This is a genomic window from Variovorax pasteuri (assembly GCF_051216435.1).
Lineage (GTDB): Bacteria > Pseudomonadota > Gammaproteobacteria > Burkholderiales > Burkholderiaceae_C > Variovorax.
Genome location: NZ_JBPJZS010000003.1, coordinates 330,510 through 384,152 on the forward strand (window position 1 = coordinate 330,510; position 53,643 = coordinate 384,152).

Below are 53,643 nucleotides of genomic sequence, written 5' to 3' on the forward strand. Positions count from 1 at the left end.
GCATGGGCGTGAACTACGGCATGAACCGGGTGCGCTTCATGTCGCCGGTGCCGGTGGGCAAACGGCTGCGCGCACGCATGAAGCTGCTGAGCTCGGAGCCGATTGCCGACGATGGCTTCCAGATGACCTGGGAGACCACCATCGAACTCGAAGGCGCCGCCAAGCCGGCCTGCGTGGCAGAGTCGGTGGCGCGCCGCTATCGCTGAGGCGGAGGTCTTCCTGTCTTACATCCGGCGGTCGGTCACTTCACCGTAGGTGGCTGCGCCCTGGCGGGTGATGCCCAGCGCGCTCTGGCGCACGGTGCCGCGGTCGGTGCTGCCGTCCCGGGCCTGCAGCGCGCCGGTGCCGCCGTTGCTGACCTTGAAGGGCTGGCGCACATCGGCCTGAACCTGCGCGCGCGACAGCGTCGACTGGAAGGGCTGGGGCGGCAGCGGGTTCTGTTCTCCCTGGAAGGCCTGGGCGCCGCCGGCGAAGGCGAGCGTGGCGAAGGCGGCAAAGGCAATCGACTTGGCGTTCATGGTGAGACTCCTGTGAAAAAGCGTTGAAGGGACCGAATGCCGGCTCGCTTTGGGGCCGGCATGTCTGTTCATACGGCGCGCGCCGCCGATCGGATGCGCTGCGACCCTCCCCACGGGATGCGACTTTGTTTCCAGGTGTCAGCCGAAGCCGTTTTGCCGCCAGGCTTCGAACACGGTGACCGCCACCGCATTGGAGAGATTCAGGCTGCGCTGGCCCTCGCGCATCGGCAGCCGTAGCTTCTGAGGGTCGGCAAAACCGTCGCGCAACTCGGGCGGCAGGCCGCTGGTCTCCGAGCCGAACACCAGCCAGTCGCCGGGCTGGAAGCGCACGTCGTGCACGGCGCGTGTGCCGCGTGTGGTCAGGGCGAACATGCGCTCGGGCGCGGGCTGCTCGGCGGCGAGCAGGGCGGGCCAGTCGGCGTGACGCTTCACTTCGGCGTACTCGTGGTAGTCGAGCCCGGCGCGGCGCAGCAGGCGGTCGTCCATCGAAAAGCCCAGCGGCTCGACCAGGTGCAGCGTGCAACCGGTGTTGGCCGCCAGGCGGATCACGTTGCCGGTGTTCGGCGGAATTTCGGGGTGGACCAGGACGATATGGAACATGCGCCCATTGTCGGTGGGCCGCACAAGCCGTTCAGCGCGGCGGATCGGTGCGGGCCAGCACCACGGCCGTGATGTGCGCCGCGCCGGCCAGCCGCAGTGCCTCGGCCGCGACGAAGAGCGAAGCGCCGCTGGTCATCACGTCGTCGACCAGCACGATGCGCTTGCCCCGTACTTTTTCCGCACGCAGGGGTTCGACCGCGAAGGCGCCGCTCAGGTTGCGCAGGCGCTCGGCGCGTGCGAGGCCGCTCTGGGCGGGCGTGTCGCGGGTGCGCAGCAGCAGGGTGGGGTCGGTCTTGGCGGGCGACAGCCGCCGGGCGAGTTCGAGCGCCTGGTTGAAACCACGCTCGCGCAGCCGCGCGGGCGCCAGCGGCATGGGCAGCACGATGTCGCACTGTTCCAGCGCCGGCTCGACCCACGGCGCGCTGCGCAGCAGGGTGGCGAACGGGCCGGCCCAGCCCGCGTCGCCTCGGAACTTGAAGCCGGCGATGGCATCGGGCCAGGGCCACGCGTAGGTGCAGGCGGCAAGGCACGCGTCCAGCGGCGGCGGGTGCTTCACGCAGTCGCCGCAGCGGCTCACGCCTTCAGGCACCGGCAAGGCGCAGCCACCGCACCGCGCGGCGGGCGGGGCGAAGCGGGCCACGCAGGCGTCGCAGACCGGTCGGGAAGGCCAGGCGCGGCAGACCGCGCACTGGCTGGGCAGCCGGGCAAGCAGGGCGGTGAAAGGCCGTGAAGGCAATAAAGGCCACAGGGCCCGATGGCTGAGCATGTCTCAATATACTCACGGCCCCATGGCCACCGACCCCACAAGACGACCGCCGACCATCGATGCCGCGGCGGCCGCCCGCTGGCGCCGGCTCGCGCCTGCCGACGGCTCCCCCTGGCTGCACGAGGAAATCGGCCGCCGCATGGAAGACCGGCTGCAATGGATCAAGGCCCAGCCGCGCACCTGGGCCGACTGGACGCCGTTGCGCGGCGGCCTCGAAGCCCACGAGCTGGTCGCCCGCCGCTACAAGGACGCCGCGTCGTTCGTCATCGAGCCGGAGCCCGCGCTGGCCGCCGCGACCGCGCAGGCGCTGAGCGCCCCGTGGTGGAGCGCGCGCCGCTGGCAGGGCGGCAAGGCGCGCTTCGACGCCACGCCCGAAGAAGGCGTCGACCTGCTCTGGGCCAACATGTCGCTGCACATGGCGGCCGACCCCGAGGCGCTGATCTCGCACTGGCACAAGCTGGTGGCGACCGACGGCTTCCTGATGTTCTCCTGCCTCGGCCCCGACACCGTTCGCGAGCTGCGCGCGCTGCACGCCCGCCTGGGCTGGCCGGCCGCCGGCCATGAGTACACCGACATGCACGACTGGGGCGACATGCTGGTGCACGCCGGCTTCGCCGAACCGGTGATGGACATGGAGCGCATCGTGCTGACCTGGGCCACGCCCGAGGCGGCGCTGGCCGAGTTGCGCGGGCTGGGCCGCAACCTGCACCCGGCGCGCTTCGCGGGGCTGCGCGGCAAGGCCTGGCACCAATCACTGAAGAAGGCGCTGCCCGAACTCGCGCCGGCCGACGATGGCAGGGAAGGCGACGGGCGCATCGCGCTGACCTTCGAGGTCATCTATGGCCACGCGTTCAAGCCGGCGCCGCGCGTGTCGCTGGCGGCCGAAAGCGCGGTGTCGCTGCGCGAGATGCGCTCGATGCTGCAACGGGGTCGTCCGGGCGCCTGACCGCGGCTGCAGAAGAGAGCGGTAAATGCCTGTCGCACAAGCCGTTTTTTGCCTACTAGTAGTGACCCGTAGGCGTCCCACAGGGCACCCGGGCGCAGGTATCTACCCGCTACAATCCGCCGTTGCGTGGAACTCGCGGGTACTGTCCCGTGAACGAGGGGTGTCGGATCCTGTTTGTACGAGGGGTTTGGCAACCGTCGACGCACCGATTTGCTGAACTCGCCCGTGTCGAATTCCGTGTTTCGATTTGCCACTGTTTCAGGCCAGAACATCCACTGGTTCCTGAAGCGGAACTGCTCGGTGACGCCGAGCCAGCTGGGCTGGCTCTACGCCTCGCTGTGCGTGGTATCGCTCGGCATCGGCACCGTGTTCTGGCTGCACGGTGCGCCGCTGGTGCTGCCTTTTGCCTGGCTCGAATTGGCAGCCGTCGGGTTTGCGTTCATGGTCTATGCACGGCATGCGACCGACGGCGAGAAGATCGCGCTGCAGGAAGGCCGCCTCGTCGTCGAGCTCGAGAACGGCGGGCACTACGAGCGCACTGAATTTCTTCCGCACCAGGTGCGGATCGAACCGCAGACCGGCGATCGCTCGCTGATCGAGGTTTCGGGACAGGGTCGATCGGTCAGGGTGGGGCGCTATGTGCGCCCGGAGTTGCGTGCCGCTCTGGCCCGCGAGATTCGCATGGCGTTGCGCGGCGCCTGAGGGGGCTCGCGCAGTGCCGCACGGTTGGGTTTGTCGAAAAAATTGAAGAAACGTGAACACGATGAAGAGCATTTGGCGCAACAAGTACAGGCCGGCGAATCTGTTGCTGGCGGCCGGCGCGGCTTTCAGCAGCGCGGCGCACGCAGTCAACGATCTGCCCGGCGGCCCTTCGGTTCGCCAGCTGAATCTTCCGATCGGCGTCACCAAGATCGCGCAGGAACAGCATTTCCTGCACACGGTCATGATGATCCTGTGCACGGTCATCTTCGTCGCCGTGTTCGCGGTCATGTTCTATTCCATCTGGAAGCACCGCAAGTCGGTCGGCCACAAGGCGGCCAACTTCCATGAGTCGGTGGTGGTCGAGGTCATCTGGACCATCGTGCCCTTCCTCATCGTGATCGTGATGGCGCTGCCCGCCACCAAGGTGCTGGTGGCCCAGAAGGACACCACCAACGCCGACCTCACGATCAAGACCACGGGCTACCAGTGGAAGTGGGGCTACGACTACCTGAACGGCGAAGGCGAGGGCCTGGCCTTCATCTCCACGCTCGACAGCTCGCAGCGCGCCATGTCCGACGCGGGCGCCAAGGGCGTGATGCCCAACGACTACCTGCTCAAGGTCGACTACCCGCTGGTCGTGCCGGTCAACAAGAAGGTCCGCATCATCACCACCGCCAACGACGTGATCCACGCGTTCGCCGTGCCGCAGCTGGGCCTGAAGCAGGACGCGATTCCCGGCTTCGTGCGCGACACCTGGTTCCGCGCCGAGACCATCGGCGACTACTATGGCCAGTGCCAGGAGCTCTGCGGCAAGGAACACGCCTACATGCCGATCCACGTGAAGGTGGTCTCCGCCAGCGACTACACGGCCTGGGTGGCCGATCAGCGCAAGGTCGCCGCCGCCAAGCTCGACGACCCGACCAAGGTCTGGACGCTGCCCGACATGCTGGTGCGCGGCGAGAAGGTCTACGCCGCCAACTGCGCGGCCTGCCACCAGGCCAACGGCAAGGGCGCGGGCCCGATCAAGGCGCTCGACGGCGACCCGAAGGTGCTCGACGCCGACCACACGGTGCAGCTGCACGTGCTGCTCAACGGCCAGAACAACGGCGCCATGCCGTCGTGGAAGCAACTGAGCGATACCGACCTCGCGGCTGTGGCCACGTACACCAAGAACAGCTGGTCGAACAAGACGGGCCAGCTGGTGCAGCCGGCCGAAGTGCAGGCCCTGCGCGGCAAGTGATACGGCAGCGCCCCGCGAAGAAGAAATTGCAAGGAACAACGACATGAGCGCAGTCCTCGACCCCCACGGTCATGCCCCCCACGGCGAGCACGCACACGACGAGCATCACGACCACCACGCGCCCACCGGCTGGCGCCGCTGGGTGTTCGCGACCAACCACAAGGACATCGGCACGCTCTACCTGCTGTTCAGCTTCACGATGCTGATGGTGGGCGGCGTGCTTGCGCTGCTGATTCGCGCCGAGCTGTTCCAGCCCGGCCTGCAACTGGTGAACCCCGAACTGTTCAACCAGTTCACCACCATGCACGGCCTGATCATGGTGTTCGGCGCCATCATGCCGGCCTTCGTGGGCTTTGCGAACTGGATGATCCCGCTGCAGGTGGGTGCCTCCGACATGGCGTTCGCGCGCATGAACAACTTCAGCTTCTGGCTGCTGATTCCCGCGGCGCTGATGCTGGTGGGCTCGTTCTTCATGCCCGGCGGCGCACCCGCGGCCGGCTGGACCCTGTACGCACCGCTCACGCTGCAGATGGGCCCCTCGATGGACGCCGGCATCTTCGCGATGCACATCATGGGCGCGTCTTCGATCATGGGCTCGATCAACATCATCGTCACCATCCTCAACATGCGCGCCCCGGGCATGACGCTGATGAAGATGCCGATGTTCTGCTGGACCTGGCTCATCACCGCCTACCTGCTGATCGCCGTGATGCCCGTGCTCGCCGGCGCCATCACGATGACGCTGACGGACCGCCACTTCGGCACCAGCTTCTTCAACCCCGCCGGCGGCGGCGACCCGGTGATGTACCAGCACATCTTCTGGTTCTTCGGCCACCCCGAGGTCTACATCATGATCTTGCCGGCCTTCGGCATCATCAGCCAGGTGGTGCCGGCCTTCGCCCGCAAGCGCCTGTTCGGCTACGCCTCGATGGTGTATGCGACCTCGTCCATTGCCATCCTGTCGTTCATCGTGTGGGCGCACCACATGTTCACGACCGGCATGCCACTTACCGGCCAGCTGTTCTTCATGTACGCGACCATGCTGATCGCGGTGCCCACGGCCGTGAAGATCTTCAACTGGATCGCCACGATGTGGCAGGGCTCGATGACCTTCGAGACGCCCATGCTGTTCGCGGTCGGCTTCATCTTCGTGTTCACCATGGGCGGCTTCACCGGGCTGATCCTGGCGGTCGCACCGATCGACACGCAGCTGCAGGACACCTACTACGTGGTGGCCCACTTCCACTACGTGCTGGTGGCCGGCTCGCTGTTCGCGATGTTCTCGGGCTTCTACTACTGGGTGCCCAAGTGGACCGGCGTGATGTACAACGAAACGCGCGGCAAGGTGCACTTCTGGTGGTCGCTGATCTCGTTCAACGTCACTTTCTTCCCGATGCACTTCCTGGGCCTGGCGGGCATGCCGCGCCGCTATGCCGACTACCCGATGCAGTTCGCCGACTTCAACGCCGTGGCGTCGGTCGGTGCGTTCTTCTTCGGGTTCGCGCAGGTGTACTTCTTCCTGTTCGTCGTGCTGCCCACCATGCGCGGCAAGGGCGAAAAGGCTGCGCAAAAGCCGTGGGAAGGCGCCGAGGGCCTCGAGTGGGAAGTGCCGTCGCCGGCCCCGTTCCACACCTTCGAAACCCCGCCCAAGCTCGACGCGACCGCCACCAAGGTGATCGGCTGATCGAAGAACTCAAAGCACGATGACACCCGAGCAGAAACGCAATAACCGCCGCATGGGGCTCACGCTGGCTTCCATTGCCGTGGTGTTCTTCGTCGGCTTCATCGTTCGCATGGTCTGGTTCAGCGGTCGCTGAATCGCCAGTCACGCACGCAACGAACGGGAGCACACGCATGAGCCTCGGTCAACGCATCCGGCGCGCCAACGTCCGCATGGTCGGCAAGCTGGCCGTGGTGGCCTGCGGCATGTTTGCTTTCGGCTATGCGCTGGTGCCGATGTACCGCGCGATCTGCGAGATGACCGGCATCAACATCCTCGCGCTCTCCGAGCTCGAGGTGCCGGGCGGCGCGAGCGGCGGCAAGAATGTGCGCGTGCCCGACAACACGCAGGTCGACATGACCCGCACCATCACCGTGGAGTTCGACTCGAACGTGCGCGGCGGCCTGTGGGACTTCAAGCCTGCGGAGCGGACGCTGCAGGTGCACCCGGGCCAGCTCAACACGGTGATGTACGAGTTCCAGAACGTGCAGAACCGCCGCATGGCCGCGCAGGCCATTCCGAGCTACGCGCCGCAGCAGGCCGCGCCGTATTTCAACAAGCTCGAGTGCTTCTGCTTCAACCAGTACACGTTGGAGCCGGGCGAGAAGAAGCAGTGGCCGGTCGCGTTCGTGATCGACCCCAAGATTTCCAAGGACGTGAAGACCATCACGCTGTCGTACACCTTCTTCGAGGTGGGCGGCAAGACACCCGCGGCCCCGGTGGCCGCCGTTTCGAACACCGCCGATGAGCCGCGTTCGTGACCGATCCGTCCGACCCGCTCCGGCCCCGGCCGAAGGCTTCGCTGTGGGACACGGTGAAGGCGGTGGGCTGGTCATTCTTCGGCGTTCGCAAGAACAGCGCCTACCAGGAAGACCTGGGCAAGCTGAACCCGCTGCACATCATCGCGGTGGCGTTCGTGGCCGTGATCGTCTTCGTGCTGGGGCTGGTGTTGCTGGTGCGCCATGTGGCCGCGGCCTGACGAACAAGCAAGAAACCCGCGACGCGCAGAATCCATTGAATCCCGAGAAGAAAGAAAGCCAGGAGCTGATATGAGTTCAACCACCCACGGCACCACGCCCTACTACTTCGTGCCCGGACCTTCGGCCTATCCGGTCTCGGCCGCGATCGGGCTGTTTTTCGTGATTCTGGGCGCTGCGCAATGGATCAACGGCCATGAGTGGGGCGCATGGTCCCTGCTGGTCGGCATGGTGGTCTGGCTCGGCACGCTGTTCGTGTGGTTTCGCACGGCCATCGGCGAAAGCGAGAGCGGCCAGTACGGCCACAAGATCGACCTCTCGTTCCGCTGGAGCATGAGCTGGTTCATCTTCTCGGAAGTGATGTTCTTCGGCGCGTTCTTCACCGCGCTGTGGTGGGCCCGCACCCACGCGCTGCCCACGCTCGGCAGCCTGGACAACGCGATCCTCTGGCCCGACTTCAAGGCCGTGTGGCCCAGCGTTGCCGCCGGTGTCACCGGTTCGCCGGCCGGCATCGTCGAGCCCTTCCAGACGGTCGGCCCGTTCTGGCTGCCCACGATCAACACCGCGCTGCTGCTCAGCTCGGGCGTGACGCTCACCATCGCCCACCACGCGCTGCGTGCCGGCCACCGTGCACAGACGATCCGCTTCATGTGGCTCACCGTGCTGCTGGGCATCGTCTTCCTGGGCGTGCAGGGCTACGAATACCACCACCTGTACACCGAACTGAACCTCAAGCTCAGCTCGGGCACCTACGGCTCGACCTTCTTCATGCTGACCGGCTTCCACGGCCTGCACGTGTTCATCGGCATGCTGATGCTGCTGTTCATCACGCTGCGCCTGCAAAAGGGCCACTTCACGCCGGAGCGCCACTTCGGCTTCGAGGGCGCAGCCTGGTACTGGCACTTCGTGGACGTGGTCTGGCTGGGCCTCTACATGCTGGTTTACTGGCTTTGAGCGAACCTCGCGGCATTCCACAAAAAAGGCGCCGGAAGGCGCCTTTTTCATGGTTCTCGTGGAACGAGCACCATCTACTTGCCGACCGGGAGTCCGGTGGGCTGGATGTAGCCGAGTTTCCAGGCGAGCAGCATGCAGAGGAACAAAAACACCGACAGGCCGATCCGAAAGGTGAGGGCGCGCGCCATGCCGCCGCTCTTGGCGCGCCCGTCGCGCCCGTCCTTCAGCATGAAGTACAGGGCGAACGCGAGGCTCGCGAAGATGCCCACGAACACCAGGGCGACGAAATATTTCATGACCCGCATTATCGGCCGCAGGCCTCGCCTCATCCAGTGACTCCCGAACCCTTGTATCCCGAAGAACGGCGCCGCCCCGGCCGTTTCTGGGTGATCACCCTTGCTGCCGTGTTGACGCTGGGGGCCACTGTGTCGCTCGGCCGCTGGCAGCTTTCGCGTGCGGCCCAGAAGGAAGCGCTCCAGGCCAACATCGACGCGCAGAAGCTCAAGCCGCCGCTCACCCAGGCCGAGTTCCTGGCCATGGACCGGGCCACCGACGCGCTGCACCGCCCCGTGCGTCTGCGCGGCCTCTGGCTGACGCCGCAGACGGTGTACCTCGACAACCGCCAGATGCACGGCACGCCTGGCTTCTATGTGCTGACACCCTTTGCACTCGAAGGCACCGAGCAGACGGTGATGGTGCAGCGCGGCTGGATCCAGCGCAATTTCGTCGACCGCACGCAACTGGGCGCGGTCGAGACGCCCGCGGGCATCGTGGAGGTCACGGGCCTGATCGAGGCGCCGCCGAGCCATCTGCTGGAACTGGGCACTTCCGCGACCGGCCCGGCGGCTGGTGCTTCGGCGCCCGCCGCGGCGGCCTCCGCGCCGCTCGCCCCGACACCGGCCGTCGAAGGGTATTCGCCCATCCGGCAAAATCTCGACCTGGAGGCCTTCCGCGCCGAGACCAAGCAGCCGTTGCGCACCGATGTGTCGCTGCAGCAGACCGGTGCGGCCTCCGAGGGCCTGCAGCGCGACTGGCCGGCTCCGGCGCTGGGCCTGGAGCGGCACTACGGTTACGCATTCCAGTGGTTCGGCCTGTCGGCCCTCGTCGTCATCCTCTATGCCTGGTTCCAATTCATCACACCCTTCCTCCGCTCAAGGCGCCGCGCACGCAATGGCCGCTTCTGACGAGCCGCTGGGCCTGACGGTGCATTCGATGCCGTCGCCCAACCAAGCGCTCGACGGGGCCGAGGGCCGGCGCACGGTCGTCGGGCGCTGGAAGATGATCGCCGTGATGCTGATGTGCGCGGCGCCGGTCATTGCCTCGTACTTCACCTACTACGTGATCCGGCCCGAAGGCCGCAGCGTGTACGGCGAACTGATCGATCCGCAGCACGAGTTGCCGAAGCTGACGGCCCTCGACCGCAACGGCGCACCGGTCGATTTCGCCACGCTCAAGGGCCAATGGCTGCTGGTGGCCGTGGCCGACGCGGCCTGCAATGCGCTGTGCGAGCAGCAGCTGTACCTGCAGCGCCAGTTGCGCGAAAGCCTGGGCCGCGAAAAAGACCGCATGGACCGCGTCTGGCTCGTGAGCGACGCCGCCCCCGTGCCCGACCGGCTGGACAACGGCCTGCGCGGTGCGACCGTGCTGCGCGTGCCGGCGGACCAGATCGCCAAATGGCTGGCACCCGTGTCGGGCCACACCCTGGCCGAGCACCTCTACGTGGTCGACCCGATGGGCAACTGGATGATGCGTTTCCCCGCCCGCATGGACGCGGCCGGCGCCAGCCGCGCCAAGCGCGACATCGACCGCCTGCTGCGCGCCTCCGCGTCGTGGGACGAACCGGGCCGCTGAGACCGAGCGCATGGACACGAGCTCGCTCTACGATCTGACGCCCATCGCCTGGCTCATGGCCGCCGGCGTGCTGATCGCGCTCGGCCCGCTGGTGTGGGTGTGGCGCCGCAATGCCGGCGCCGGCCCGGCGCGCCGGCTGCACGCGCTGACCGTGCTCACGCTGTTCCTCACCTTCGATCTCACGCTGTTCGGCGCCTTCACACGGCTCACCGATTCGGGGCTCGGCTGTCCCGACTGGCCCGGCTGCTACGGCAATGCCAGCCCGGCCGGCGCGCGCCATGAAATCGCGATGGCGCAGGCGGCCCAGCCGACCGGCCCCGTCACGCACGGCAAGGCCTGGGTCGAGATGGTTCACCGCTACCTGGCGACGGGCGTCGGCGTGTTGATCCTCACGCTCGCGGGGGCCACGTGGATCGTGCGCCGCCGCCAGCGCCGCGCGCCGCCGCCGTCTTCTTCGAAGGAGGGCGATCACCACCACGCCACGCTCAGCGCATGGTGGCCCGCCTTCACCCTGGTCTGGGTCTGCCTGCAGGGTGCCTTCGGTGCGCTCACGGTGACGTGGAAGCTGTTCCCCGCGATCGTCACGCTGCACCTGCTGGGCGCGGTCGTGCTGCTGGCCTTGCTGTGCATCCAGGCCGTGCACTACCGCCAGGCCGCCGCGCAGCGGCTGCCGACGCCTGTGTCGCCGGCGCTGCGCAACGGCCTCGTCGTGACCACGGTGCTGCTGGTGCTGCAGATTGCGCTCGGCGGCTGGGTCAGCACCAACTACGCGGTGCTGGCGTGCGCCCAGTTCCCGACCTGCCAGGACAGCTGGTGGCCGGCCATGAACTTCGCGCAGGGCTTCGAGATCTGGCGCCACCTGGGCGTGACCGGCGAGGGCCAGCCGCTCGATTTCTCGGCGCTCACCGCCATTCACTACGTGCACCGGCTGATGGCCTATGCGGTGTTCGTCGCGCTCGGCCTGCTCGCGTGGCGCCTGCGCCGCATCGACACGCTGCGCCCGCAGGCGCACTGGCTTGCCGGGCTGGCGCTGCTGCAGCTCGCCACGGGCCTGGGCAACGTGCTGCTCGGCTGGCCGCTGGCTGCGGCCGTGCTGCACACTGGCGGCGCCGCAGCGCTCGCTGTGGTGCTGACGTGGGCGCTGTGCGAAAGCCGCCGCGCGGCCCTGTCCAGCGTACACGGCGCATCCGCCGCGGCCGTGCGCGCCGACGACAATGCACGCGCGACCCCCAACCCGAAGAAAGCCACCGCGTGAGCACCCCGATTCCCGTTCAGCACACCAGCGCCGCGAATGTGCTGCGCCAGTTCTACGCGCTGACCAAGCCGCGCGTGGTGCAGCTGATCGTGTTCTGCGCGCTGATCGGCATGGTGCTGGCCGTCCCCGGCCTGCCGAGCTGGGCCGACGTGCAGCGCGGCGTGCTGGCCTGCATCGGCATCTGGCTGGTGGCGGGCGCGGCGGCGGCGTTCAACTGCCTGGTCGAGAAGGGCATCGACGCGAAGATGAAGCGCACCGCCTGGCGGCCCACGGCGCGCGGGCAACTCAGCGACATCCAGGCGCTGGTCTTCTCGGCGCTGTTGTGCGCCGCGGGCTCGGTGCTGCTGTGGTTCACCGTGAATCCGCTGACCATGTGGCTGACCTTCGCCACCTTCGTCGGCTACGCGGTGGTCTACACCGTGATCCTCAAGCCGCTGACGCCCCAGAACATCGTGATCGGCGGCGCGTCGGGCGCCATGCCGCCGGTGCTGGGCTGGGCCGCGATGACGGGCGACGTGGGGCCCGAGGCGCTGATTCTTTTCCTCATCATCTTCCTGTGGACCCCGCCGCACTTCTGGGCGCTGGCGCTCTACCGCGTGGAGGACTACCGCAAGGCCGGCCTGCCGATGCTGCCGGTCACGCACGGCAACGAGTTCACGCGGCTGCAGGTGCTGCTGTACACCTTCATCCTGTTCGCGGCCTGCCTGATGCCTTTCATCTACGGCATGAGCGGCTGGCTGTACCTGGCGGTGGCGGTGGCGGTGAGCATCGGCTTCACCGGCTACGCGTTCGCGCTGTGGCGCAACTACTCGGACGCCCTGGCGCGCAAGACCTTCCGGTTTTCGCTGATCCACCTGAGCGTGCTGTTCCTGGCGCTGCTCGTCGACCACTACCTTCGTTGAATACCCTCTCCATGAACAAGCGCCAAGCCCTCAAGTCGATCGCCACCGCCGCCGGCTGGGTGGGCGCGAGCGCGGCCCTGGGCCTGGGGCTGTCGGCCTGCAGCGGCGAGACCAAGCAGAACTTCAATGCCGTGGACATCACCGGCGCGGACTACGCCCGCGACTTCTCGCTGAAGGACGCCGACGGCAAGGTCCGCACCATGGCCGACTTCAAGGGCAAGGTGGTCGTGCTGTTCTTCGGCTACGCGCAATGCCCCGACGTGTGCCCGACCACCATGACCGAAATGGCGCAGGTCAAGCAGCAGCTCGGCAAGGACGGCGACAAGCTGCAGGTGCTGTTCCTCACGGTCGACCCTGCGCGCGACACGCCTGAGGTGCTCAAGGCCTACATGGGCGCGTTCGACCCCGGCTTTGTCGCGCTGATTCCTACGGCCGACGAACTGGCCGCCGTCGCCAAGGACTTCAAGGTCTACTACAAGAAGGTCGACGGCAAGACGCCGACGAGCTACTCGATGGACCACTCTGCCGCCAGCTATGTGTACGACACGCAGGGCCGCCTGCGGCTCTATGCGCGCTACGGCGCGGGTGTGGCGCCGATGGTGGCGGACCTGAAGACGCTGCTTGCTTCCTGAGATGGCGTCGACTTTGCCCGTGCCTCTGGCCGGCTCGGTCGCGCACCTGAAAGGGCGCAAGGGCGCCTTTCGCATTGCCCTGATTCCGCCCGAGGTGCTGCGCGCCCTCAACGACGGCTTGCTAGAAACCGTCAACCTCAACGAATTCATGGCGCTGGAGCTGCCCCAGCTGGCGCGCAGCGTGGCGGGACACATCGGCCTCGATGCGAAGAGCGAACGGCTGGTCGATACGCTGGCCATGTTGAGTGCCTTCAAGCCGATGCAGCGGCACGGGCACATCGCACGTGCGCTGTACGACCTGGCGGCGCTGCACGGCGAGCGCGATGCGGTGGCGCACCGGCTGGCCACGCATGAAAGCGACGTTGCGCGCTGCTGGGCCGCGCAGTGGGTCACGCTGTCCGGCTTGGCGCTGCCGGCGCAGCTGGAGGCGGTGCGCCGCTTTGCAGCGGATCCGCATTTCGGCGTGCGCGAAATTGCCTGGATGGCTGTGCGCGACGCGGTCATCACGTCGCTGGACGAAGCGCTGGGGTTGCTGCAGCCCTGGGTGTTCGACACCGACCCCTACATCCGCCGTTTCGCGAGCGAGCTCACGCGCCCGCGCGGCGTGTGGTGCGCGCAGATCGAGGCGCTCAAGACCGAGCCGTGGCGCGCCTTGCCGCTGCTCGAGCCGCTGCGCGCCGACCCCAGCCGCTACGTGCAGAACTCGGTGGCGAACTGGCTCAACGACGCGAGCAAGAGCCAGGGCGAGTGGGTCGACACGCTGTGCGCGCGATGGCTGGCCGAGTCGAACGTGCCCGAGACGCGCTACATCGCCAAGCGCGCGATGCGCACCCTCTCCAAATGAAAAAGCCCGGCGCTGCCGGGCTTTGTTCGAGGGGAGGATCGGGTTACGCGTAGTCCGCGAGCGCCTTCTTCATCTTCTTCATTGCGGCGACTTCGATCTGGCGAATGCGCTCGGCGCTCACGCCGTACACCGCGGCCAGCTCGTGCAGCGTCATGCCGCCCGAACCGTCGTCGTTCACCTTGAGCCAGCGCTCTTCCACGATGCGGCGGCTGCGGTCGTCCAGCGCCTCGAGCGCTGTGGCGATGCCGTCGCTCGACAGGCGGTCGCGCTGCTGCGATTCGAGCAGTGCGGTCGGTTCCTGCGTGGCGTCGGCCAGGTAGGCGATGGGACCGAAGCCCTCGTCGCCGTCGTCGGTCGGGCCCGGATCGAGCATGACGTCGCCGCCCGACAGGCGGGTTTCCATCTCGAGCACTTCTTCAGGCTTGACGTTGAGCCGGGTCGCCATTTGCGACACCTCTTCGGGGCTCAGCGTTTCGCGGTGCGTGCCGTTGTCGGCCGCGGCCGAGTCGGCCTTGAAGCTTTGCTTCATCGAGCGCAGGTTGAAGAACAGCTTGCGCTGGGCCTTGGTCGTCGCGACCTTGACCATGCGCCAGTTCTTCAGGATGTACTCGTGGATCTCGGCCTTGATCCAGTGCATGGCGTAGCTCACGAGCCGCACGCCCTGGTCGGGGTCGAAACGCTTCACGGCCTTCATCAGGCCGACGTTGCCTTCCTGGATCAGGTCGCCGTGCGGCAGACCGTAGCCCAGATACTGGCGGGAAATGGAAACCACGAGGCGCAGGTGCGACAGCACGAGCGCGCCGGCGGATTCGAGGTCGTTCTGGTCGCGCAACTTGCGTGCGAAGCCCTGCTCTTCTTCGAGCGTGAGCAGCGGCAGGCGGTTGGCGGCCGAAATGTAGGCATCCAGGTTGCCCAGCGGGGGAACCATCGACCATGGATTGGCGACGGCCAGCTGGTTGGCAGAGACTCCAGACAGCGTTGTCATCAGGGAAACTCCTTTGTATTGGCCATATTAGCACTCGGTTAGAGGGAGTGCTAAGCCCGGGGTTCCCTTGAATGGCTATCGCGGGAATAGTCTTTGGCTACCAGCGTATGCCCAGCTTTAGAAAAAGCCTGGACAGCACGAACAGCGGGCCGACCCACAGATATTGGATGTCTTCGAAGAACGAAGGTTTCCTGCCTTCGATCTTGTGGCCCACGAACTGAAAGACCCACGCCACCACAAAGATAGCGGCTGAAATCGGCAATACAAGTCCGCCCATCGAATGCACCAGCCCCAGCGCCAGCGCAGTCAGCAGCAACATGGTCAGGAGGAAGGCGGGTGCGCGCAGCAGCGCGTAGTAGACGAGACTGGCCGCCACGAAGCCGTACGCCACCCAGGGATGCACCGCGAACAGCAGGCCCACGATGCTCAGCATGATGGCCGGAATGGCCACGAAGTGGATCAGTTCGTTGGTCGGGTTGCGGTGGCTCTCTTCATAGTGCGTGAGCAGCCGGTCGACCTTGCGGTCGCTCGAGGCCAGCGGGGCGGCGGCGGTGGGGGTCATTCGAAGTCTCCGTGGGCGCCGTGCGATGCGGCGGGGCTCCCATGGTGCCGACAGAAAAGGCCGATGGCAAGCGCACAGGCCATGTGAAATTGCTATCAAAAAAGTAGCATTAAGCACTACAGCCACGCGCGCTCCCATGACTTTTTGCACTGTCACCAAAAGGTTACGCCGCTAAGATTGTCGCGTGTCACCCATCGACTCTGCACCCGCGCCCCAGCCACCTGCCGCGCAGACCGGCCCGGCCGCCCACGCTCCCACGGCGATCCTCGTCGTGGACGATCACGACCTGCTGCGCCTGGGCGTGTGCGCGCTGGTGCAGGCGCAGGCCGCCTCGTCGGGCGCGACCATCGAGGTGTTTGAGGCCGGCAACGCCGCCGACGCGCTGGCGCTGTACGAAACCCACCAGGCGTCCATCGGCCTCGTGCTGCTCGACCTGGCGCTGCCCGACACCCACGGCCTGAGCGGCCTGGCCGAGTTTCGCCGGCGCTTTCCGTCCGCGCGCATCGTGGTGCTCTCGGGCACCGGCAACAGCGCGCTGGCGCAGGGCGTGCTCGCGTTGGGGGCCGCCGCCTTCCTGCCGAAATCGGCCGACCTGAAAGAGGTGGTGAGCTTCATTCGTGCCTGCGGCCTGCTGGACCCCGGCGCGGCCGAACTGCCGCCGCCTGTGGTGCCCAAGTCGCTCGCCGGCTACGCCGAGTTCGCCCATGCCAGCGCCTGGCAGGAACTCACGCCGCGCCAGATGCAGGTGCTGCAATGGGTGCTCGAAGGCAAGGCCAACAAGGAAATCGCGCAGCTCGCGAACCTGAGCGAGGGCACCGTGAAGAACCACGTCTCGACCATCCTGCTGCTGTTCGGCATGCGCTCGCGCGCCCAGTTGATCAGCACGCTGCACTGACTTGAACGTGCCGACCCAGGCGTCCAGCGATCCGCTCGCCGGCCACACGCTCGCCCAGCGGGTGCTGCGCGAGAACATCGCCTCGGTCTACAGCACCTACATCGCCTCGACGCTGACGCACATCGCCTTCGTGCTCGTGTTCGGCGCCATCATCTATTCGCAGCTGAAAGACCCGAGCCTGCTGTTCTGGGCGGGCACGCTGCTGACGGCCGACCTGTACGTGCTGTTCACGCCGCGCTGGACGCCCGAGCGGCCCGCGCGCGAAAGCGCTTACTGGGCGCGCAAGATCTCGCGCATGGTCACGCTGGTGAGCATGGTCACGGCCGTGGTGCCCTGGCTCATCGTGCCGCACGACAACCTGCCCATGACCTCGCTGCTGCTGGCCGTGATCGTGGGCAGCTGCGCGCGCGCGGCGCAGTCGCTGTGGCCGCTGAAGCCGGCGCTGTTCGGCTACACGATGCCGATGTCGATGGGCATGATCACCGCGCTGGCCTGGCAGGGCGACGGCCTGCACCTGTTCCTGGCGGCGGCCGGCGCGGCCTACCTGCTGCTGACCCTGCACGCGGGTGTGGGCCAGCACAAGCTGCTGACCGAGTCGCTCATGCTGCGCTTCGAGAACGAGGCGCTTGCCGCGCGCCTGGGCGAGCAGATTGCCGCCACCGAACGCGCCAGCGAGGAAAAGACCCGCTTCCTCGGTACCGCTAGCCACGACTTGCGCCAGCCGCTGCACGCCATTGCGCTGTTCGGCGCCGCGCTGGAAAACGAGCTGCGCGACCGCCCCGAGGGCCGCAACGCCGAGCGCCTGATGCGCGCGGTGAACGCGCTGGGCGCCTCGCTCGACACCATGCTCGACATCTCGCGCCTGGACGCCGGGGTGATCACGCCGGCACCCCAGCCGGTGCAGCTCGACGCGCTGTTCCTGCCGCTCAACCACACCTTCGCCGCGCGTGCCGAGCACCAGCAGCTGCAGCTGCGCGTGCGCGCCAGCGGCCTGTGGGTGCGCAGCGACCCGCAACTGCTGCACCGCATGCTGTCCAACCTGATGGACAACGCGCTGAAGTACACCGCCCGCGGCGGCGTGACCGTCACGGCGCGCGATCGCGGCGACGCCGTGTGGATCGAGGTGCGCGACAGCGGCATCGGCATTGCGCCCGAGCAGTCGGGCCGGATCTTCGAGGAGTTCTATCAGGTCGACAACCCGGGCCGCGACCGTTCGAGGGGGCTGGGCATCGGGCTGTCGATCGTGCAGCGGTTGTCGCGCCTGCTCGGCCATCCGGTGCAGATGCACTCGCGGCCCGGGCGCGGCACCTTCTTTCGTGTGGTGGTTCCGGCCGTCGGTGCCCCGGCCGGGGCCTTGAGCGCCGCTGCAGCGGCGTCCTCGGCGTTGCGCAGGGGCCCGATGCCCGCGCTGCCCGCACGTGTGCTGCTGCTGGACGACGAACTGGAAATCCGCGAGGCCATGATGGGCCTGCTGCGTTCCCATGCCGTCGACGCGCACGCCGTGGCCGACGAGGAGGCGGCGGCCGACGCCCTGCGCCGTGCCGCCGCCGAGGGCCGGCCCTTCGAGCTGCTGCTGTGCGACTACCGCCTGGCCGACGGCGCCGACGGGCTCGACGCCGGGCTGCGCCTGAGCCAGGGCGCCGCGGGGAAGGGTGGCGGCGCGGCGACGCCGTTGCTGCTCATCACCGGAGAGACCTCGCCGGACCGGCTGATGCGCGTGCGCGAGTCGCGCGTGCCGGTGCTGTTCAAGCCGGTGGCCGCCGAGTCGCTGTTGCGGGCCATGGCGCAGGCCGCGCCTTCCGCCTGAAATCGACCGCCGCATCTCGATTTTCTCAATTTGAAGATATTGGTATTCCTTTGGATGCCAATGCAATCTTTAGCCAACCGATGTCGTGACTTTCGGCACTGGCCGGCTGCGAGGCCAACCTTTACCTTCGAGTTTGCTCCCGGTTCGCCCGGGGGCGCCGTGCAACCGGGCTCGCTCCCGCGTCGCCTCAAAACAATCGGAATGGAGGTTTCCCTCAATGAAGTTCAAGCTCGCGGCGGTCGCCGCTGCAGTGGCTGCCACCCTCGCGCTCGCGGCGTGCGGCGGCGGCGGTGGCGACAACGGCGCCTCGTTCGCGCCCATCGGCAACATCGTCGTGCCGCCGCCTCCCGCACCCCCTCCACCGGCGGAGCCACCAGCGCCCGCACCGGCACCGGCACCCGCCACGAACACCTTCATGTACGAGCAACTGCCGTACCCCGCCGACACCGCCGGCTTCCTGAACGACCTCAACGCCGAGGGCGCGAAGGGGTTCATGTTCCTGAGCCCGCTGGGTTCGGGCGCGTCCGTGGCCCATGTCTACGTGAAGAACGGCGACGCCACCTATGTGTACGAGCTGAAGGCCCCTCCGGCGGATGCCGGCGCCTTCCTGTCGCAGGCCAACGAGGCGGGCAGCCGGGGCTTGCGCTGGGTCGGCGCGATGAGCGTCGGCAGCACGACCACGGTGATGATGTACCGCAAGGACAGCGACGTCGACGCCACCTACACCTACCGCACCGAAGCCTCGGCCACCGACAAGGATGCCTTCCTGGCGCAGGTCAACGCACAGGGTGCGGCGGGCTACTTCAACACGGCACCTGGCTACTTTTTCGGCGGTGTCAACACCGCGGTGTTCGAGAAGAGCTCGGCCGGCGGCGCCACCTACGCCTACGAACTGGGCGACACCGCTGCAGACACCAGCGGGGCGCTGGCGCAGTTCGAGGAGAAGGGCGCGCGTGGCTTCCGCTACCGCTTCCCATACAACTTCGGCAGCTTCAATGGCAGCGTCTTCGTGAAGGACCTGTCGCAGTCCAGCACCTTCAACTACCAGGCGCTGACCGAGGAAGCCACGCTGGACGCCGAGATCGCCCAATCCAATGCCGTGGGCGCGAACGGCTACGGCTTCGTCGGCCCGCTGAACGTGGGCACCGAGCTGCGCAACTACTACTACAAGCCCAACAACTGCACGGGCGTCCTGCTGTGCAAGCCGACGAACCCGTTCGGCCTCTGACGACACGCTTGCGAGGAGCGGACGGCTTGCCGTCCGCCAGGAAGAAGGCTCGATAGACCGGGGAAACCTGGGTGGACCGAGCCGGAGAGGGCAGGGAGACAGGGAGAGAAGAAAAGAAGAAAAAGAAAACGGCCTCAGCGCAAGCAGGGGCCGTTTTTTTTACGTGCGCTGCCGGGGCGGTATCAGCCCAGCAAGGCCTGCGCGAACTCGCGCGCATTGAAGGTTTCCAGGTCTTCCAGCTTCTCGCCCACGCCGATGAAGTACACCGGAATCGGCCGCTCGCGCGCAATGGCGCACAGCACGCCGCCCTTGGCCGTGCCGTCGAGCTTGGTCACGATCAGGCCGGTGAGGCCCAGCGTCTCGTCGAAGGCCTTGACCTGCGCGAGCGCGTTCTGGCCGGTGTTGCCGTCGATCACCAGCAGCACCTCGTGCGGCGCCGTGGCGTCGGCCTTGGTGACCACGCGCTTGATCTTCTTCAGCTCGTCCATCAGGTGCAGCTGCGTGGGCAGGCGGCCGGCGGTGTCGACCAGCACCACGTCCTTGCCGCGCGCCTTGCCGGCGTTCACCGCATCGAAGCTCACGGCCGACGGGTCGCCGCCCTCGTTGCTCACGATCTCCACCGTGTTGCGGTCGGCCCAGACCAGCAACTGCTCGCGTGCCGCCGCCCGGAAGGTGTCGGCCGCAGCCAGTAGTACCGAGGCGCCTTCGGTGGCCAGGTGCTTGGTGAGCTTGCCGATGGAGGTGGTCTTGCCCGCGCCGTTGACGCCGGCCACCATGATCACGGTGGGCGTGAACTGGCCGATGACCAGCGGCTTTTCGAGCGGCCGGAGCAGGTCGGCCACGGCCTCGGCCAGCAGCACCTTGACCTGCGAAGCGTCGGTGGCCATCTGGCGCTTGACGCGCCCGCGCAGGTCCTCGAGCAGGAACTCGGTGGCCTTGACGCCGGTGTCGGCCATCAGCAGCGCGGATTCGAGCTCTTCATAGAGCGCGTCGTCGATCTGCGCATTGACGAACACGGCCTGGATGCCGCTGCCGGTCTTGCGCAGGCCGGTCTTGAGCTTGTCGAACCAACCCTTGCGCTCGGTGGCGACGACGGGGGCGGGGGCCGGCGCAGGGACGGGTGCCGGAGCAGGTGGCGGGGCGGGGATGGGGGCCGGTGCGGGCGGTGCAACGAACACGGGGGGCGCGACCGGTGCTGCCACCACCGGCGGCGCGGCCACTGGAACAGGGACGGGCGCTGGCGCAGGTGCGAAGGACGACGGTGCAGGCGCCGGCACAGGGACCGCGGCAGGAGCAGGAGCAGGCGGCGGGGGGACCGGCGCAGGCGGTGGCGGCGCAACCGCTGGCGCGGCAGGCGGCTCTTCCACCGCAGGCTTCGTGCCGAACCAGCTCGACGGCGAGAACACCGAGCGAGCGGGTGCCGGCGCTGGCGCGGCCTCCGGGGCAGGCGCAGGTGCGGGCGTGGCCGGCGCGGTGGGCGCGGGCGTGTCGGGGGTTTCGGCGGGCGGTTTTTTCTTGAAGAAACTGAACATCAGGAGCTTTTTACAATCCGACCCATTCTATGAAACACCTCCCGCCACGCCGTGCTGCGTCTGGTGCGGTGCTGGCGATGGCGCTCTTCGCGCCGTGGGCCATGCCTGCGCAGGCCCAATCCAATCCGGTTTCCACGCCGCCTTCCGCCGCCGCAGCCGCGGCGCCCGGCCCCCAGCAATTCACCTTGGCCAACGGCATGACGCTGATCGTGCAGCCCGACCGGCGCTCGCCGACGGCGGTGCAGATGGTCTGGGTGCGCGTGGGCTCCATGGACGAGGTCGACGGCACCTCCGGTGTGGCACATGCGCTCGAACACATGATGTTCAAGGGCACCAAGGACATCAAGCCCGGTGAGTTCTCGCGCCGTGTGGCGGCCCTGGGCGGGCAGGAAAACGCCTTCACCACGCGCGACTACACCGGCTACTACCAGCAGATTCCGGTCGGCAGCCTCGAGCAGGTCATGAAGCTCGAGTCGGACCGCTTCGCCAACAACCAGTGGCCCGACGACGAGTTCAAGCGCGAGATCGAAGTGGTCAAGGAAGAGCGCCGCCTGCGCACCGAAGACCAGCCGCGCGCGCTGCTCGGCGAGCAGCAGAACGCCGCCACCTTCATCGCCTCGCCGTACCACCGCCCCGTGGTCGGCTGGATGAGCGACCTGGACGCCATGACGCCCGAGGACGTGCGCGACTTCCACAAGCGCTGGTACGTGCCCGCCAACGCCGTGCTGGTGGTGGCCGGCGACGTCGACGTGGCGCAGGTGCGCGCCATGGCCGACAAGTACTACGGCCGCATTCCCTCGCGCGCCGTGCCTGCGCGCAAGCCGCGCATCGAGCCGGTGCAGCGCGGCATCCGCCGCATCGAGTTCAAGGCCCCGGCCGAGCAGGCCTACGTGTCGCTGGCGTTCCGCGCGCCGCAGCTGGCCGGCATCGACGACGCCAACAGCGACGCCTGGGCGCTGGTGGTGCTGTCCGCCGTGCTCGACGGCTATTCCGGCGCGCGGCTCGACCGCGCGCTCACGCAGGGCCCCGACCGCGTTGCCGATTCGGCCGGCGCCTATTCGGGCTTCATCGGCCGCGGTCCGCAGCTCTTCGTGCTCGACGGCGTGCCGGCGGCCGGCAAGAGCGCCGAGGTGGTCGAGGCCGCCTTGCGCGCCCAGGTGGCGCGCATCGCCAAGGACGGCGTGGGCGAAGCCGAACTGGCTCGCGTCAAGACCCAGTGGGTCGCGAGCGAAACCTACAAGCGCGATTCGGTGATGGCGCAGGCGCGCGAACTCGGCAGCAACTGGGTTCAGGGGCTGCCGCTGGATGCCAGCGAGCGCATCGTCGCCCGGCTGCAGGCCGTGACCCCGGCCCAGGTGCAGGCCGTGGCCGCCAAATATTTCGGCGACGACCAGCTCACGGTCGCCACGCTGCGTCCCCTGCCGCCCGAGGCCAAGCGCGGCCGCGGCTTCGCGGCGCCCGCAGGCGAGCTGCGCTGAAAGGTACGAATTCCATGTTTACTCTCAAAAAGATAGCGCAATACGCAATGCTGACGGGCGTAACTGCCCTTTTTGGCATGGGCAGCGCGCAGGCCGCGCTGCCCATCCAGCACTGGACGCTGGCCAACGGCGCCAAGATCTACCTGGTGGCGACCAACGCGCTGCCGATCGTCGACATGCAGGTCGACTTCGACGCCGGCAGCCGCCGCGACCCGGCGGCGCAGGCCGGCCTGGCGAGCACCACCTCGGCCATGGTCGAGAAGGGCGTGCGCGCCGGCAGGAACGGCGAACCCGCGCTCGACCAGAACGCCCTGGGCGAGGCCTGGGCCGACCTGGGCGCGAGCTTCGACGTGAGCGCTGGAACCGACCGCGCCAGCTACTCGCTGCGCTCGCTGTCCGACCCGGCGCTGCTGAACAAGGCCGTCGCGCTGGCCTCGCGCGAGATCGGCGAGCCGGCCTTCCCCGACGACGTGTGGCAGCGCGAGCGCGAGCGCATCAACGCCGCCATCAAGGAGGCCAACACCAAGCCCGCGACCATCGCCGGGCGCGCCTTCGCCCAGGCGGTGTACGGCGTGCATCCCTACGGCCAGGAGGTGACCGAGGAAACGCTCGCGCGCATCGACACCGCCGTCATGCGCCAGCGCTACGAGCAGCTCATCGTGCCGTGCCGGGCCAAGCTCAGCATCGTGGGCGCCGTCACGCGCGCCGAAGCCGAGACGCTGGCAACGGCGCTGCTGTCGCGCCTGCCCGCGACCGACGGCTGCGCGGCGCTCCCCGCGATCGCGCCCGTGGCAGCGCTCACCGCGCCGAAGGACGAGCGCATCGCGTTCGACTCGGCGCAGGCCCATGTCTTCATCGGCCAGCCCGGCTACCCGCGCAAGGACCCGGACCATTTCGCGCTCACGCTGGGCAACTACGTGCTCGGCGGCGGCGGTTTCGTGTCGCGCCTGACGAATGAAGTGCGCGAGAAGCGCGGCCTCACCTACAGCATCTACAGCGGCTTTGCGCCGGGGCTCGAGGCGGGCGCGTTCCGCATCGGCTTCCAGACCCGGCCCGACCAGGCCGAAGACGCGGTGAAGATGTCGCGCGAGGTGCTGGCCAAATTCGTCGCCGAAGGCCCGACGGCGAGCGAGCTGAAGGCCGCCAAGGACAACGTGATCGGCGGCTTTCCGCTGCTGCTGGACAGCAACCGCAAGCTGATCGGCAACGTGGCCAACATCGCCTGGAACGACCTGCCGCTGGACTACCTCGACACCTGGACCGCGCGCATGAACGCGGTCACGGCCGCCGACATCAAGGCGGCGTTCCAGCGCAAGCTGCAGCCCGATCGCATGGTGACGGTGGTGGTGGGCGGCAAGGACGCCAGGACCAAGACCACCGACAAGGCACAGCCCTGATCCTTCGGGGTCACGCCAGGGCGTGCGCGCCCTGGCCGGCGGCCGCGCGCACCGCGGCGCCCAGTTGCCCGAGCAGGCGCGGCGCCGCGCGCGCCTGCTGCCAGTAGAGCGGCACCGGCAGCGTCGAGCCGGGCACCAGCTCCACCAGCGCTCCCTGGCGAATCGCATCGGCCACCATGCTGGCCGGATGCATGCCCCAGCCCATGCCCGCGCACGCCGCCTCGACGAAGGCGTTGGGCGAGGGAATCCAGTGGCGCGGCGTTTCGACGTTGCGGTGGCAGATGCGCCGCACCCAGCGCGCCTGCAGGCGGTCCTTGCGGTCGAACACCAGGCTCGGCGCGCTTGCGAGCGCGCGGGCGCCCACGCCCTTGGCGAAATGCGCGCGCACGAACGCCGGGCTGGCCGCCGCCACGTAGTGCATCGTGCCCAGCGCCTCGCTGTTGCAGCCCGCCACCGGTTGCGCCAGCGCCGTCACGGCCGCGAGCACCGCGCCGCTGCGCAGCCGCTCGGCCGTGTGGTCCTGGTCGTCGACCGTGAGGTCGAGCAGCGCGGCCGGGGCTTGTTCGGCGAATGCGGCGGCGGCCGCCATGAACCAGGTCGCGAGGCTGTCGGCGTTGACGGCCACGCGCACCGTGACGCGCTCGTGGGCCTCGCCGCTGCCCATGCCCAGGGCGGGCAGGGCGTCGCGCAGTTCGTGCTCCAGCATGCCCACGCGCTCCACGTGCCGGCACAGCTGCAGCCCCGCCTCCGTCGCCACGCAGGGCTGGCCGCGCACCAGCAGCGCGCCGCCGGTGCGCTCCTCCAGCTGCTTGATGCGCTGCGACACCGCGGACGGCGTGACATGCAGCGCGCGCGCCGCGCGTTCGAAGCTGCCTTCGCGCACGACGGCTGCAAGGGCGTGGAGGGCGGCGTAGTCGAGCATGAGAGATGAAGTAAAACTGAATCGGCGTTAGAAAGTTTAGTTTGAATTAAGACCGCGCCGGCGGCATCCTCGAGACATGCAAGCCGTACACGTCTCCACCGCCTTCGCCAACGGGCTGTTCATGAGCCTGGTTCTCATCGTCGCCATCGGCGCGCAGAACGCCTACGTGCTGCGCCAGGGCTTGCGCCGCGAGCACGTGGGCGCGGTGGTGCTGTTCTGCGCGGCCAGCGACGCGGTGCTGATCGGCGCCGGCGTGGCCGGCATGGCGCAGGCGCTGAACGGGCGGCCGATGCTGGCCACCGTGCTCGCGGGCCTAGGCGCGGCCTTTCTCGGCGCGTATGGGCTGAAGGCGTTGTGGCGTTCGCGGCGGCCCGCTGCCCTGCAGGCCACCGCGAAGGGCGTCTCGGTGTCGCGCGCGGCCGTGGTCGCGCAGGCGGCCGGTTTCACGCTGCTCAACCCGCACGTCTATCTCGACACCGTGCTGCTCGTGGGCAGCGCGGGCGCGCAGTACCCGGGCCTGCTGAAGCTGTGGTTCGTGGCGGGGTCGTCGGTGGCCAGCGTGCTGTGGTTCACCTCGCTGGGCTTCGGTGCGCGGCTGCTCGCGCCGGTGTTCGCGCGGCCGCGCGCCTGGCAGATGCTCGATGCGCTCGTCGGCGGCACCATGCTCGTGCTGGCCGCGCTGCTGGCACGGCGTGCCTTCCCCGGGCTGTGAAACATCCGCGGATGCGGCGGCGTTAAGCTCGCCGCATGCCCAAGAAAGCCGCCCCAGCCCCCCGCAAGTCCGCGCCCTCGGCGCCCCCCAAGCCCAAGCGCCCCACCAGGCCCAGCGAGGTGCGCATCATCGGCGGCGAATGGAAGCGCACCCGCCTCGCCGTGGCCGACAAGCCCGGCCTGCGCCCCACACCCGACCGCGTGCGCGAAACCCTCTTCAACTGGCTCGCGAGCCTGGCCGGCGTCGGCGGCGGCGCGCTGCCGGGTTGGCAGTGCGTCGACGCCTTCGCAGGCACCGGCGCGCTGGGCCTCGAAGCCGCCTCGCGCGGCGCAACCCATGTGCTGCTGTGCGAGCAGGACGCCGCGCTGGTCGCGCAGTTGCTCGCCGCCAAGACCAAGCTGTCGGCCGAGGCCGTGCGCGTCGAGCGCGGCAACGGCCTCACCGCGCTCGAGCGCGTGGCCGCCGGCAGCCTGGACGCCGTGTTCCTCGACCCGCCCTTCGAAAGCGTCGCGCTGTACGAGCCGTCCCTGCGCGCGGCCGCGCGCGCACTGCGCGCCGGGGGCTCGGTGTACCTCGAGGCGCCGCGCCGCTGGAGCGACGAGGAACTCGCCGCCTTCGGCCTCGTCGGCTTTCGCTACCTGAAGGCCGGCGCCGTCCACGCCCATCTGCTGCGTCCCGTGGCGCAGCCGACTGCATAATCCGCCGAACAAGCCGCACCGGCAGCATGAGGAAGAAGCAACCATGGCCAGCAACGTGATCGCGGTTTACCCCGGCACTTTCGACCCCATCACCCTCGGTCACGAGGACGTGGTGCGGCGCGCAACCCAGCTCTTCTCCAAGGTGATCGTCGCCGTCGCGGCGGGCCACCACAAGAAGGCGCTCTTCACGCTCTCCGAACGCATGGACATGGCCCGCGAGGCCGTGACGCCCTACAGCGACCAGGTCACCGTCGAGAGCTTCTCGGGCCTGCTGCGCGACTTCGTCGTCGCGCGCGGCGGCAAGGCCATGGTGCGCGGCCTGCGCGCCGTGACCGACTTCGACTACGAGTTCCAGCTCGCGGGCATGAACCGCTCGCTGATGCCCGACGTCGAGACCGTGTTCCTGACGCCCAGCGACAAGTACCAGTTCATCTCGAGCACCTTCGTGCGCGAAATCGCCATGCTCGGCGGCGAAGTCCACAAGTTCGTCTCTCCCAACGTGGAGCAGAAGCTGGCTGCCAAGGTCCGCAGCCTCGGTCGTGAATAGGCACTCCCCCAGGCTTCGCGCACTTCGTGTCGCTTCTCCTTCCCCCTCGCCGGGGGCAACACCAGCGGCCCGGCAAAGCCGGTTCCGCGGTGTTGCGCGAAGGGCTCCGGGCGGGCAGGCCCGTGTGAAGTGAGCGGCATTCCTTTGCCCCGGCTGCATCTGCTGGGCGATGCAGCGCTGCTGTGCGAGCTGCCCGCGCCCGCCACGCTGGTGCAGCAGCAGCGCATCTGGGCGCTGGCCGAGCGGGCCAGGCAATGGCCCGGCGTCGGCGAGACGCTGCCGGGCATGAACAACCTCACGCTCACCTTCGACCCGACCGCGATCGACCTCGACACGATCACCGCACAGGTGCTCGAAGCCTGGCCGAAGCTGGTGCCGGGCGCCATCGAGGGGCGGCTGGTGGAAATTCCGGTGGCCTACGGCGGCGAGCACGGTCCCGACCTGGCCGACGTCGCGGCCCATACCGGCCTCACGCCGGCCGAGGTGGTGCGCCGCCACGCCGGCGGCGAGTACATCGTCTATCTGCTCGGCTTCCTGCCGGGCTTCGCCTTTATGGGCGGCCTGCCGCCCGAGCTCGCCACACCGCGCCGCGCCGAGCCGCGCACCGCGGTGCCCGCGCGCTCGGTCGGCATCGGCGGCGAGCAGACCGGCATCTATCCGCTGGCGTCGCCGGGTGGCTGGCAACTGATCGGGCGGACCTCGCTCGCGCTGTTCGACCCCACGGCCGAACCGCCCACCTTGCTGCGCCCCGGCGACCGCGTGCGCTTCGTCGTGGAAAGCGTGCAGACATGATCGTCATCCGCAAACCCGGCGTGCTCGCCTCGGTGCAAGACCTGGGCCGGCACGGCCATCGCCAGCTCGGCATCTGCCCGGGCGGCGCGCTCGACGTGCTCTCGCTCACGCTGGCCAACCGGCTCGTGGGCAATACCGACGGCGCGGCGGGGCTCGAACTCACCATGGGCGGGTGCGAGCTGCAGTTCGACACCGGCACCCGCATCGCGCTCACCGGCGACGACTTCAGCGCCAGCCTCGACGGCGTGCCGCTGCGGTCCTGCTGGAGCGTGCCGGTCGCGGCCGGCCAGACCCTGAAGCTCGCGGGCGCCAACGCGGCGGGCGTGAAGAAGGCCGGCCTGCGCAGCTGGCTCGCGGTGGCGGGCGGCATCGACGTGCCGCAGATCCTCGGCTCGCGCAGCACCGACCTCAAGGCCGGCTTCGGCGGCCACGAAGGCCGCGCGCTGCGCAAGGGCGACCGGCTGGCGCTGGGCGCCTCGCGCCTGGACGCCGCACAACGCGAACGCCGGGCCTTCGGCCTGCGCGGCCCCGACTGGGGCGCCGAAGAGGCCGACGACGCCATTGCGCTGCGCGTGCTGCCCGGCCCCGAGTTCGAGCAGTTCACCCTGGCCGCGCGCGAGCAGCTGCGGAGCGAGCGCTGGCGCATCACCCCCCAGAGCAACCGCATGGGCAGCCGGCTCGCGGGCGCCGAACTCAAGCGCAAGCGCAGCGGCGACATGCTGTCGTCGGGCGTGATTCCCGGCACGATCCAGGTGCCGCCTTCGGGCCAGCCGATCATCCTGATGGGCGACGCGCAGACCACCGGCGGCTACCCGCGCATCGGCGTGGTCATCCGCGCCGACCTCTGGAAGCTGGCGCAGGCGCCGCTCAACGGCAAGCTGCGCCTGGTGCAGGTCGACCAGGCGCAGGCGCTCGCGGCCTGGGCCGACCAGCAACGCTACCTGGCGCAGGTGGCGCAAGGCCTGGCCGCTGCAGGCTGGCCCCGCGCGGCATAGACTTTCCAAAAAAGGAATTTCCCCATGCAGATCGATCTCAATGCCGACCTCGGCGAAGGCGCCGGCAGCGACGAAGCCCTGCTCGCGCTGGTGAGCTCCGCCAACATCGCCTGCGGCTGGCACGCGGGCGACGCGAAGACCATGCAGCAATGCGTGCGCTGGGCCCTTCAGAACGGCGTGGCCATCGGCGCTCACCCGAGCTTTCCGGACCGCGAGAACTTCGGCCGCAGCACCATGCACCTGCCACCCGACGAGATCGTAGCCAACGTGCTGTACCAGGTGGGCGCGCTGGCGGCCATCGTGAAGGCCGAGGGCGGCACGCTCGCGCACGTGAAGGCGCACGGCCAGCTCTACAACCAGGCCGTGAAGGAGCCCGAGCTTGCCGCGGCCCTGTGCGAGGCGGTTCGCCGGTTCGACCCCTCGCTCAAGTTCTTCGGCCTGGCCGGCAGCCAGATGATCGACGCGGCCCGCCGCGCCGGCCTCACGCCGGTGGAAGAAGTGTTTGCCGACCGCGGCTACATGCCCGACGGCAGCCTGGTGCCGCGCAGCCAGCCCGGCGCGCTGATCGACAGCGAAGAGCAATCCATTGCGCAAACGCTGTCGATGGTGCGCGACCACCGCGTGACGGCCATCGACGGCAGCACCGTGCCCATGAATGCGCAGACCGTGTGCCTGCATGGAGACGGCGCCCATGCGCTGGCTTTTGCGCGCCGCATCCGCGAGCGGCTTCAGCAGGAAGGCATCGCCGTGCGGGCGATGGCCTGAGCGGTCTCAGAACTGTTCCCAGTCACCTGGCGCCATGGCCAGCTTGGGTGCCGGCGCCTTGGCCTGCACGCGCGGGCGGACGGGCGTCGTTGTCGTCGTTGCCTTGGGCCTGGCAGGTGCGAAGGCGGGCGCCACGGCCACGGCCGCATGCCGGCCTTCTTCCAGCGTGAACACGCTCACCGCCTGAAGCAGGCCGCCCGCCTGGTCTCGCAGCGACGCCGCCGCGGCGCTCGCTTCTTCCACCAGCGCCGCGTTCTGCTGCGTGACCTGGTCCATCTGGCTGATGGCCTGGTTGATCTGCTCGATGCCCGAGGTCTGCTCCTGGCTCGCCGCGGTGATCTCGCCCATGATGTCCGTCACGCGCTTCACGCTGCCCACGATGTCGTCCATCGTGCGGCCGGCTTCCCCGACGAGGGTGGTGCCCGCGTCCACCTTGCTCACCGAGTCGCCGATGAGGTCCTTGATTTCCTTGGCCGCCGCCGCCGAGCGCTGCGCCAGGTTGCGCACTTCCGAGGCCACCACCGCGAAGCCGCGGCCTTGTTCGCCGGCGCGCGCGGCTTCCACCGCGGCGTTCAGCGCCAGGATGTTGGTCTGGAAGGCAATGCCGTCGATGACGCCGATGATCTCGACGATCTTGCGCGACGAGGCATCGATCGACGCCATGGTCGTGACCACCTTGCCCACCACGTCGCCGCCCTTCACCGCCACTTCCGAGGCCGACACGGCGAGCTGGTTGGCCTGGCGTGCGTTGTCGGCGTTCTGCTTGACCGTGGAGGTCAGCTCTTCCATCGACGCCGCGGTCTGCTCCAGCGAACTGGCCTGCTCCTCGGTGCGTGACGACAGGTCTTCGTTGCCCTGGGAGATCTGCGCGCTGGCGGTGGACACGCCCTCCGCATTGCCGCGCACCAGGCCCACGGTGCGTGCCAGGCTTTCCTGCATGCGCTGCAGGGCAGTGAGCATCTGGCCCGTCTCGTCCGTGGAGTGCGCCTCGATCGCCTGGCTGAGGTCCCCGCGCGCGACGCGGTCGGCGGCATTGACGGCATGGTCGAGCGGCCGCGTGATCGAGCGTGTGATCAGCCACGCGGAGGCCACGCCCAGCAGGCCGGCCAGCACGGCGGCGACCAGCATGATCCTGACGGCAGCGTCGGCCACGTCGTGGGCATTGTCCGCAGCTGTGTCCATCTGCTTGCTCAGGAAGTCGACCATCTCCCGCAGCGCCCCCAGGTAGGCCGCCTGGCTTTTGTAGCGCGCGCCGAAGAGCTCGTTCGTGGCGTCTTCCTTGCGGTTGGCCATGGCCAGTTCGGCCACCGAGTTGGTGAAGGCCCGGTAGTCGGCCAGCGTGGTCTTCATGGCGCCCAGAAGCACACGGCCGCGGTCGGTGTCCACCAGCCTGTCCAGCGCCGCCATCTGTGCGTCGGTGTCGGTCCTTGCCTTGTCCAACGCTGCCTTGTTGGCATTCCTCGCCGCCTCGTCGTTCAGGAGAATCAGGTTGCGCGTGAGGCGGGCGACGTCGACCGCCACATACGACATCTCGCGCGCGGCCGCGATCTTGGGCGAAATGTTCGAGGTGATGCGGGTGGTGGTGGCGTCCTGGGAGCGCAGCCGGTCGATGCCCACGAAGGCAATGATCCCCAGCAGAAGCAGCAGCAGCCCGAACACCAGACCCAGGCGGGTACTGATTTTTAGATTTTTCACGGTAGTTGATGAAGTTGACGATGAAAGCAGTGCCCAGCGTTGGCAGGGCACGCACTCGGCGTTATCCCTGTAAGACGCACGACTTACTTCTATCGGCAGGAAGCAGCAAAAAGATGAGGGTGTTTTTGCCGCTTTTTCATCGAAACCGGAGCGGGGGCCTGCCGTCGCCCGCTTCGCCGTCAGGGGCGCGCGGCCCTGCAGCAGCTCAGGCCGAAGGGAACTGCCTGGCGAGCCAGGCGTTGAGCGCGTCGTTGACCTGCTCGGGCTTTTCCATCGTCAGCATGTGGCCGCAGTCGGCGATCCACACGACCTCCGAAGCCGGCAGCAGCGCCGCCATCTCGCGCGTGCACTCGGGCGGCGCCAGGCGGTCTTCGTTGCCGCAGATCAGCAGCACCGGTGCGCGTATCGAATCCAGGTGCTGGCGCGCGTCGGGCCGGCGCATCACCGCGCGGTTCTGGCGGATGAGCTGTTCCGCGCCCGCGCCGAGCACGATGTCCAGGTAGCGCTGCACCATGGCAGGGTCGGCCGCCTGCGTGGGGTGGAAGGCGAAGTAGACGTTCGGCTCGATCATCTCGCGCAGCTCGCCGCGCTCGAAGTACGCAATGGCGCCTTCGCGCAGCGTGAACATGTCGGGCGTTTCGGGCCGCGCGCTGGTGCCCAGCAGCGCAAGCCCCGCGATGCGTTCGGGCGCCTGGCGGGCCGCCTCCATGGCGACCATGCCGCCCATCGAGGCACCGCAAAGCACCAGCGGGCCGTCGTTGTCGCGCAGCACGGCCGCAGCCATGCCCTCGATGCTGTCGTTGTGAAGCTGGGCGTCGCTCACGCGGGCGTTGAAGGCGGCGGGGAGGGCGGGCAGCTGGGCTTCCCAGATGCGCGCGTCGCAGGCAAGACCGGGCAGTAGAACAAGGTTGGGCATGGAGACGGATTCTGCGCGAATGCGGTAACCAGCGTAACGGCATAGGTCATGCGCGGGCCAAGGCATAGGCTCGATGGCCAGCAGCCACGGCGGGCCCGCTTCGACATACTTTGTCATTCATGTCGAGGACCCCGCAATGAACCTGGTTGACCGTGTGCAGTCCATCCTGCTCAGACCCAAGATCACCTGGCTGGCCATCGAGGAGGAGCCGGCCGACGCCGCCTCGCTCTACAGGAACTACGTGATGATCCTCGCGCTGATCCCGGCCGTGGCGAGCTTCATCGGCCTGTCGCTGGTCGGCATCGGTGCCTTCGGCGTGAGCTTTCGCGTGCCGATCGTCGCGGGGCTGGCGAACATGGTCGTGGGCTACGTGATGTCGCTGGTGATGGTGTTCGTGCTTGCGCTCATCATCGACGCGATGGCACCCACCTTCGAGGGTACGAAGAGCCAGATCGGCGCGCTCAAGCTGTCGGCCTATGCCAGCACTGCGGCCTTCGTGGGCGGCATCTTCAGCCTGCTGCCCTCGCTGTCGGTCATCGGCGCGCTGGCGGCGCTTTACGGCGTGTACCTGCTCTACACCGGGCTGCCGGTGCTCATGAAGTGCCCGCAGGACAAAGCCATTCCGTATACCGCCGTGGTGGTGGTCTGCGCCATCGTCGGCGGCTTCGTCATCGCCTGGGTGCTGTCGCTGCTCACGCCGTCGCCGGTGCGCCTGGGCGCCCTGCCGGCGGTCGATGCGGTGGTGGCCATGCAACAGCTGGCGCCCGCGGTCACCTGAGCGCCGCCCGCACGGTGGAAAATGGGCGGCAATGCCAACGCCCAAACCCGACGCAACCACCGACCTGATCCTGATCCGCCACGGCGAGACCGCCTGGAACCGCGAGCTGCGCTTCCAGGGGCATGCCGATGTTCCGCTCAACGACATCGGCCATGAGCAGGCCCGCCGCCTCGGCCTGCGGCTGGCCGGCGAGACCGTGCAGCACATTGTCAGCAGCGACCTCATGCGCGCGCAGCAAACGGCCGCGCCCGCCGCGCAGCAGCTGTCGCTGCCGGTGGTCACTTCGGCGGGGTTGCGCGAGCAGTTCTTCGGCGTGGTCGAGGGCATGCGCTCCGACGAGATCCAGAGCCTGCACCCGCGCGCCTGGGAAGAGTGGCTGGAGTTCCGCGAAGACCACGCCATGCCCGAAGGCGAGACGGCGCGCGAGTTCCACACGCGCATCATCGCGGCGCTGGGCACGGTCGCTGCCGCGCACCGGGGCCAACGCCTGATCGTGGTCACGCACGGCGGCGTGCTCGACATGGTGTGGCGCACCGCCCGCGGCCTGAGCCTGAGCGGGCCGCGCACCAGCGACATTCCGAATGCGGGCTTCAACCGCATCCGCATCGCCGACCCGGCCAAGCCCGAGGCCATCGAGATCGTCGACTGGGCCGACACGCGGCACCTGGCCGACCTGCCGCCGCAGCCTACCTACGACCAGACGCGGCACCTGAAGACCAAGGGGTGATTCGGGTTCGGCGCGTTCAGTCGCGCAGCAGCGCGCCCAGTCCCAGCTTCTCGTAGACCGCGGCCGCCTGCCTGCGCAGCCGCAGCGACTCCGGCTGGCCGTTGAGCTGCTGCTGCAGGATGCCCTGCGCACCGGTCAGCGAAGTCTCGGTGCCGGTGCGCACCAGCGCGTCGAGGTACACCTGCTCGAACAGGTCGCGCTGTGCATGGCTGCCGCCGATCTCGATCATGCGCGGCAGCGCCACGCCCAGCCCTTCGACAGCCGCCGCGAGATCGCCGCGCGCATGCGCCACCAGGCCGTGCGCGGCCGGCACGCACACGCGCTGCCATGCGGCGCGGGTCGACGGCGGCGCATGCGGTGCGAAGGCCTCTATGTTGCGCAACAGCACGTCGGCCTCGGGCCGGCCCGCGCGCGCCAAGCCGTAGAGGTACTGCAGGTCGAGGAAGGGCAGCACATGGTCGGCCTGGCGCTGCAGCAGGTAGAGCGCCACGTCGTCCCAGCGCGTGCCCACGTCGATGCCCGCGAGCTCCAGCCGCGCGAGCAGCGAGACCGCGCCGATCTGGTCCTGCGAGTAGTCCTTCACCACGCCCCAGGCGTGTTCGTCGTACACGGCCAGTGCCTCTGCGTCGCGGCCCAGGTCGATCAGGAACAGCGCCACGTGCCACCAGTTGTGCGTGACCATGAAGGAGTTCAGGCCGGTCCACGTGTCGCTCACGCCCCGCATGAACGCCAGCCCTTCGGCGAGCCGGCCCTCGGTGAGCATCACGTGCGCCAGCGCATGGTGCGCCCAAGGCTCCTTGCGGCACAGCGCGATGGCGCGGCGCGCGCTGGCCTCGGCCTCGCGCATCAGGTGGCACTGCTCGTAGCCGAAGGCCGCCATGCCGTGCACGTAGGGCACCTCGGCCGCATGGGGAAGCACGGCGAGCGCGAGCCGCAGCATGCCGGGGCAGTCGCCGGTGTTGAAGCAGTGGTACTGGCCCAGCTTGACCGACACCAGGTCGCGCGGATGCTCGTTCGCCTGCTCGGCGTGCAGCGCGATGGCGCGGGCGATGTCGCCGTCGGCCCAGGCCTCGATGGCCGCGATGTAGCGCTGCTCGCGCGGCGTGGCGCGTTGCGCGCCCGCTCGCGCCTTTGCCAGGAAAGGCCGCGCATTGGCAACGGCCTCGCGCGATTCGGCGAACAGGTGCAGCGTGGCGCAATAGGCCTGCACGATGGGGCTCGCATCGGTCTCGGCCAGCGCGATCAGGTGGACCGCGCGCGCCTCGGTCGAGATGAAGCCCATGACGAAGTCGTCGACCAGCGGCAGGCTGGCGGGATGGTCGAGCGTGAGGGGGTTGCCGAGGCTGTCGGCGGCTAGCGAATTTCCGGAGGGCATGGCGGCATGGTGCCATGCCCCCGGCATTGCTTCAACGCCACCCCGGGCGCCCGTTCAAGCGCTGCCTACACGCCGGCCTGCTGGTGGCGGTACTCCTGCGTCTTTCCCCCGTAGCCGTAGGCCGCGCCGCGCGCGTCGATCACGTGGATGTACGACACCTCGTGCAGGTCGGGCCGGATCTTCGCCATGGCCGCGTGCACCTCGCGCAGGTAGCGCGCCTTCTCGGCCTTGGTGTTGGTCTCGTCGGTGATGCTGATGTCCAGGTGAAAGGCCGACTTGCCGAGCGCGGCCAGTGTCTGGGCGCCGATGAACCAGGCGTCGGCGGCGATGTACTGCACCGTGATGGCGATCACCGGCAGCTGCTTGCCGAGCACGCTCTGCGTGAGTTCGGCGACCGTGTCGACGGTCTTGCGGGTGAGGGCGGCATCGGGCTGGCCGGAGAGGTGGACGACGATGTGGGGCATGGCGGACTCCTGTGTGAATGAATGGTCGATGCGGTGATTGTGGGAACTGAACATAATTCGGAAAAGCGGGAAGATATGATCAATCCCATCGGATAAACGAATGGATGCCTCATGCAGGGTTTCGATCTGGAACAGTTGCGCACGCTCGCGGCGGTGGTCGACGCGGGCAGCCTCACGGCCGCCGCGCCGCGCGTCTTCCTGTCGCAGTCGTCGGTGAGCGAGCAGATCCGCAAGCTGGAAGCGCGCGCGGGGCAGTCGTTGCTCACGCGCAGCAAGGCGGGTGTTTCACCCACCGAGGCGGGGCTGCGGCTGCTGGGCTACGCCCGGCGCATCCTGGCGATGAGCGACGAGGCGTTTCGCGACCTGCACGGCGAGACGCTGCAGGGCGAGCTGCGGCTTGCCGTGACCGACTACTTCCGTCCCGGCGACCTGACGCGGCTGCTCGGCCGGCTCGGCGAGAGCTATCCGCAGGTTCGGCTGAACGTCGGCATCCTGAAGAGCGACGCACTGCGTGCGGCCTATGCGCGCGGGGATTTCGACGTGGGCCTCGCGATGAACATCGCCGGGGTTTCCGCAGCGCAGCCCCGTGCCTCGGTGATCCGGCGCGAGTCGTTGGCGTGGCTCGGCGCGGCGGGCATGCGGGTCGTGCGCGGCGAGCCGCTGCGGCTGCTGGCGTTGCCGGACACCTGTTCGCTGCATCAGTTCACGGTGGCGTTGCTGCGGCGCCGGCGCGTGCCTTACGCGCTGGCGCACGTGGCGTCGGGCGTGGCGGGGTTGCAGTCGGCGCTGGCCGCGGGCCTGGGCGTGGCCTGCCTGAACGAGTCGGCCATCAGCGACGGCGTGGCGCGGCTGGCTGCGCCGCACGGGCTTCCTGCGTTACCGCGCGTGGCCTTCGAGCTGATGCCCGGTCGACGGGGTGAAACACCGTTCGTGACCCGGGCCCGGGAGATGCTGGCCACCCACCTGGCGTGAGCCGGCCCCGACAGGGGCGCAGGGTGGCGCGGGATTTGCGTCACCATGTGCCATGGACGCGCCCCCTCCCACTTCTCCCCCGGCTTGGCTGCGCCATTCCCGTTTCGACGACGCGCAGGCGATCTTTTCGGGCACGCTGTTCGTCGCCATCGCCATGATGCTGTTCGGCCAGGCCGGCCTGCTCACGGGCGGCACGGCCGGCATCGCGTTCCTGTTGCACTACGCCACCGGCGTGAGCTTCGGCAAGCTGTTCTTCCTGGTCAACCTGCCGTTCTACTGGTTCGCCTGGCGTCACATGGGCCGGGCGTTCACGGTGAAGACCTTCTCGGCGATCGCGTTGCTCTCGTTCATGACGGACTGGGCGCCGCGCTATCTGTCGATCCATTCCCTGCACCCGGCCTTTGCGGCGGTGCTCGGCGGGCTGCTGCTGGGCACGGGCTGCCTGTTCCTGGCCAGGCACCGCGCCAGCCTGGGCGGCGCCACCGTGTTGACGCTGTACCTGCAGGAAAAGCGGGGCTGGCCGGCCGGCAAGGTGCAGATGGGCATCGACTGCACGGTGGTGTTGTTCGCACTGTTCGTGATTCCACCGGAGCGGGTGGGGTGGTCGGTCGTGGCCGCGGTGGTGATGGGGCTGTTCTTGTGGATCAACCACAAGCCGGGGCGGTACGCGGCCACCTGAGGTTTTGCTCTCTGTGCGCCGCCGTTGTTCCGAGGGCGCGGAAAGCTCCCGCGCCCTGCAGCTGCCTCAACCCCAGGACAGGGCCGAGAGGTCGTTCACGAAGATCGGGTTGTCCTTCCACAGGCCCTTCACGTTCTTCTTCGCGATGGTCGGGAACTGCGGCTGGTACAGGAAGCCGTTGGCCGCGTCGGTCGCCAGCAGCTTCTGCGCGTCCCCCAGCAGCTTGTTGCGCTCGGCCGTGTTGGCGGTGCTCTTGATCTTGTCGAACAGCGTGTCGAAAGTCTTCGACTGGTAGCCCCAGTAGTAGTCCGACTTGGCATAGTTGCCCAGGTCGAAGGGCTCGACGTGCGACACGATCGACAGGTCGTAGTCCTTGTTGCCGTAGGTGCCGCTGAGCCACTGCGCCCACTCGACGTTCTGCACCTTCACCACGATGCCGATCTTGGCGAGCTGGGCCACGATCACCTCGCCGCCCTGGCGCGCGTACGGCGGCGGCGGCAGGGTCATCTTCAGTTCGAGCGGCGTCTTCACGCCGGCCTCGGCCAGCAGCTTCTTGGCCTTCTCGATGTCGAAGGGGTTGATGCCCGTGGTGTCTACATAGCCCGCCGCGCCCGGCACGTAGTGGCTGCCGATGGGCACGCCGAAGCCGTCGGCCGCGCCTTCGATGATGGCCTTGCGGTCGATGGCCGCCAGGATGGCGCGGCGCACGCGCACGTCGTCCAGCGGCTTCTTCCTGTTGTTGATCGCCAGGATGGTCTTGGCGCGCGAACCCGCCAGGATCACCTGGAACTGCGGATTCATCTTGAACTGCGGCACCACGCGCGTGCCGATGCGCGTGAACACGTCCACGTCGCCCGACAGCAGCGCGGCGGCCTGCGCGGCCGTGTCGGAGATGAAGCGGAAGGTGACCTTGTTGATCTTCGCGGTGGCGGGGCTGCGAAAGCCTTCCCACTTGCTCAGCGTGAGCGACGAGCCCTTGGCCCAGGCGTCCAGCTTGTAGGGGCCGGTGCCGACCGGCTTGTTGGCGTTGGTGTCCGCGCTCTTGGGCTCGACGATCACGGCGGTGGCCTGGCCCAGCACGAAGGGCAGGTCGGGGTCGATCTCCTTGTTGATGACGACCACCGTGTAGTCGTCCACCGCCTGCGTGGCCAGGTTGGCGAAGGTGCGCTTGTCCTTGTTGGTGCTCTTCTCGCCGCCGGCGCGGTCGAACGAGAACTTGACGGCGGCGGCGTTGAACGGCTCGCCGTTCTGGAACTTCACGCCGCGCTTGAGCTTGAAGGTGTAGGTCTTCAGGTCGGGCGAGATTTCCCAGCTGTCGGCCAGCAGCGGCGTGACGCTGCCGTCGGCGTTGATCTTGGTGAGCGTTTCCAGGATGTTGTACTGCACCACCTCGGCAATGGCGGCGGCGGCGCCCGAGGTCGGGTCCAGGCCCGGCGGTTCGAGCGCCATGCCGATCACGATGGCGTCCTTCCTGCCCTGCGCCATGCCGGCGAGCGGGGTGGCCAGCGCAACGGTGGCGCCAGCGGTGGTAAGGAGGGTGCGGCGGTTCAACATACGTGTGATCTCCGGAAAAACGGGGCCAGGGTCGAATGACTGCTTCGGCGCGCGCCGTGCCCCGAAGGGAGGCGCGGCGCGGCGAAAGACATGACACGCAGCACGAAAGATGCCACGTGCACAGCCGTTCATTCTCTCGCAGCGGGTATGCCGCCGCGCGGCCCGCGGGGCGGTTTTTCCTCGGGACGTTCCCGTAGGGCGCGGCTCTGTGGGCGTTTACTTCAAGCCCACGACAGGGCCGCGATGTCGTTCACGAAGATCGGCGTGTCCTTCCACAGGCCGCGCAGGTTGCGCGACGCCACCGTGATGAACTGCGGCTGGAACAGGAACACGTTGGCCGAGTCCTCGGCCAGCAGCCGCTGCGCGTCAGCCAGGTAGCGCAGGCGGTCGGCGGGGCGCGCGCTGTTGCGCGCCTTGTCGAACAGCTCGTTGAACTTGGCCGACTGGTAGCCCCAGTAGTACTCGGGCTTGGTGTAGTTCACCAGGTCGAAGGGCTCGACGTGCAGGATCAGCGAGAGGTCGTAGTTCTTGTTGCCGTAGGTGCCGCTGATCCACTGCGCCCACTCGACGTTCTGGATCTTCGCGACGATGCCGATCTTGGCCAGCTGCGCGGCGATCAGCTCGCCGCCCTGGCGCGCATAGGGCGGGGGCGGCAGCACCAGGTCGAGTTCGAGCGGTGTCTTCACGCCGGCCTCGGCCAGCAGCTTCTTCGCCTTCTCGACGTCGAAGGGGTTGATGCCGGTGGTGTCCACATAGCCCGGTGCGCCCGGCACGTAGTGGCTGCCGATGGGAATGCCGCGACCGTCCACGGCCGCTTCGATCACGGCCTTGCGGTCGATGGCCGCGGCAATGGCGCGGCGCACGCGCACGTCGTCCAGCGGCTTGCGCTTGTTGTTGATGGCCAGGATGGTCTTGCCGCGCGAGGCGTTGAACACGATCTGGAAGCGCTTGTCGTTCTGGAACTGCGCCAGGCTGCGCGACACCGAGGCGTGCGGGAACAGGTCGACGTCGTTCGACAGCAGCGCGGTGGTCTGCGCGGCGGGTTCCGAGATGAAGCGAAAGCTCGCCTTGCGGATCTGCACCGCCGCCGCGTTGCGAAAGCCCTCCCACTTGGCCAGCACGATGCCCGAGCCCTTGGACCAGCTGTCGAGCCGGTAGGGGCCGGTGCCGACCGGCTTGGTGGCGTTGGTCTCCACCGTCTTGGGCTCCACCAGAATGGCCGAGGCCTGGCCCAGCAGGAACAGCAGGTCGGGCTCGATCTCCTTGTTGATCAGCACCACGGTGTGCTCGTCGAGCACCTGCGTCGCGATGTTGGTGAAGGTGCGCTTGTCCTTGTTGGTGCTGTTGGCCGCGGCCGCGCGGTCGAAGGAGAACTTGACGGTCTGCGCGTTGAAGGGCTCGCCGTTCTGGAACTTCACGCCGTGCTTGAGCTTGAAGGTGTAGGTCTTCAGGTCGGGCGAGATGTCCCAGCTCTCGGCCAGCAGCGGCGTGACGCTGCCGTCGGAGTTGATCTTGGTGAGCGTCTCGAAGACGGTGTAGAGCACCACCTCTGCGATCTCGGCGCCGGCCTTGGCCGTGGGGTCCAGGCCCGTCGGCTCCAGCGTGAGGCCGATCACCAGCGCATCTTTCTTCCGCTGCGCGAAGGCAGGTGTCGGCAGGGCGAGCGGTGCGAGGGCTGCGGCGCCGGTGGCGAGCAGGGTGCGTCTTTTGAGCATGAAGCGAAGTCCTCCGAACAAGGGGCAAGCATCATCCTCGAGACCGGGGTGCGCGCGCAACCAGATGCTTATGACCCACTCATCCTAAGGACGGCGGCAGACGAAGGAGAGGCTTCGGTGTCAGCCGGCCAGCAGCGTGCCGCCGGTGGGCGTGCGCGGCACGGCGTCGAGCAGCGTGCGCGTGTATTCGTGCTGCGCATGGTGGAACAGCTCGGCGGGCGGGCCCTGCTCGACGATCTTGCCCTTCCACACCACGCACACGTCGTCGCACAGGTGGTTGACCACCGCAAGGTCGTGGCTGATGAGCAGGTAGCTGATGCCGAACTGCTGCTGCAGGTCCTGCATCAGGTTGAGCACCTGGGCCTGCACCGACACGTCGAGCGCGCTCACGGGCTCGTCGGCCACGATGAGCTTCGGCCGCGTGATGAGCGCGCGCGCGATGGCGATGCGCTGTCGCTGCCCGCCCGAGAACTCGTGCGGGTACTTGTCCATGTCGGTGGTGCGCAGGCCGACGGCGGCCAGTGCTTCGGAGGCGCGTTCGCGCTGCTCGGCGCGGCTGGTTTCGGCCAGTGCCTCGAGCGGCTCGGCGACGATGCGCGCCACGGTCTGTCGCGGGTCGAGCGAGCCGTAGGGGTCCTGGAACACCATCTGGAAGTCGCGGCGCGCGGTGCGCAGCTCGCTCTTCGACAGCGTGTGCAGGTCGCGGCCTTCGAGCGAGACGGAGCCCGAGGTGGGCGTGTCGAGCGCCATCACGAGGCGCGCGATGGTCGACTTGCCCGAGCCCGATTCGCCGACGATGCCCACGCTGCGGCCGGCCTCGACCTGGAAGCTCACGCCGTTGAGCGCCTTCACGGTGGGCGGCGGGCCGAAGAGCTTTTCGCGCGGCAGCGCGTAGTGGCGCACGAGGTCGGTGACCCGCAGCAGCGGTGAAGTGGGGGCGGTTGCGCTCATGGTGCGATCGCTCCTTGCACGGCGATCTCTTCGAGCCGGATGCAGCGCACCGCATGGTCGTTCGGCAGCATCGTCGCCGGCGGCCGGGTGGCCTGGCAGGCGTCGACGGTGTAGCTGCAGCGGCCCGCGAACGGGCAGCCCGGCGGCAGGTCGACCAGCTCGGGCACGCTGCCCTTGATCGTGGCCAGGCGCAGGCCGCGCGGCGCGCCGATGGCAGGGCGCGCGGCGAACAGGCCTTGGGTGTAGGGGTGCGCGCGGCGCGCGAACACGGCCTCGGTCGGGCCGCTCTCGACCACGCTGCCGCCGTACATCACGAGCATCTTCGAGACCGTCTGCGCGATCACGCCGAGGTCGTGCGAAATCAAAATCAGCGCCATGCCACGTTCGGCCACGAGGCTTTGAATGAGCTCGAGGATCTGCTTCTGGATGGTGACGTCGAGCGCAGTGGTGGGTTCGTCGGCAATCAGCAGGTCTGGACCGCAGGCGAGCGCCATCGCGATGCCGATGCGCTGTCGCTGGCCGCCGGAGAACTGGTGCGGATAGGCATCGAGGCGCGAAGCCGCATCGGGAATGCCGACGCGTTCGAGCAGTGCGAGCACTTCCTTGCGTGTGTCGGCCTTCGAGAGGCCGCGATGCAGCCGCAACGGCTCACCCACCTGGCGGGCGATGGTGTGCACGGGGTTCAGCGCCGTCATCGGCTCCTGGAAGATCATGCCGATGCGGTTGCCGCGGATCTGGCACATGGCTTTTTCGTCACGTCCGACCAGTTCGGTGTCGTCGAACCGGATGCTGCCCGTGACCTTGGCGGTCGAGGGCAGCAGGCCCATGAGCGACATCACGGTGATCGACTTGCCGCAACCCGACTCGCCGACGATGCCCAGCGTTTCGCCGCGCTCCAGCGTGAAGTCGACGCCGCGCACGGCCTCGGCGGGGCCGCGCTGCGTCTGCAGCTCGATGTGCAGGTCCTTGACTTGAAGCAGTGGCATCTTGCTTACCTCGCCCGTGCCAGTCGTGGGTCGAGCAGGTCGCGCAGGCCGTCGCCCAGCAGGTTCAGGCCCAGCACGGCAAAGGCGATGGCCAGGCCCGGGAACACCGCGAGCAGGGGCGACTGGAACATCATGGTCTGCGCCTCGCTGAGCATGCGGCCCCACGAAGGCTGCGGCGGCTGCGTGCCCAGGCCCAGGTAGGAGAGCGCGGCCTCCGCGAGGATGGCGATGGCGAAGCGGATGGTGATCTGCACGATCAGCACGGCCGAGATGTTCGGCAGCACGTGCTGCATGGTGATGGCGAACGGCCCCTTGCCGCAGGCGCGCGCCGCAGCCACGTACTCGCGCGACCAGATGGCGTTGGCCGATGCGCGCGTGATGCGCGCGAAGGTGGGAATGTTGTAGATGCCGATCGCGATGATCGCGTTGACGATGCCCGCGCCGAACACGGCCGTCATCATGATGGCCGAGAGGATCGCGGGGAAGGCGAGCGTGAAGTCGGTGAGCCGCATGATGGCTTCCTCGACCCAGCCGCGCCTGGCGGCGGCGAGCAGACCCAGCGCCGTGCCGACCACGAGGCCGATGCCGACCGCGATCACGCCCACGAGGATGGACGCGCGCGCGCCCACCAGCAGCAGCGACCCCACGTCGCGCCCGTAGGTGTCGGTGCCCAGCCAGTGCGAGCCCGATGGCGGCTTCAGCTTGTTGGCCATGTCCATGTCGTAGGGCGACCAGGGCGTCCACACCAGCGAGACGCCGGCGGCGAGCAGCAAAAGCAGGGTCAGCACGCCGCCCAGCACGAAGCTGCGATGCTGCAGCGCACGGCGCCAGAAGCCCGGCACCTTGAGCGCGGCGGCGCTCGGGACTGTCACGGTGCTCATATGTCGCTGGCCTTGATACGCGGGTCGATCACGGCGTACAGCACGTCGACCACGAAATTCACGATGACCACCATGGCCGCGAGCAGCATCACGCAGTTGCGCACCACGATCAGGTCGCGGTTGCTGATGGCCTGGAAGATCAGCCGGCCCAGGCCCGGCAGGTAGAACACGTTCTCCACCACGATGGTGCCGGCCAGCAGCTCGGAGAACTGCATGCCCATGACGGTGATGACCGGGATCATCGCGTTGCGCAGCACATGGGTCCACAGCACCATGCGCTGCGACACGCCCTTGGCACGCGCGGTGCGCACGAAGTCTTCGCGCATCACTTCGAGCACCGCCGAGCGCGTGATGCGCGCAAGGATCGCGGCCTGCACCACGGCCAGCGACAGGGCAGGCAGCAACAACGACTTGATGCCCGCGAAGAAGCCTTCGCCCCAGCCCTCGAAGCCACCGGCGGAGAACCACTGCAGCTGCACCGAGAACACGAGGATCAGAAGAATCGCGAACCAGAAATTGGGAATGGCGATGCCAACCTGGGCCATGCCCATGAGGCCGACGTCGCCCAGCTTGTTGTGGCGCGCGGCGGCGGTCACACCGACCAGCAGCGCGATCACGACCGTGAGCACCATCGCCATCATGGCGAGCGGCACGGTGAGCGCCAGGCGTTCGAGGATGAGGTCGAGCACGGGCGAGCTGTAGGCATAGCTGTCGCCGAGGTTGCCGGTGAGCAGGCCGGCGATCCAGTGCCAGTAGCGCGTCCACGCGGGCAGGTCGAGGCCGAGCTTGGTGGCCAGGGCCGCCACGGCCTCTGGCGAGGCATCGGGGCCCATGAGCATCTGCGCGGCGTTGCCGGGCAGGATCTCGAGGACGAGGAAAACGATGACCGAGGCGCCGATCAAGGTGCCGATCAGCGTGGCAAGGCGCTTTATTAAAAACAGACTCATGGGGCGGGGCGCAGCATAACTGACTCCTGCAACAAATGTGCCGTGAATGTGGCCTTTGTCATTCACCGTCAATTGCCGGCATCGACGCGCCGATAATCGGGGGATGGCCCTCATGATCACCGACGAATGCATCAACTGCGATGTCTGCGAGCCCGAGTGCCCGAATGACGCGATCTACATGGGCGAGGCGTTCTACGAAATCGACCCGCACAAGTGCACCGAATGCGTCGGCCACTTCGATGAGCCGCAGTGTGTGCAGATCTGCCCGGTGGCCTGCATTCCCCTGAACCCCGAGCATGTGGAAAGCCGCGAGACGCTGATGCAGAAGTACCAGCGCCTCACGGCGATCAAGGTGACGGCGGCTTCGGCCGGCGTCTAGCCCGCGTTCGTTCAATCGGCGGACTTGCGCTTCTGCTTCTTTTTCTTCGGGGCGTCGCCGGCCTGCTTCTCGCCAGGCGGTCCCTTGAAACTCATGCTTGACTTGTTCGGCTCGCTGAGCGCCTTGCGGGCACGGTCCCGCTCCCTTTGCTCGGACATGGCGAGCCGTCTTTCTGCCATGGACGCGCTTCTTGCTTCACGAGCGGCCCGCTGGTCGCGGTCATGGGCCGCCTTTTCCTGCGACAGCCGGGTGCGCTCCAGGTGGTCGGCCTGGATCTGTGCATTGCGTGCGCCGGCGTCGGCCGCCCGGCGGTCCTGGTCGCTGCGAGGGTCTTCCACCTTGACCTGCCTGCCGCCTTCGCAGGGGCGGTCGGAATAGGTGTTGCCGCATCGCCAGGTTTGCGCGGCATCCTGGGCATTTACGCCCGTGGATCCTGCGCATGCTGCTATCAGAAACAGAGCGACTACTGCATGCCGCCCTGTCGTTCTTCTTTTTCTCTTCTGGCTCATTTTTATTTCTCTCCCTCCCTGCACTCCGGTGGCCGGCTAGGTGGCGGCAGGCGTGCCCCCGTCGCCGGGCTCCCGCCGCGGCGGTTTGGGCCGGGGCGGTTTGCTCGTGTGAATGAGCAAGGTCGCCTTCTCCATCTCGCCTGCCACCAGCGCGGGAACCGCGTGCAGGGTGCGGACGATGGCGTCCTCGATCGCTTCGCGTTGTTCCTTGAGCGGCTTCTTCAGCACCCAGTTGACGACCTCCGACTTCACGCCTGGGTGTCCGATGCCCAGGCGCAGCCGCCAGTAGTCGCCGGTGCCGAGCTGCGCGTGGATGTCGCGCAGGCCGTTGTGGCCGGCATGGCTTCCGCCGAACTTCAGCTTGGCCTGGCCCGGGACCACGTCGAGCTCGTCGTGCACCACAAGGATTTCCTCGGGCGCGATCTTGAAGAAGCGCGCCAGGGCGCCGACCGACTTGCCCGACAGGTTCATGAAGGTCTGGGGCTCCAGCAGCCAGATGCTCTGGCCTGCGATGGTGGTGCGCGCGGCGAAGCCGTGGTAGCTGCGCTCGGGCACGAGGTTGAGTTTCCAGTCGCGCGCGAGGGCGTCGATCCACCAGAAGCCCGCGTTGTGGCGCGTGGCTTCGTACTCAGGGCCCGGGTTTCCGAGGCCGACGAACAGCTTGATCATGGTCGTGGATTATCCCGTCCGCAGAAAAGCGAAAAGGCCCGCGCGGTGCGGGCAGAAAACAAAAAGGCCCGCACGAGGCGGGCCTTCTGATGCAGCGGACGGCTGGAAGTGAATTACTTCTTGGCAGGCGTCTTGGCCGCGGGGGTCTTGGCAGCCGGAGCAGCCTTGCCGCCCTTGCCGGCCGGTGCGGGAGCTGCGTCTGCAGCCACGGCGCCTTCGACGGGAGCATCGACTTCTTCAGCGGCAGGCGCCACAGCCGAAGCCAGCACCGGGTTGACCTTGCCGTGGCTGACCCACTTCACGCCGCGGGGCAGCTTGATGTCCTTCAGCGTGACGGTGCCGTTCTTCTTCAGACCCGACAGGTCGACTTCGATGAACTCAGGCAGTTCGGACGGCAGGCAGTTCACTTCCAGTTCGGTCGTGACGTGGTTGACCAGGTTGTGCTCGAGCTTGACGGCATCGGACTCTTCCTCACCCTTGAAGTGCAGGGGCACCTTCAGGGTCATGCGGGTCTTGGCATCGACGCGTTGGAAGTCGATGTGTTGCACCAGCTGGCGGAACGGGTGGTATTGCACGTCGCGCAGCAGAACCTTGCTGACGTTGCCGCCCATTTCCATTTCCAGCACGGTCGCATGGAAGGCTTCCTTCTTCAGGGCGTGCCACAGCGCGTTGTGATCGATTTCGATCAGTTGCGGCTCGGTGTCGCCACCGTAGACGATGCCGGGGGTCTTGCCCGATGTGCGGAGACGGCGGCTCGCACCCGTGCCCTGCTTGGCGCGCTCAAAAGCGACGAATTTCATAGTTAGCTCCTGTAGGAGTCCACCGCGACCAGTGCGACTCCGGTTCAACAAGGGCATCCGTCCGCAAATGCGGCGGCGCCCGCTTTTTGCTCAGATCAGAACAGGTTGTCCTGGTCCGAGAACAAACTCATCACCGACTCGCCCTTGGCAATGCGCTGGATCGTTTCGGCGATCAGCGGTGCCACGGAGAGCTGGCGAACCTTTCCGCAGGCCAGCGCCGCGTCGGAAAGGGGAATGGTGTTGGTCACGACCACTTCGTCGAGGGCCGATCCCTGCGTGATGCGCTCGATGGCCGGGCCCGAGAAGATCGGGTGCGTGCAGTAGGCGTAGACGCTCTTGGCGCCGCGCTCCTTCAGCACTTCGGCCGCTTTGACCAGCGTGCCCGCGGTGTCGATCATGTCGTCCATGATCACGCAGTTGCGCCCGTCGATCTCGCCGATCACGTTCATGACTTCGCTGACATTGGCCTTCGGGCGGCGCTTGTCGATGATGGCGAGGTCGCAGTTCAGTTGCTTGGCCAGCGCGCGGGCGCGAACCACGCCGCCCACGTCGGGCGACACCACGATCAGGTCTTCGTAGTTCTTCGCGCGCAGGTCGCCCAGCAGCACCGGGGAGGCGTAGATGTTGTCGACGGGAATGTCGAAGAAACCCTGGATCTGGTCGGCGTGCAGGTCCATCGTGAGCACGCGCTCTACACCGACGGTTTCCAGCAGGTTGGCCACGACCTTGGCCGAGATCGGCACGCGGCTCGAGCGCGGGCGGCGGTCCTGGCGGGCATAGCCGAAGTAGGGAATCACGGCGCTGATGCGTTCGGCCGAAGCGCGCTTGAGCGCGTCGACCATGATCAGCAGTTCCATCAGGTTTTCGTTGGTGGGTGCGCAGGTCGACTGCACCACGAACACGTCGCGCGCCCGCACGTTCTGGTTGATCTCGACGGTGACTTCACCGTCCGAGAAGCGACCGACGCGAGCGGCACCCAGCGTGGTGCCTAGGTTGTGCGCGATTTCTGCAGCAAGGCCTGGATTGGCGTTGCCGGTGAAAACCATGAAGTCAGGGTGATTAGCCTGCATGAGCGCGTCCCGGCTGAGCGAATTGGCTGAGGAAGCCGCCAAAAGGTTGGTGATGCGTGGCGGCCGGTGAGCCGCCGATTATTGCAGCGGGTGGGCTGCAAACGAAGACTGCGGCCGTTGGGCCGCAGTCTTTGAAGATTTGGCAGGGGAGAAAGGATTCGAACCTTTGCATGCTGGAATCAAAATCCAGTGCCTTAACCAGCTTGGCGACTCCCCTACACGGGTCGATGGTTTTCACCATCAACCGATATATGTCGCGTCGAACCGAATGAACGGACCGACTATCTTCAGGTTGCCCACCCGCACAGCGGATGAACTTCCAGGTTGCTGCATTGACGAACCTGCCAGCCCTTTGGGGCTTCCAGCAGTTCCGCTTTGTGCGGCGCTTGCGGCATTTTCGCGAACACCGAACTTCCGGAGCCGGTCATCCGTGCCTTCAATCCCTGGGTTCCGAGCCATTCGATGGCGTCGGTGACCGCGGGGCAAAGTCGCTGGGCAACCGGCTGCAGGTCGTTGTGGCCGAAGTCGAAAACCGAGTCGCTCAAAACCGAGCTTTCCGGGTTCATCGCTTCGAGCGATTCGCTCTCTGCAGCAAAGCCTGTGATTATAGCAACAGGAGAAGCACGTTCAAGATCTGTTGCTGAAAAAATTAATCGGGTATCAAGTCCTTCAGGAGGTTTGACCACCGCGAAACAGGCGGGAGGCAGTGTAACCGGTGTCAGCTGCTCGCCCACGCCTTCGACCCACGCGTTGCGTCCACCCAGAAAGAACGGCACGTCGGCGCCGAGCGTCAACCCGATGTGCGCGAGCCGCGACAGCGGCAGGTTCAGGCCCCACAGGCGATTGAGCGCGAGCAGGCAGGTCGCGGCGTCCGAAGAGCCTCCGCCCATGCCCGCCTGCGCCGGAACGTGCTTCGCCACGCCGATGTGGGCGCCTTGTCCTGGTGCGGCATGGGCTTGCAGCGCGCGCGCGGCGCGCAGCACCAGGTCGTCCGCGGGCAGCGCCGTCGTCAGGTCTTCGCGGCTCAGCTGTCCGTCGCGCCGCAGCTCGACGTGCAGCGTGTCGCACCAGTCGATCAGCATGAAGACCGATTGCAGCAGGTGGTAGCCGTCTTCGCGACGGCCGGTGATGTGCAGGAAGAGGTTGAGCTTGGCCGGCGCGGGAAGGTCGTAGATCGCCTTCATGACCGTTCGAAAACGATGCGCAGGTCCGCGCGCGGACCTGGCGATTCGCGCAAGGCCTGCAGGCGGCCGTTGCCGAGCTGCGCCAGGTCGGGCTTCCAGCCTGGCACGGTGTCGTTGCGCCCCGCGAGCCATCCGAACAGCGCACCGACGGGAATGGCGGCGCCGGTGGCGGCCTCGATCAGTGCATCGACCGAGTCGAAGCGCCGCGTGTTGCTGCCGTCCTTCAACAGGGCTTCGCCGGGCGTCCAGTGCAGTTGAGCGAGCGTGCTGCCGATGGGGGTGGTCAGCGTGAGGTCGCCGGCTTCAGCCGAACCGCGAAGCTCGAACAGTGCCGCGAAGGTCTGCACCGGCTCGCTCTCGATGCGCAGCGACATGCGCCCGCTCCAGCTGTCCGAGGTCTTCGGTATCGACGGGCCGCCCGACAGCTGGGCGCAGCCCGCCATCACGAGAAGCGCCGCGCCGCCTGCCGCCAGAAGAGCGCGGCGGCCGTGGTCGACTTGTGCGCTCGACAGTGCCGCTGTGCGCGCCATGCTACGGCTTGACCCGCAGGCGCTTCAGCGTTTCCTGCAGGGTCTCGTTCTCGGCGTCGCTCAGCAACGCTTCCTTCCAGATCGTGACCGCGCGGTCCTTCTGGCCGATGGTCCACAGCACCTCGCCGAAGTGCGCGCCGATTTCCGGGTCGGGCCGCGTCTTGTATGCGGCTTCCAGGATGCGGATCGCCTCGTCGGTGTTGCCGAGCCGGAACTCGACCCAGCCCAGGCTGTCGGCAATGAACGGATCGTTCGGCGCCAGCTGCACCGCCTTCTTGATCAGCGTGCGCGCCTCGTCGAGGCGGATCTTGCGATCGGCGAACGAATAGCCCAGCGCGTTGTACGCGTTCTGGCTCTCGGGCTTCAGCTCGATCAGTCGGCGCAGCAGGCGCTCCATGTCGTCCAGGCGGTTGAGCTTCTCGGCCACCATGGCCTGGTCATAGACGAGGTCGCTGTCGTCCGGTGCGGCCGCCGAGGCCTGGGCCAGCATGTCATAGGCGGCCTGGTATTGCTTCGCGTCGCGCAGCAGTTGCACTTCGGCGAGAAATTTCTGCTTCTTGTCTTCCGCGGTGCGCTCGGGCAGGGCGCGGATGACTTCGCGCGCCTGCGGCAGCTTGCCCTGGCGTGCCAGCAGCGAAGCACGGCGGGTTTGCGCGGCCACCACTTCCTCGGTGCCATCCACGCGCGAGAGCCAGCGCTCGGCAGCCGCATAGTCCTTGCGCCGCTCCGCCAGCTGCGAGAGTGCGAAGTACGCCTGCGCCACGCCGCGCTTGCGGTCGGCATCGTCCGTGTCCTTGGCGGCCTGGCTGCCCGACAGCTCGATGAAGCGCTTGATCGAGGCTTCGGCCGCTGCGTCCTGCCTGGACTGCATCTGCAGGCTGCCGAGCAGCAGCCATGGCTCAGCCAGGTCGGGCCGCGAGGACGTGACGGCCTGCAGTTGCGTGGCGGCGTCGTTGAAGCGGCGGTTCTCGACCAGCACCCGCGCGTACGCCACGCGCAGGTCGGGCGAGGCCTTGGGGTTGTTGCTCAGGAAGCGCGTGACGATCGGCTCGGCCAGCGGTTGGTCGGGGCCGATCAATTCGAGCGCCAGTGCGGCCGGTGCGTCGGAGGCGGGGTCGATGTCCTGGCCTTTGCGCGCGGCGTCCAGGGCGCCCGACACGTCGCCCGCATTGAGGCGCAGCCGCCCGACGGTGGCCCAGGCCAGTCCACCGGTGGCGGGGCTCTTGAGTTCGTCGACCAGCGCCTGTTCGACCACCGAGGCCGCCAGCTTCTTGTCCGAGGCGCGCGAGTAGTTGCGTGCGATCACGGCCATCAGCAGCGGGCGCTCGATCTGCGAGGTGGCGGCCACCTCGGCGCGCAGCGGTTCGACCGTTTCGCCGATGCGGTTCAGCGCAATCAGAATCTGCAGCTCGATGCGCCGTGCGTCGCGAGAGGTCGGCAGCGTTTCCTGCCAGGCGCGCGCCGCGGCAAGGGCGGCGTCGCCGGAGCGCGATTGCAGTGCGATCTCCACTGCGCGCTGGAACAGCTTGCCGTCGCGCAGCCGGCGCGCGGCGTCCAGCACCAGCGCGTAGCCCGAGCCGGGGTCGCCGGAGCGCGTCGTCATTTCGCCCATCAGGATTTCGTAGAACAGGTCGGCGGTAAGCGCCGAGGGCTGTGCTTCGGGCTCGCTCACCGGCTTGGCAGCGACCACCCGCGGCCTGGCCGCTGGCTTCGGCGGTGCGGATCGCTCGATGACCGGCGCGGGGCTGGTAGGGGCTGAGGGATCTGATGTCTGTGCGTGAACGGCACAAGCCAGCAAGGCGAGAGACGCGGCCGCCGCAAGGCGGTGTCGGCGGGGCGAAAGATTCATCTGACCATAATAATCCAGGCTTTTGAACGAGCGCCGCGCGGGGGCTTCGCCGCTGCGCGCGTTTGCCGGAGATTTACCTTTCATGCCCGAATTACCCGAAGTCGAAGTCACCCGGCGCGGTTTTGCCGACCGCATCGCCGGCGCGCGCATCGACGCGGTGCGCATCGGCAAGCCGTTGCGGTGGGCCCTCATGGTGTTGCCCGAGGCGCTGGTCGGACGTCATGTGCTGCAGGTGCGCCGGCGCGGCAAGTACCTGCTGATCGACCTGGATCGCGGCATCCTGCTGCTGCACCTGGGCATGTCGGGCAGCCTGCGTTTCGACATGGCATTGCCCCCGCCCGGCACGCACGACCACTTCGACCTGGTGACCGACCGCGGCACCCTGCGGCTGAACGACCCGCGCCGCTTCGGCGCCGTGGTCTACGTCGACCACGAAGACGCCCCCTGGGCCATCAAGCTGCTCGGCGGCCTGGGCATGGAGCCGCTGGGCGACGGCTTCGACCTCGATGCCTTCCATGCGGGTCTCAAGAAGCGCAAGAGTGCCGTCAAGCAGGTGCTGCTGGCGGGCGACGTGGTGGTGGGGGTGGGCAACATCTATGCGTCGGAGGCGCTGTTCCAGGCGGGCATACGACCGACGCTTTCGGCGGCACGCATCAGCCGTCCGCGCGCCGCCAAGCTGCATGCGGCCGTTCGCGAGATCCTGGCGCGGGCGGTGGAGAAGGGCGGCAGCACGCTGCGCGACTTCTCGAACGTGGACGGCAAGAACGGCTATTTCCAGCTCGAAGCAACGGTCTACGGCCGCGCGGGCGAGCCCTGTCGGGTCTGCGCAACGCCGATCAAGCTGCTTCGCCAGGGGCAGCGCTCTACCTTCTATTGCCCCATTTGCCAGAAGTAAGCGTGGGACGCCGCCAACACCGCCAACGGAATATCCAGGAAACGGTTGTTGCAGGCCTGCCGATGCTATATTTGTAAGCTCTTTCTTACACATTCCCCTTGAGCCGCTCTTTCAACCAACAACTCGATCAGCACGGCGCGTGGCGAAGCAATTTCGCCCGCCGGCTGCAGTGGCTGTCCCGCTGGCTGACCGAGAACGAGCTGCTCGACCAGTCGGTGGCCGAACGGTTGCGCGGGCTCGAAACACAGATCCGCACCAGCAAGGTCATGGTCGCCTTCGTCGCCGAGTTCTCGCGCGGCAAGTCGGAACTGATCAACGCCATCTTCTTTGCGGGTTACGGGCGCCGCATCATGCCGGCGAGCGCGGGCCGCACCACGATGTGCCCGACCGAACTGGGTTACGACCCCGCGCTGGCACCCAAGCTGCGGCTGCTGCCGATCGAGACCCGCCTGGAACCTCACTCGCTCGCCCACTGGCGCGAGAAGCCCACGCGCTGGACCGAGATCGCCATCGACGTCGCCAACGCGGAGCAGCTTGCGCAGGCCATGGGCAAGGTGGCCGAGGTGCGCTGGGTCGGCAAGGAAGAAGCGCGCGCGCTGGGCTTCTGGAACGACGACACACCCGACGACAACCCGGTGCAGGACGCCGAAGGCCGCGTCGAAATCCCGCGCTGGCGCCATGCGGTGCTGAACATGCCGCACCCGCTGCTGGAGCAGGGGCTGGTGATTCTCGACACGCCCGGCCTGAACGCGATCGGCGCCGAGCCCGAACTCACGGTGAGCCTGATTCCGCAGGCGCATGCGGTGGTCTTCATCCTGGGCGCCGAAACCGGCGTCACGCGTTCCGACCTCTCGATCTGGCGCGAACACCTGATCACCGAGGACGAAGGCAACGACACGCGCTTCGTGGTGCTCAACAAGATCGACACGATGTGGGACACGCTGAGCACGCCCGAGCACATTGAGCAGCAGATCGAGCGCCAGCGCGAAGGCGCGGCCCGTCTGCTCGAAGTGCCGCTGGCGCAGGTGCTGCCGGTGTCGGCGCAAAAGGGGCTGCAGGCCAAGATCCAGCACGACGCGCAACTGCTGCAGGCCAGCCGCCTGCCGGCGCTCGAATCGCTGCTGGGCGAAGGCGTGCTCGGCAAGCGCGAGACCATGCTGCGGCTGGCGGTCGATGCCGGCATGACCGCGTTGCGCGCTGAAGCCGAACGCATCCTGAAGGTGCGCCAGCGCGACCTGTCGGAGCAGGCGCTCGAACTGCAGGGCCTGCGCGGCAAGAACGTCTCGGTGATCCGCCACATGCGTGCGCGCATCGACCAGGAACACGCCGAGTTCGAGGGCAGCAACACGCGCATCCTGGCGTTGCGCTCGGTGCAGGGCAAGCTGCTGCGCGAGGTGTACGCCGTGCTCGGGCGTACCGCGCTCAAGGCCGACATGGTGCGGCTGTCGGCCGCGCTAAAGCGCCCGGGCGTCAAGTTCAACGTGCGCAAGGTGTACGCAGAGACCTTCGACTCGCTGCGCAACAACCTGCGCGAAGTGCAGGCGACCACGGCCGAGATCCAGTCGATGCTGCACGCCACCTTCCGCCAGCTCAACGCCGAGCAGGGCTTCACGCTGCAGGCGCCGGCCGAGCCCGATCTCACGGGCTTCGAGCAGGAGCTCAGCCAGATCGAACGCAGCCACATCCATTACCTGGGCGTGGGCAACCTGCTGAAGCTGGCGCAGGCCGATTTCTGCGACAAGCTGGTGCGCGCGCTGGCCAGCCGTCTGCGCCTCGTCAACGAAGCCGCCATGACCGAGGTCGAGCGCTGGAGCAAGGGCGCGAGCGCGCAGATCGATGCACAGCTCAAGGAGCGCCGGCGCAATTTCAGCAAACGCATCGAGGCCATCGAGCGCA

General features: G+C 67.9%; 58 protein-coding genes and 1 tRNA gene (2 of these 59 running past the window's edge). 33 read left to right on the forward strand and 26 right to left on the reverse strand.

What is annotated here, in order from left to right; genetic code table 11:
• Positions 1–206, forward strand: partial view of a MaoC family dehydratase gene (locus ACSFBM_RS15070; protein WP_435447364.1) — the end only. Its footprint begins 265 nt before the window's first position; the window shows 206 of its 471 coding nt (coding positions 266–471); the start codon falls outside the window, past its left edge; it ends in the stop codon at positions 204–206.
• Between the two features lie 18 nt (positions 207–224).
• On the opposite strand, the gene ACSFBM_RS15075 is transcribed toward ACSFBM_RS15070, so the two are convergent.
• The 3 genes from ACSFBM_RS15075 to ACSFBM_RS15085 form a co-directional block, all read right to left on the reverse strand.
• The gene (locus tag ACSFBM_RS15075) at positions 225–518 is read right to left on the reverse strand and encodes a DUF4148 domain-containing protein (protein ID WP_435485058.1); all 294 of its coding nucleotides are present in this window, start codon (positions 516–518) and stop codon (positions 225–227) included.
• A gap of 138 nt (positions 519–656) precedes the next feature.
• The gene (trmL, locus tag ACSFBM_RS15080; protein WP_435485059.1) at positions 657–1,118 is read right to left on the reverse strand and encodes a tRNA (uridine(34)/cytosine(34)/5-carboxymethylaminomethyluridine(34)-2'-O)-methyltransferase TrmL; all 462 of its coding nucleotides are present in this window, start codon (positions 1,116–1,118) and stop codon (positions 657–659) included.
• A gap of 31 nt (positions 1,119–1,149) precedes the next feature.
• Positions 1,150–1,884, reverse strand: a complete 735-nt coding sequence (locus ACSFBM_RS15085) for a phosphoribosyltransferase family protein (RefSeq protein WP_435485060.1) — start codon at positions 1,882–1,884, stop codon at positions 1,150–1,152.
• A gap of 22 nt (positions 1,885–1,906) precedes the next feature.
• Here ACSFBM_RS15085 and ACSFBM_RS15090 point away from each other — a divergent pair, with 22 nt between their 5' ends.
• The 8 genes from ACSFBM_RS15090 to ACSFBM_RS15125 all read left to right on the forward strand — a co-directional run bounded on the left by ACSFBM_RS15090 (position 1,907) and on the right by ACSFBM_RS15125 (position 8,423).
• Positions 1,907–2,830 carry a class I SAM-dependent methyltransferase gene (locus tag ACSFBM_RS15090; RefSeq protein WP_435485061.1) on the forward strand — a complete coding sequence of 308 codons (924 nt, stop codon included), beginning with the start codon at positions 1,907–1,909 and terminating at the stop codon, positions 2,828–2,830.
• A gap of 225 nt (positions 2,831–3,055) precedes the next feature.
• Positions 3,056–3,532, forward strand: coding sequence for a DUF2244 domain-containing protein (locus tag ACSFBM_RS15095; RefSeq protein WP_435485266.1), 477 nt, complete (start codon positions 3,056–3,058; stop codon positions 3,530–3,532).
• A gap of 61 nt (positions 3,533–3,593) precedes the next feature.
• On the forward strand, positions 3,594–4,772 hold the full coding sequence (coxB, locus tag ACSFBM_RS15100) for a cytochrome c oxidase subunit II (RefSeq protein ID WP_435485062.1): 1,179 nt from the start codon (positions 3,594–3,596) through the stop codon (positions 4,770–4,772).
• A 43-nt stretch (positions 4,773–4,815) separates the two neighbouring features.
• Entirely contained in the window at positions 4,816–6,456 is a 1,641-nt protein-coding gene (gene ctaD, locus ACSFBM_RS15105; protein ID WP_435437002.1) for a cytochrome c oxidase subunit I, read from the forward strand.
• A 19-nt stretch (positions 6,457–6,475) separates the two neighbouring features.
• Positions 6,476–6,589, forward strand: coding sequence for a cytochrome oxidase small assembly protein (locus ACSFBM_RS15110; RefSeq protein WP_286516058.1), 114 nt, complete (start codon positions 6,476–6,478; stop codon positions 6,587–6,589).
• 37 nt (positions 6,590–6,626) lie between these two features.
• Positions 6,627–7,253 carry a cytochrome c oxidase assembly protein gene (locus ACSFBM_RS15115; protein WP_435437003.1) on the forward strand — a complete coding sequence of 209 codons (627 nt, stop codon included), beginning with the start codon at positions 6,627–6,629 and terminating at the stop codon, positions 7,251–7,253.
• Entirely contained in the window at positions 7,250–7,471 is a 222-nt protein-coding gene (locus ACSFBM_RS15120) for a DUF2970 domain-containing protein (RefSeq protein WP_435485063.1), read from the forward strand. The genes ACSFBM_RS15115 and ACSFBM_RS15120 overlap by 4 nt, the downstream gene beginning before the upstream one ends.
• Positions 7,472–7,541: 70 nt before the next feature.
• The gene (locus ACSFBM_RS15125; RefSeq protein ID WP_435437005.1) at positions 7,542–8,423 is read left to right on the forward strand and encodes a cytochrome c oxidase subunit 3; all 882 of its coding nucleotides are present in this window, start codon (positions 7,542–7,544) and stop codon (positions 8,421–8,423) included.
• 74 nt (positions 8,424–8,497) lie between these two features.
• Here ACSFBM_RS15125 and ACSFBM_RS15130 read toward each other — a convergent pair whose 3' ends face one another.
• On the reverse strand, positions 8,498–8,728 hold the full coding sequence (locus ACSFBM_RS15130) for a twin transmembrane helix small protein (RefSeq protein WP_435437006.1): 231 nt from the start codon (positions 8,726–8,728) through the stop codon (positions 8,498–8,500).
• 27 nt (positions 8,729–8,755) lie between these two features.
• Between ACSFBM_RS15130 and ACSFBM_RS15135 the strand changes: the two genes are divergently transcribed.
• Genes ACSFBM_RS15135 through ACSFBM_RS15160 form a run of 6 tightly spaced genes read left to right on the forward strand, consistent with a single transcriptional unit; the run spans position 8,756 to position 13,907 of the window.
• On the forward strand, positions 8,756–9,607 hold the full coding sequence (locus ACSFBM_RS15135) for an SURF1 family protein (protein WP_435485064.1): 852 nt from the start codon (positions 8,756–8,758) through the stop codon (positions 9,605–9,607).
• A complete protein-coding gene (locus tag ACSFBM_RS15140; protein ID WP_435437008.1) occupies positions 9,594–10,274 on the forward strand; it encodes an SCO family protein in 681 nt (226 codons plus the stop codon). Before ACSFBM_RS15135 ends, ACSFBM_RS15140 begins: the two co-directional genes overlap by 14 nt.
• A gap of 10 nt (positions 10,275–10,284) precedes the next feature.
• Positions 10,285–11,529: a COX15/CtaA family protein gene (locus ACSFBM_RS15145; protein ID WP_435485065.1), complete on the forward strand. Its 1,245-nt coding sequence runs from the start codon at positions 10,285–10,287 to the stop codon at positions 11,527–11,529.
• On the forward strand, positions 11,526–12,431 hold the full coding sequence (cyoE, locus tag ACSFBM_RS15150) for a heme o synthase (RefSeq protein ID WP_435437010.1): 906 nt from the start codon (positions 11,526–11,528) through the stop codon (positions 12,429–12,431). The genes ACSFBM_RS15145 and cyoE overlap by 4 nt, the downstream gene beginning before the upstream one ends.
• 11 nt (positions 12,432–12,442) lie before the next feature.
• Positions 12,443–13,063, forward strand: coding sequence for an SCO family protein (locus ACSFBM_RS15155; protein WP_435485066.1), 621 nt, complete (start codon positions 12,443–12,445; stop codon positions 13,061–13,063).
• Between the two features lies 1 nt (position 13,064).
• Complete coding sequence (locus ACSFBM_RS15160; protein ID WP_435485067.1) at positions 13,065–13,907, forward strand: DNA alkylation repair protein; 843 nt, start codon at positions 13,065–13,067, stop codon at positions 13,905–13,907.
• A gap of 43 nt (positions 13,908–13,950) precedes the next feature.
• On the opposite strand, the gene rpoH is transcribed toward ACSFBM_RS15160, so the two are convergent.
• Positions 13,951–14,892, reverse strand: coding sequence for an RNA polymerase sigma factor RpoH (rpoH, locus tag ACSFBM_RS15165; RefSeq protein ID WP_435485068.1), 942 nt, complete (start codon positions 14,890–14,892; stop codon positions 13,951–13,953).
• A 97-nt stretch (positions 14,893–14,989) separates the two neighbouring features.
• A complete protein-coding gene (locus tag ACSFBM_RS15170; protein WP_435485069.1) occupies positions 14,990–15,454 on the reverse strand; it encodes an Mpo1 family 2-hydroxy fatty acid dioxygenase in 465 nt (154 codons plus the stop codon).
• A 184-nt stretch (positions 15,455–15,638) separates the two neighbouring features.
• On the opposite strand from ACSFBM_RS15170, the gene ACSFBM_RS15175 reads away from it, so the two are divergent.
• The 3 genes from ACSFBM_RS15175 to ACSFBM_RS15185 all read left to right on the forward strand — a co-directional run bounded on the left by ACSFBM_RS15175 (position 15,639) and on the right by ACSFBM_RS15185 (position 19,384).
• A complete protein-coding gene (locus ACSFBM_RS15175) occupies positions 15,639–16,349 on the forward strand; it encodes a response regulator transcription factor (RefSeq protein WP_435485070.1) in 711 nt (236 codons plus the stop codon).
• A 7-nt stretch (positions 16,350–16,356) separates the two neighbouring features.
• Complete coding sequence (locus ACSFBM_RS15180) at positions 16,357–18,156, forward strand: ATP-binding response regulator (RefSeq protein ID WP_435485267.1); 1,800 nt, start codon at positions 16,357–16,359, stop codon at positions 18,154–18,156.
• Between the two features lie 217 nt (positions 18,157–18,373).
• Positions 18,374–19,384: a hypothetical protein gene (locus ACSFBM_RS15185; protein ID WP_435485071.1), complete on the forward strand. Its 1,011-nt coding sequence runs from the start codon at positions 18,374–18,376 to the stop codon at positions 19,382–19,384.
• 182 nt (positions 19,385–19,566) lie between these two features.
• On the opposite strand, the gene ftsY is transcribed toward ACSFBM_RS15185, so the two are convergent.
• Entirely contained in the window at positions 19,567–20,916 is a 1,350-nt protein-coding gene (ftsY, locus tag ACSFBM_RS15190) for a signal recognition particle-docking protein FtsY (RefSeq protein ID WP_435485072.1), read from the reverse strand.
• A 29-nt stretch (positions 20,917–20,945) separates the two neighbouring features.
• On the opposite strand from ftsY, the gene ACSFBM_RS15195 reads away from it, so the two are divergent.
• Together ACSFBM_RS15195 and ACSFBM_RS15200 are read left to right on the forward strand one after the other, a co-directional pair.
• Positions 20,946–22,394, forward strand: coding sequence for a M16 family metallopeptidase (locus ACSFBM_RS15195; protein WP_435485073.1), 1,449 nt, complete (start codon positions 20,946–20,948; stop codon positions 22,392–22,394).
• A 14-nt stretch (positions 22,395–22,408) separates the two neighbouring features.
• Positions 22,409–23,791, forward strand: a complete 1,383-nt coding sequence (locus ACSFBM_RS15200) for a M16 family metallopeptidase (protein WP_435485074.1) — start codon at positions 22,409–22,411, stop codon at positions 23,789–23,791.
• A 10-nt stretch (positions 23,792–23,801) separates the two neighbouring features.
• Here the strand turns inward: ACSFBM_RS15200 and ACSFBM_RS15205 are convergent, their stop codons facing one another.
• A complete protein-coding gene (locus ACSFBM_RS15205; protein WP_435437020.1) occupies positions 23,802–24,713 on the reverse strand; it encodes a LysR family transcriptional regulator ArgP in 912 nt (303 codons plus the stop codon).
• Between the two features lie 76 nt (positions 24,714–24,789).
• Here ACSFBM_RS15205 and ACSFBM_RS15210 point away from each other — a divergent pair, with 76 nt between their 5' ends.
• The 6 genes from ACSFBM_RS15210 to pxpA all read left to right on the forward strand — a co-directional run bounded on the left by ACSFBM_RS15210 (position 24,790) and on the right by pxpA (position 29,222).
• Positions 24,790–25,425, forward strand: a complete 636-nt coding sequence (locus ACSFBM_RS15210; protein ID WP_435485075.1) for a LysE/ArgO family amino acid transporter — start codon at positions 24,790–24,792, stop codon at positions 25,423–25,425.
• A gap of 35 nt (positions 25,426–25,460) precedes the next feature.
• Positions 25,461–26,123, forward strand: coding sequence for an RsmD family RNA methyltransferase (locus tag ACSFBM_RS15215; RefSeq protein WP_435485076.1), 663 nt, complete (start codon positions 25,461–25,463; stop codon positions 26,121–26,123).
• 43 nt (positions 26,124–26,166) lie between these two features.
• The gene (gene coaD / locus ACSFBM_RS15220) at positions 26,167–26,670 is read left to right on the forward strand and encodes a pantetheine-phosphate adenylyltransferase (protein WP_435437023.1); all 504 of its coding nucleotides are present in this window, start codon (positions 26,167–26,169) and stop codon (positions 26,668–26,670) included.
• Positions 26,671–26,814: 144 nt separating this feature from the next.
• Positions 26,815–27,462 carry a 5-oxoprolinase subunit PxpB gene (pxpB, locus tag ACSFBM_RS15225; protein WP_435485268.1) on the forward strand — a complete coding sequence of 216 codons (648 nt, stop codon included), beginning with the start codon at positions 26,815–26,817 and terminating at the stop codon, positions 27,460–27,462.
• The gene (locus tag ACSFBM_RS15230) at positions 27,459–28,457 is read left to right on the forward strand and encodes a 5-oxoprolinase subunit C family protein (RefSeq protein ID WP_435485077.1); all 999 of its coding nucleotides are present in this window, start codon (positions 27,459–27,461) and stop codon (positions 28,455–28,457) included. Before pxpB ends, ACSFBM_RS15230 begins: the two co-directional genes overlap by 4 nt.
• Before the next feature lie 24 nt (positions 28,458–28,481).
• Positions 28,482–29,222 carry a 5-oxoprolinase subunit PxpA gene (pxpA, locus tag ACSFBM_RS15235; RefSeq protein ID WP_435437025.1) on the forward strand — a complete coding sequence of 247 codons (741 nt, stop codon included), beginning with the start codon at positions 28,482–28,484 and terminating at the stop codon, positions 29,220–29,222.
• 6 nt (positions 29,223–29,228) lie between these two features.
• Here the strand turns inward: pxpA and ACSFBM_RS15240 are convergent, their stop codons facing one another.
• Positions 29,229–30,917, reverse strand: a complete 1,689-nt coding sequence (locus ACSFBM_RS15240) for a methyl-accepting chemotaxis protein (RefSeq protein WP_435485078.1) — start codon at positions 30,915–30,917, stop codon at positions 29,229–29,231.
• Between the two features lie 205 nt (positions 30,918–31,122).
• Positions 31,123–31,833: an alpha/beta fold hydrolase gene (locus ACSFBM_RS15245; protein ID WP_435485079.1), complete on the reverse strand. Its 711-nt coding sequence runs from the start codon at positions 31,831–31,833 to the stop codon at positions 31,123–31,125.
• Between the two features lie 136 nt (positions 31,834–31,969).
• Between ACSFBM_RS15245 and ACSFBM_RS15250 the strand changes: the two genes are divergently transcribed.
• Both ACSFBM_RS15250 and ACSFBM_RS15255 read left to right on the forward strand, forming a co-directional pair.
• Positions 31,970–32,611: a Yip1 family protein gene (locus ACSFBM_RS15250; protein ID WP_435485080.1), complete on the forward strand. Its 642-nt coding sequence runs from the start codon at positions 31,970–31,972 to the stop codon at positions 32,609–32,611.
• A 31-nt stretch (positions 32,612–32,642) separates the two neighbouring features.
• Complete coding sequence (locus ACSFBM_RS15255; protein WP_435485081.1) at positions 32,643–33,338, forward strand: histidine phosphatase family protein; 696 nt, start codon at positions 32,643–32,645, stop codon at positions 33,336–33,338.
• A gap of 16 nt (positions 33,339–33,354) precedes the next feature.
• Here the strand turns inward: ACSFBM_RS15255 and ACSFBM_RS15260 are convergent, their stop codons facing one another.
• Together ACSFBM_RS15260 and ACSFBM_RS15265 are read right to left on the reverse strand one after the other, a co-directional pair.
• Positions 33,355–34,713 carry a tetratricopeptide repeat protein gene (locus ACSFBM_RS15260; protein WP_435485082.1) on the reverse strand — a complete coding sequence of 453 codons (1,359 nt, stop codon included), beginning with the start codon at positions 34,711–34,713 and terminating at the stop codon, positions 33,355–33,357.
• Positions 34,714–34,778: 65 nt separating this feature from the next.
• Positions 34,779–35,177, reverse strand: coding sequence for a tautomerase family protein (locus ACSFBM_RS15265; RefSeq protein WP_435485083.1), 399 nt, complete (start codon positions 35,175–35,177; stop codon positions 34,779–34,781).
• A 111-nt stretch (positions 35,178–35,288) separates the two neighbouring features.
• On the opposite strand from ACSFBM_RS15265, the gene ACSFBM_RS15270 reads away from it, so the two are divergent.
• Both ACSFBM_RS15270 and ACSFBM_RS15275 read left to right on the forward strand, forming a co-directional pair.
• Positions 35,289–36,149 carry a LysR family transcriptional regulator gene (locus tag ACSFBM_RS15270; RefSeq protein ID WP_435485084.1) on the forward strand — a complete coding sequence of 287 codons (861 nt, stop codon included), beginning with the start codon at positions 35,289–35,291 and terminating at the stop codon, positions 36,147–36,149.
• A gap of 52 nt (positions 36,150–36,201) precedes the next feature.
• Positions 36,202–36,828: a YitT family protein gene (locus tag ACSFBM_RS15275; RefSeq protein WP_435485085.1), complete on the forward strand. Its 627-nt coding sequence runs from the start codon at positions 36,202–36,204 to the stop codon at positions 36,826–36,828.
• A gap of 66 nt (positions 36,829–36,894) precedes the next feature.
• On the opposite strand, the gene ACSFBM_RS15280 is transcribed toward ACSFBM_RS15275, so the two are convergent.
• From ACSFBM_RS15280 to ACSFBM_RS15305, 6 genes are all read right to left on the reverse strand, one after another.
• On the reverse strand, positions 36,895–38,382 hold the full coding sequence (locus tag ACSFBM_RS15280; protein ID WP_435485086.1) for an ABC transporter substrate-binding protein: 1,488 nt from the start codon (positions 38,380–38,382) through the stop codon (positions 36,895–36,897).
• A gap of 221 nt (positions 38,383–38,603) precedes the next feature.
• The gene (locus ACSFBM_RS15285) at positions 38,604–40,097 is read right to left on the reverse strand and encodes an ABC transporter substrate-binding protein (protein ID WP_435485087.1); all 1,494 of its coding nucleotides are present in this window, start codon (positions 40,095–40,097) and stop codon (positions 38,604–38,606) included.
• Positions 40,098–40,217: 120 nt separating this feature from the next.
• Positions 40,218–41,048: an ATP-binding cassette domain-containing protein gene (locus tag ACSFBM_RS15290; RefSeq protein ID WP_435485088.1), complete on the reverse strand. Its 831-nt coding sequence runs from the start codon at positions 41,046–41,048 to the stop codon at positions 40,218–40,220.
• Positions 41,045–42,034 carry an ABC transporter ATP-binding protein gene (locus ACSFBM_RS15295; protein WP_435485089.1) on the reverse strand — a complete coding sequence of 330 codons (990 nt, stop codon included), beginning with the start codon at positions 42,032–42,034 and terminating at the stop codon, positions 41,045–41,047. Before ACSFBM_RS15295 ends, ACSFBM_RS15290 begins: the two co-directional genes overlap by 4 nt.
• 5 nt (positions 42,035–42,039) lie before the next feature.
• Positions 42,040–42,915 (reverse strand): ABC transporter permease, encoded by an 876-nt coding sequence (locus ACSFBM_RS15300; protein WP_435485090.1) that lies wholly within the window; start codon positions 42,913–42,915, stop codon positions 42,040–42,042.
• Complete coding sequence (locus ACSFBM_RS15305; RefSeq protein WP_435485091.1) at positions 42,912–43,862, reverse strand: ABC transporter permease; 951 nt, start codon at positions 43,860–43,862, stop codon at positions 42,912–42,914. Before ACSFBM_RS15305 ends, ACSFBM_RS15300 begins: the two co-directional genes overlap by 4 nt.
• Before the next feature lie 103 nt (positions 43,863–43,965).
• Between ACSFBM_RS15305 and ACSFBM_RS15310 the strand changes: the two genes are divergently transcribed.
• Positions 43,966–44,241, forward strand: coding sequence for a YfhL family 4Fe-4S dicluster ferredoxin (locus ACSFBM_RS15310; RefSeq protein ID WP_435437040.1), 276 nt, complete (start codon positions 43,966–43,968; stop codon positions 44,239–44,241).
• 11 nt (positions 44,242–44,252) lie between these two features.
• On the opposite strand, the gene ACSFBM_RS15315 is transcribed toward ACSFBM_RS15310, so the two are convergent.
• The 8 genes from ACSFBM_RS15315 to ACSFBM_RS15350 all read right to left on the reverse strand — a co-directional run bounded on the left by ACSFBM_RS15315 (position 44,253) and on the right by ACSFBM_RS15350 (position 50,852).
• A complete protein-coding gene (locus tag ACSFBM_RS15315) occupies positions 44,253–44,750 on the reverse strand; it encodes a hypothetical protein (RefSeq protein WP_435485092.1) in 498 nt (165 codons plus the stop codon).
• A 36-nt stretch (positions 44,751–44,786) separates the two neighbouring features.
• Complete coding sequence (gene pth / locus ACSFBM_RS15320; protein WP_435447407.1) at positions 44,787–45,419, reverse strand: aminoacyl-tRNA hydrolase; 633 nt, start codon at positions 45,417–45,419, stop codon at positions 44,787–44,789.
• Positions 45,420–45,532: 113 nt separating this feature from the next.
• The gene (locus ACSFBM_RS15325) at positions 45,533–46,219 is read right to left on the reverse strand and encodes a 50S ribosomal protein L25/general stress protein Ctc (protein WP_435437043.1); all 687 of its coding nucleotides are present in this window, start codon (positions 46,217–46,219) and stop codon (positions 45,533–45,535) included.
• 95 nt (positions 46,220–46,314) lie between these two features.
• A complete protein-coding gene (locus ACSFBM_RS15330; RefSeq protein ID WP_435437044.1) occupies positions 46,315–47,289 on the reverse strand; it encodes a ribose-phosphate pyrophosphokinase in 975 nt (324 codons plus the stop codon).
• 140 nt (positions 47,290–47,429) lie between these two features.
• Positions 47,430–47,506, reverse strand: a tRNA-Gln gene (locus ACSFBM_RS15335).
• A 70-nt stretch (positions 47,507–47,576) separates the two neighbouring features.
• Positions 47,577–48,473, reverse strand: coding sequence for a 4-(cytidine 5'-diphospho)-2-C-methyl-D-erythritol kinase (gene ispE / locus ACSFBM_RS15340; protein WP_435485093.1), 897 nt, complete (start codon positions 48,471–48,473; stop codon positions 47,577–47,579).
• Positions 48,470–49,003 (reverse strand): lipoprotein insertase outer membrane protein LolB, encoded by a 534-nt coding sequence (locus tag ACSFBM_RS15345; protein ID WP_435485094.1) that lies wholly within the window; start codon positions 49,001–49,003, stop codon positions 48,470–48,472. The genes ispE and ACSFBM_RS15345 overlap by 4 nt, the downstream gene beginning before the upstream one ends.
• 1 nt (position 49,004) lies before the next feature.
• Positions 49,005–50,852, reverse strand: coding sequence for a tetratricopeptide repeat protein (locus tag ACSFBM_RS15350; protein WP_435485095.1), 1,848 nt, complete (start codon positions 50,850–50,852; stop codon positions 49,005–49,007).
• 82 nt (positions 50,853–50,934) lie between these two features.
• On the opposite strand from ACSFBM_RS15350, the gene mutM reads away from it, so the two are divergent.
• The gene (mutM, locus tag ACSFBM_RS15355; RefSeq protein ID WP_435485096.1) at positions 50,935–51,747 is read left to right on the forward strand and encodes a bifunctional DNA-formamidopyrimidine glycosylase/DNA-(apurinic or apyrimidinic site) lyase; all 813 of its coding nucleotides are present in this window, start codon (positions 50,935–50,937) and stop codon (positions 51,745–51,747) included.
• A gap of 98 nt (positions 51,748–51,845) precedes the next feature.
• Positions 51,846–53,643 carry the 5' portion of a dynamin family protein gene (locus ACSFBM_RS15360; protein WP_435485097.1) on the forward strand. 164 nt of this gene lie beyond the right edge of the window, so only the first 1,798 of its 1,962 coding nucleotides appear in the window; the start codon lies at positions 51,846–51,848; the stop codon falls past the right edge of the window.

What these genes read in the sequence shown, in the direction of transcription:
- ACSFBM_RS15075 (WP_435485058.1), bottom strand. Translation starts at nt 518, where the DNA reads ATGAACGCCAAGTCGATTGCCTTTGCCGCCTTCGCCACGCTCGCCTTC.
- trmL (WP_435485059.1), bottom strand. Translation starts at nt 1,118, where the DNA reads ATGTTCCATATCGTCCTGGTCCACCCCGAAATTCCGCCGAACACCGGC.
- ACSFBM_RS15085 (WP_435485060.1), bottom strand. Translation starts at nt 1,884, where the DNA reads ATGCTCAGCCATCGGGCCCTGTGGCCTTTATTGCCTTCACGGCCTTTC.
- ACSFBM_RS15090 (WP_435485061.1), top strand. Translation starts at nt 1,907, where the DNA reads ATGGCCACCGACCCCACAAGACGACCGCCGACCATCGATGCCGCGGCG.
- coxB (WP_435485062.1), top strand. Translation starts at nt 3,594, where the DNA reads ATGAAGAGCATTTGGCGCAACAAGTACAGGCCGGCGAATCTGTTGCTG.
- ctaD (WP_435437002.1), top strand. Translation starts at nt 4,816, where the DNA reads ATGAGCGCAGTCCTCGACCCCCACGGTCATGCCCCCCACGGCGAGCAC.
- ACSFBM_RS15110 (WP_286516058.1), top strand. Translation starts at nt 6,476, where the DNA reads ATGACACCCGAGCAGAAACGCAATAACCGCCGCATGGGGCTCACGCTG.
- ACSFBM_RS15115 (WP_435437003.1), top strand. Translation starts at nt 6,627, where the DNA reads ATGAGCCTCGGTCAACGCATCCGGCGCGCCAACGTCCGCATGGTCGGC.
- ACSFBM_RS15125 (WP_435437005.1), top strand. Translation starts at nt 7,542, where the DNA reads ATGAGTTCAACCACCCACGGCACCACGCCCTACTACTTCGTGCCCGGA.
- ACSFBM_RS15130 (WP_435437006.1), bottom strand. Translation starts at nt 8,728, where the DNA reads ATGCGGGTCATGAAATATTTCGTCGCCCTGGTGTTCGTGGGCATCTTC.
- ACSFBM_RS15140 (WP_435437008.1), top strand. Translation starts at nt 9,594, where the DNA reads ATGGCCGCTTCTGACGAGCCGCTGGGCCTGACGGTGCATTCGATGCCG.
- ACSFBM_RS15145 (WP_435485065.1), top strand. Translation starts at nt 10,285, where the DNA reads ATGGACACGAGCTCGCTCTACGATCTGACGCCCATCGCCTGGCTCATG.
- ACSFBM_RS15155 (WP_435485066.1), top strand. Translation starts at nt 12,443, where the DNA reads ATGAACAAGCGCCAAGCCCTCAAGTCGATCGCCACCGCCGCCGGCTGG.
- ACSFBM_RS15160 (WP_435485067.1), top strand. Translation starts at nt 13,065, where the DNA reads ATGGCGTCGACTTTGCCCGTGCCTCTGGCCGGCTCGGTCGCGCACCTG.
- rpoH (WP_435485068.1), bottom strand. Translation starts at nt 14,892, where the DNA reads ATGACAACGCTGTCTGGAGTCTCTGCCAACCAGCTGGCCGTCGCCAAT.
- ACSFBM_RS15170 (WP_435485069.1), bottom strand. Translation starts at nt 15,454, where the DNA reads ATGACCCCCACCGCCGCCGCCCCGCTGGCCTCGAGCGACCGCAAGGTC.
- ACSFBM_RS15185 (WP_435485071.1), top strand. Translation starts at nt 18,374, where the DNA reads ATGAAGTTCAAGCTCGCGGCGGTCGCCGCTGCAGTGGCTGCCACCCTC.
- ftsY (WP_435485072.1), bottom strand. Translation starts at nt 20,916, where the DNA reads ATGTTCAGTTTCTTCAAGAAAAAACCGCCCGCCGAAACCCCCGACACG.
- ACSFBM_RS15195 (WP_435485073.1), top strand. Translation starts at nt 20,946, where the DNA reads ATGAAACACCTCCCGCCACGCCGTGCTGCGTCTGGTGCGGTGCTGGCG.
- ACSFBM_RS15200 (WP_435485074.1), top strand. Translation starts at nt 22,409, where the DNA reads ATGTTTACTCTCAAAAAGATAGCGCAATACGCAATGCTGACGGGCGTA.
- ACSFBM_RS15205 (WP_435437020.1), bottom strand. Translation starts at nt 24,713, where the DNA reads ATGCTCGACTACGCCGCCCTCCACGCCCTTGCAGCCGTCGTGCGCGAA.
- ACSFBM_RS15210 (WP_435485075.1), top strand. Translation starts at nt 24,790, where the DNA reads ATGCAAGCCGTACACGTCTCCACCGCCTTCGCCAACGGGCTGTTCATG.
- ACSFBM_RS15215 (WP_435485076.1), top strand. Translation starts at nt 25,461, where the DNA reads ATGCCCAAGAAAGCCGCCCCAGCCCCCCGCAAGTCCGCGCCCTCGGCG.
- coaD (WP_435437023.1), top strand. Translation starts at nt 26,167, where the DNA reads ATGGCCAGCAACGTGATCGCGGTTTACCCCGGCACTTTCGACCCCATC.
- ACSFBM_RS15230 (WP_435485077.1), top strand. Translation starts at nt 27,459, where the DNA reads ATGATCGTCATCCGCAAACCCGGCGTGCTCGCCTCGGTGCAAGACCTG.
- pxpA (WP_435437025.1), top strand. Translation starts at nt 28,482, where the DNA reads ATGCAGATCGATCTCAATGCCGACCTCGGCGAAGGCGCCGGCAGCGAC.
- ACSFBM_RS15245 (WP_435485079.1), bottom strand. Translation starts at nt 31,833, where the DNA reads ATGCCCAACCTTGTTCTACTGCCCGGTCTTGCCTGCGACGCGCGCATC.
- ACSFBM_RS15250 (WP_435485080.1), top strand. Translation starts at nt 31,970, where the DNA reads ATGAACCTGGTTGACCGTGTGCAGTCCATCCTGCTCAGACCCAAGATC.
- ACSFBM_RS15255 (WP_435485081.1), top strand. Translation starts at nt 32,643, where the DNA reads ATGCCAACGCCCAAACCCGACGCAACCACCGACCTGATCCTGATCCGC.
- ACSFBM_RS15260 (WP_435485082.1), bottom strand. Translation starts at nt 34,713, where the DNA reads ATGCCCTCCGGAAATTCGCTAGCCGCCGACAGCCTCGGCAACCCCCTC.
- ACSFBM_RS15265 (WP_435485083.1), bottom strand. Translation starts at nt 35,177, where the DNA reads ATGCCCCACATCGTCGTCCACCTCTCCGGCCAGCCCGATGCCGCCCTC.
- ACSFBM_RS15270 (WP_435485084.1), top strand. Translation starts at nt 35,289, where the DNA reads ATGCAGGGTTTCGATCTGGAACAGTTGCGCACGCTCGCGGCGGTGGTC.
- ACSFBM_RS15275 (WP_435485085.1), top strand. Translation starts at nt 36,202, where the DNA reads ATGGACGCGCCCCCTCCCACTTCTCCCCCGGCTTGGCTGCGCCATTCC.
- ACSFBM_RS15280 (WP_435485086.1), bottom strand. Translation starts at nt 38,382, where the DNA reads ATGTTGAACCGCCGCACCCTCCTTACCACCGCTGGCGCCACCGTTGCG.
- ACSFBM_RS15285 (WP_435485087.1), bottom strand. Translation starts at nt 40,097, where the DNA reads ATGCTCAAAAGACGCACCCTGCTCGCCACCGGCGCCGCAGCCCTCGCA.
- ACSFBM_RS15290 (WP_435485088.1), bottom strand. Translation starts at nt 41,048, where the DNA reads ATGAGCGCAACCGCCCCCACTTCACCGCTGCTGCGGGTCACCGACCTC.
- ACSFBM_RS15295 (WP_435485089.1), bottom strand. Translation starts at nt 42,034, where the DNA reads ATGCCACTGCTTCAAGTCAAGGACCTGCACATCGAGCTGCAGACGCAG.
- ACSFBM_RS15300 (WP_435485090.1), bottom strand. Translation starts at nt 42,915, where the DNA reads ATGAGCACCGTGACAGTCCCGAGCGCCGCCGCGCTCAAGGTGCCGGGC.
- ACSFBM_RS15305 (WP_435485091.1), bottom strand. Translation starts at nt 43,862, where the DNA reads ATGAGTCTGTTTTTAATAAAGCGCCTTGCCACGCTGATCGGCACCTTG.
- ACSFBM_RS15310 (WP_435437040.1), top strand. Translation starts at nt 43,966, where the DNA reads ATGGCCCTCATGATCACCGACGAATGCATCAACTGCGATGTCTGCGAG.
- ACSFBM_RS15315 (WP_435485092.1), bottom strand. Translation starts at nt 44,750, where the DNA reads ATGAGCCAGAAGAGAAAAAGAAGAACGACAGGGCGGCATGCAGTAGTC.
- pth (WP_435447407.1), bottom strand. Translation starts at nt 45,419, where the DNA reads ATGATCAAGCTGTTCGTCGGCCTCGGAAACCCGGGCCCTGAGTACGAA.
- ACSFBM_RS15325 (WP_435437043.1), bottom strand. Translation starts at nt 46,219, where the DNA reads ATGAAATTCGTCGCTTTTGAGCGCGCCAAGCAGGGCACGGGTGCGAGC.
- ACSFBM_RS15330 (WP_435437044.1), bottom strand. Translation starts at nt 47,289, where the DNA reads ATGCAGGCTAATCACCCTGACTTCATGGTTTTCACCGGCAACGCCAAT.
- ispE (WP_435485093.1), bottom strand. Translation starts at nt 48,473, where the DNA reads ATGAAGGCGATCTACGACCTTCCCGCGCCGGCCAAGCTCAACCTCTTC.
- ACSFBM_RS15345 (WP_435485094.1), bottom strand. Translation starts at nt 49,003, where the DNA reads ATGGCGCGCACAGCGGCACTGTCGAGCGCACAAGTCGACCACGGCCGC.
- ACSFBM_RS15350 (WP_435485095.1), bottom strand. Translation starts at nt 50,852, where the DNA reads ATGAATCTTTCGCCCCGCCGACACCGCCTTGCGGCGGCCGCGTCTCTC.
- mutM (WP_435485096.1), top strand. Translation starts at nt 50,935, where the DNA reads ATGCCCGAATTACCCGAAGTCGAAGTCACCCGGCGCGGTTTTGCCGAC.